This window comes from Anaerosolibacter carboniphilus (genome assembly GCF_014205875.1).
Taxonomy (GTDB): Bacteria; Bacillota; Clostridia; order Peptostreptococcales; family Thermotaleaceae; genus Anaerosolibacter; species Anaerosolibacter carboniphilus.
On the sequence record NZ_JACHEN010000034.1, the window covers coordinates 1 to 55,066 of the forward strand.

At 37.6% G+C, this 55,066-nt stretch carries 75 protein-coding genes; 7 read left to right on the top strand and 68 right to left on the bottom strand.

Features of this window, described 5'->3' with window-relative positions; genetic code table 11:
- The 4 genes from HNQ80_RS20895 to HNQ80_RS20910 all read right to left on the bottom strand — a co-directional run.
- On the bottom strand, positions 1-348 hold a 348-nt coding region (locus HNQ80_RS20895; protein ID WP_184312641.1), incomplete at its 3' end, for a biotin/lipoyl-containing protein.
- 238 nt (positions 349-586) lie between these two features.
- Positions 587-940: an OadG family protein gene (locus HNQ80_RS20900; protein ID WP_184312642.1), complete on the bottom strand. Its 354-nt coding sequence runs from the start codon at positions 938-940 to the stop codon at positions 587-589.
- Positions 941-987: 47 nt separating this feature from the next.
- Entirely contained in the window at positions 988-2,535 is a 1,548-nt protein-coding gene (mmdA, locus tag HNQ80_RS20905) for a methylmalonyl-CoA decarboxylase subunit alpha (protein WP_184312643.1), read from the bottom strand.
- A 148-nt stretch (positions 2,536-2,683) separates the two neighbouring features.
- Positions 2,684-3,871, bottom strand: a complete 1,188-nt coding sequence (locus HNQ80_RS20910; protein WP_184312644.1) for a CaiB/BaiF CoA transferase family protein — start codon at positions 3,869-3,871, stop codon at positions 2,684-2,686.
- Between the two features lie 655 nt (positions 3,872-4,526).
- Between HNQ80_RS20910 and HNQ80_RS20915 the strand changes: the two genes are divergently transcribed.
- Complete coding sequence (locus HNQ80_RS20915) at positions 4,527-5,000, top strand: YbaK/EbsC family protein (protein ID WP_184312645.1); 474 nt, start codon at positions 4,527-4,529, stop codon at positions 4,998-5,000.
- A 68-nt stretch (positions 5,001-5,068) separates the two neighbouring features.
- Here HNQ80_RS20915 and HNQ80_RS20920 read toward each other — a convergent pair whose 3' ends face one another.
- Positions 5,069-5,953, bottom strand: coding sequence for a GNAT family N-acetyltransferase (locus tag HNQ80_RS20920; RefSeq protein ID WP_184312646.1), 885 nt, complete (start codon positions 5,951-5,953; stop codon positions 5,069-5,071).
- Between the two features lie 53 nt (positions 5,954-6,006).
- The gene (locus HNQ80_RS20925) at positions 6,007-6,165 is read right to left on the bottom strand and encodes a hypothetical protein (protein WP_184312647.1); all 159 of its coding nucleotides are present in this window, start codon (positions 6,163-6,165) and stop codon (positions 6,007-6,009) included.
- Between the two features lie 447 nt (positions 6,166-6,612).
- Between HNQ80_RS20925 and HNQ80_RS20930 the strand changes: the two genes are divergently transcribed.
- Positions 6,613-7,074, top strand: a complete 462-nt coding sequence (locus HNQ80_RS20930; RefSeq protein WP_184312648.1) for a pyridoxamine 5'-phosphate oxidase family protein — start codon at positions 6,613-6,615, stop codon at positions 7,072-7,074.
- 215 nt (positions 7,075-7,289) lie between these two features.
- Positions 7,290-8,144 (top strand): integrase core domain-containing protein, encoded by an 855-nt coding sequence (locus HNQ80_RS20935; protein ID WP_184312649.1) that lies wholly within the window; start codon positions 7,290-7,292, stop codon positions 8,142-8,144.
- A gap of 337 nt (positions 8,145-8,481) precedes the next feature.
- On the opposite strand, the gene HNQ80_RS20940 is transcribed toward HNQ80_RS20935, so the two are convergent.
- From HNQ80_RS20940 to HNQ80_RS20955, 4 genes are all read right to left on the bottom strand, one after another.
- Entirely contained in the window at positions 8,482-9,402 is a 921-nt protein-coding gene (locus HNQ80_RS20940; RefSeq protein WP_184312650.1) for a DUF2935 domain-containing protein, read from the bottom strand.
- A 617-nt stretch (positions 9,403-10,019) separates the two neighbouring features.
- A complete protein-coding gene (locus tag HNQ80_RS20945) occupies positions 10,020-10,205 on the bottom strand; it encodes a hypothetical protein (RefSeq protein WP_184312651.1) in 186 nt (61 codons plus the stop codon).
- An 83-nt stretch (positions 10,206-10,288) separates the two neighbouring features.
- A complete protein-coding gene (locus HNQ80_RS20950; RefSeq protein WP_184312652.1) occupies positions 10,289-10,909 on the bottom strand; it encodes a DUF2812 domain-containing protein in 621 nt (206 codons plus the stop codon).
- A gap of 15 nt (positions 10,910-10,924) precedes the next feature.
- Positions 10,925-11,239, bottom strand: a complete 315-nt coding sequence (locus HNQ80_RS20955) for a PadR family transcriptional regulator (protein WP_184312653.1) — start codon at positions 11,237-11,239, stop codon at positions 10,925-10,927.
- Positions 11,240-11,606: 367 nt separating this feature from the next.
- Here HNQ80_RS20955 and HNQ80_RS20960 point away from each other — a divergent pair, with 367 nt between their 5' ends.
- Positions 11,607-12,569: a hydroxymethylglutaryl-CoA lyase gene (locus tag HNQ80_RS20960; RefSeq protein ID WP_243183471.1), complete on the top strand. Its 963-nt coding sequence runs from the start codon at positions 11,607-11,609 to the stop codon at positions 12,567-12,569.
- 466 nt (positions 12,570-13,035) lie between these two features.
- Here HNQ80_RS20960 and HNQ80_RS20965 read toward each other — a convergent pair whose 3' ends face one another.
- The 6 genes from HNQ80_RS20965 to HNQ80_RS20990 form a co-directional block, all read right to left on the bottom strand.
- Complete coding sequence (locus tag HNQ80_RS20965) at positions 13,036-14,379, bottom strand: SIR2 family protein (protein WP_184312654.1); 1,344 nt, start codon at positions 14,377-14,379, stop codon at positions 13,036-13,038.
- A 131-nt stretch (positions 14,380-14,510) separates the two neighbouring features.
- The gene (locus tag HNQ80_RS20970; protein WP_184312655.1) at positions 14,511-15,188 is read right to left on the bottom strand and encodes a hypothetical protein; all 678 of its coding nucleotides are present in this window, start codon (positions 15,186-15,188) and stop codon (positions 14,511-14,513) included.
- Positions 15,189-15,381: 193 nt separating this feature from the next.
- The gene (locus HNQ80_RS20975) at positions 15,382-15,732 is read right to left on the bottom strand and encodes a hypothetical protein (RefSeq protein WP_184312656.1); all 351 of its coding nucleotides are present in this window, start codon (positions 15,730-15,732) and stop codon (positions 15,382-15,384) included.
- A gap of 164 nt (positions 15,733-15,896) precedes the next feature.
- Positions 15,897-16,484 (bottom strand): hypothetical protein, encoded by a 588-nt coding sequence (locus tag HNQ80_RS20980; RefSeq protein WP_184312657.1) that lies wholly within the window; start codon positions 16,482-16,484, stop codon positions 15,897-15,899.
- A 462-nt stretch (positions 16,485-16,946) separates the two neighbouring features.
- Positions 16,947-17,132, bottom strand: coding sequence for a DUF4177 domain-containing protein (locus tag HNQ80_RS20985; protein WP_184312658.1), 186 nt, complete (start codon positions 17,130-17,132; stop codon positions 16,947-16,949).
- A 356-nt stretch (positions 17,133-17,488) separates the two neighbouring features.
- Positions 17,489-17,677: a hypothetical protein gene (locus tag HNQ80_RS20990; protein ID WP_207727136.1), complete on the bottom strand. Its 189-nt coding sequence runs from the start codon at positions 17,675-17,677 to the stop codon at positions 17,489-17,491.
- Positions 17,678-18,174: 497 nt separating this feature from the next.
- On the opposite strand from HNQ80_RS20990, the gene HNQ80_RS20995 reads away from it, so the two are divergent.
- The 3 genes from HNQ80_RS20995 to HNQ80_RS21005 all read left to right on the top strand — a co-directional run bounded on the left by HNQ80_RS20995 (position 18,175) and on the right by HNQ80_RS21005 (position 20,672).
- A complete protein-coding gene (locus tag HNQ80_RS20995; RefSeq protein ID WP_184312660.1) occupies positions 18,175-19,206 on the top strand; it encodes a rolling circle replication-associated protein in 1,032 nt (343 codons plus the stop codon).
- Complete coding sequence (locus HNQ80_RS21000; RefSeq protein ID WP_184312661.1) at positions 19,166-20,107, top strand: tyrosine-type recombinase/integrase; 942 nt, start codon at positions 19,166-19,168, stop codon at positions 20,105-20,107. The genes HNQ80_RS20995 and HNQ80_RS21000 overlap by 41 nt, the downstream gene beginning before the upstream one ends.
- A gap of 145 nt (positions 20,108-20,252) precedes the next feature.
- Positions 20,253-20,672, top strand: a complete 420-nt coding sequence (locus HNQ80_RS21005) for an acylphosphatase (protein ID WP_243183473.1) — start codon at positions 20,253-20,255, stop codon at positions 20,670-20,672.
- A gap of 406 nt (positions 20,673-21,078) precedes the next feature.
- Here HNQ80_RS21005 and HNQ80_RS25730 read toward each other — a convergent pair whose 3' ends face one another.
- The 52 genes from HNQ80_RS25730 to HNQ80_RS21260 all read right to left on the bottom strand — a co-directional run bounded on the left by HNQ80_RS25730 (position 21,079) and on the right by HNQ80_RS21260 (position 54,907).
- Positions 21,079-21,693: an SHOCT domain-containing protein gene (locus HNQ80_RS25730; RefSeq protein ID WP_207727137.1), complete on the bottom strand. Its 615-nt coding sequence runs from the start codon at positions 21,691-21,693 to the stop codon at positions 21,079-21,081.
- Positions 21,694-21,795: 102 nt separating this feature from the next.
- Positions 21,796-22,206: a phage holin family protein gene (locus HNQ80_RS21015; protein ID WP_184312663.1), complete on the bottom strand. Its 411-nt coding sequence runs from the start codon at positions 22,204-22,206 to the stop codon at positions 21,796-21,798.
- A gap of 3 nt (positions 22,207-22,209) precedes the next feature.
- Positions 22,210-22,929: an N-acetylmuramoyl-L-alanine amidase family protein gene (locus HNQ80_RS21020; RefSeq protein ID WP_184312664.1), complete on the bottom strand. Its 720-nt coding sequence runs from the start codon at positions 22,927-22,929 to the stop codon at positions 22,210-22,212.
- A gap of 189 nt (positions 22,930-23,118) precedes the next feature.
- Positions 23,119-23,442, bottom strand: a complete 324-nt coding sequence (locus HNQ80_RS21025) for a hypothetical protein (RefSeq protein WP_184312665.1) — start codon at positions 23,440-23,442, stop codon at positions 23,119-23,121.
- 4 nt (positions 23,443-23,446) lie between these two features.
- Complete coding sequence (locus HNQ80_RS21030) at positions 23,447-26,116, bottom strand: hypothetical protein (RefSeq protein WP_184312666.1); 2,670 nt, start codon at positions 26,114-26,116, stop codon at positions 23,447-23,449.
- A 10-nt stretch (positions 26,117-26,126) separates the two neighbouring features.
- Entirely contained in the window at positions 26,127-26,675 is a 549-nt protein-coding gene (locus tag HNQ80_RS21035; protein WP_184312667.1) for a putative phage tail protein, read from the bottom strand.
- Positions 26,668-27,732, bottom strand: a complete 1,065-nt coding sequence (locus tag HNQ80_RS21040; RefSeq protein ID WP_184312668.1) for a baseplate J/gp47 family protein — start codon at positions 27,730-27,732, stop codon at positions 26,668-26,670. The genes HNQ80_RS21035 and HNQ80_RS21040 overlap by 8 nt, the downstream gene beginning before the upstream one ends.
- Positions 27,725-28,174 (bottom strand): DUF2634 domain-containing protein, encoded by a 450-nt coding sequence (locus HNQ80_RS21045; protein ID WP_184312669.1) that lies wholly within the window; start codon positions 28,172-28,174, stop codon positions 27,725-27,727. Before HNQ80_RS21045 ends, HNQ80_RS21040 begins: the two co-directional genes overlap by 8 nt.
- 1 nt (position 28,175) lies before the next feature.
- A complete protein-coding gene (locus tag HNQ80_RS21050) occupies positions 28,176-28,559 on the bottom strand; it encodes a DUF2577 domain-containing protein (RefSeq protein WP_184312670.1) in 384 nt (127 codons plus the stop codon).
- Positions 28,559-29,545 carry an XkdQ/YqbQ family protein gene (locus HNQ80_RS21055; protein ID WP_184312671.1) on the bottom strand — a complete coding sequence of 329 codons (987 nt, stop codon included), beginning with the start codon at positions 29,543-29,545 and terminating at the stop codon, positions 28,559-28,561. The genes HNQ80_RS21050 and HNQ80_RS21055 overlap by 1 nt, the downstream gene beginning before the upstream one ends.
- The gene (locus HNQ80_RS21060) at positions 29,546-29,959 is read right to left on the bottom strand and encodes a phage portal protein (protein WP_184312672.1); all 414 of its coding nucleotides are present in this window, start codon (positions 29,957-29,959) and stop codon (positions 29,546-29,548) included.
- A 12-nt stretch (positions 29,960-29,971) separates the two neighbouring features.
- Positions 29,972-31,756 (bottom strand): hypothetical protein, encoded by a 1,785-nt coding sequence (locus tag HNQ80_RS21065; RefSeq protein WP_184312673.1) that lies wholly within the window; start codon positions 31,754-31,756, stop codon positions 29,972-29,974.
- Positions 31,757-31,800: 44 nt separating this feature from the next.
- Entirely contained in the window at positions 31,801-31,956 is a 156-nt protein-coding gene (locus HNQ80_RS21070; RefSeq protein ID WP_184312674.1) for a hypothetical protein, read from the bottom strand.
- Positions 31,957-31,979: 23 nt separating this feature from the next.
- Positions 31,980-32,378 carry a hypothetical protein gene (locus HNQ80_RS21075; protein ID WP_184312675.1) on the bottom strand — a complete coding sequence of 133 codons (399 nt, stop codon included), beginning with the start codon at positions 32,376-32,378 and terminating at the stop codon, positions 31,980-31,982.
- 19 nt (positions 32,379-32,397) lie between these two features.
- Entirely contained in the window at positions 32,398-32,826 is a 429-nt protein-coding gene (locus HNQ80_RS21080) for a phage tail tube protein (protein ID WP_184312676.1), read from the bottom strand.
- A gap of 15 nt (positions 32,827-32,841) precedes the next feature.
- Positions 32,842-33,921 carry a phage tail sheath C-terminal domain-containing protein gene (locus HNQ80_RS21085; RefSeq protein ID WP_207727138.1) on the bottom strand — a complete coding sequence of 360 codons (1,080 nt, stop codon included), beginning with the start codon at positions 33,919-33,921 and terminating at the stop codon, positions 32,842-32,844.
- 14 nt (positions 33,922-33,935) lie between these two features.
- Entirely contained in the window at positions 33,936-34,370 is a 435-nt protein-coding gene (locus HNQ80_RS21090; protein ID WP_184312677.1) for a phage tail terminator family protein, read from the bottom strand.
- A 12-nt stretch (positions 34,371-34,382) separates the two neighbouring features.
- Positions 34,383-34,802 (bottom strand): HK97 gp10 family phage protein, encoded by a 420-nt coding sequence (locus HNQ80_RS21095; protein WP_184312678.1) that lies wholly within the window; start codon positions 34,800-34,802, stop codon positions 34,383-34,385.
- An 8-nt stretch (positions 34,803-34,810) separates the two neighbouring features.
- The gene (locus HNQ80_RS21100) at positions 34,811-35,140 is read right to left on the bottom strand and encodes a phage head closure protein (protein WP_184312679.1); all 330 of its coding nucleotides are present in this window, start codon (positions 35,138-35,140) and stop codon (positions 34,811-34,813) included.
- Complete coding sequence (locus tag HNQ80_RS21105) at positions 35,137-35,427, bottom strand: head-tail connector protein (RefSeq protein ID WP_184312680.1); 291 nt, start codon at positions 35,425-35,427, stop codon at positions 35,137-35,139. Before HNQ80_RS21105 ends, HNQ80_RS21100 begins: the two co-directional genes overlap by 4 nt.
- 71 nt (positions 35,428-35,498) lie before the next feature.
- Positions 35,499-36,770: a phage major capsid protein gene (locus HNQ80_RS21110; RefSeq protein ID WP_184312681.1), complete on the bottom strand. Its 1,272-nt coding sequence runs from the start codon at positions 36,768-36,770 to the stop codon at positions 35,499-35,501.
- A gap of 11 nt (positions 36,771-36,781) precedes the next feature.
- The gene (locus tag HNQ80_RS21115; RefSeq protein ID WP_184312682.1) at positions 36,782-37,432 is read right to left on the bottom strand and encodes an HK97 family phage prohead protease; all 651 of its coding nucleotides are present in this window, start codon (positions 37,430-37,432) and stop codon (positions 36,782-36,784) included.
- Positions 37,425-38,672, bottom strand: a complete 1,248-nt coding sequence (locus HNQ80_RS21120; protein WP_184312683.1) for a phage portal protein — start codon at positions 38,670-38,672, stop codon at positions 37,425-37,427. Before HNQ80_RS21120 ends, HNQ80_RS21115 begins: the two co-directional genes overlap by 8 nt.
- 3 nt (positions 38,673-38,675) lie before the next feature.
- Positions 38,676-38,849 carry a hypothetical protein gene (locus tag HNQ80_RS21125; protein ID WP_184312684.1) on the bottom strand — a complete coding sequence of 58 codons (174 nt, stop codon included), beginning with the start codon at positions 38,847-38,849 and terminating at the stop codon, positions 38,676-38,678.
- Between the two features lie 5 nt (positions 38,850-38,854).
- A complete protein-coding gene (locus HNQ80_RS21130; protein WP_243183474.1) occupies positions 38,855-40,576 on the bottom strand; it encodes a terminase large subunit in 1,722 nt (573 codons plus the stop codon).
- Positions 40,573-40,899, bottom strand: a complete 327-nt coding sequence (locus HNQ80_RS21135) for a hypothetical protein (RefSeq protein ID WP_184312685.1) — start codon at positions 40,897-40,899, stop codon at positions 40,573-40,575. Before HNQ80_RS21135 ends, HNQ80_RS21130 begins: the two co-directional genes overlap by 4 nt.
- Before the next feature lie 103 nt (positions 40,900-41,002).
- Positions 41,003-41,701 (bottom strand): HNH endonuclease, encoded by a 699-nt coding sequence (locus HNQ80_RS21140; RefSeq protein WP_184312686.1) that lies wholly within the window; start codon positions 41,699-41,701, stop codon positions 41,003-41,005.
- Position 41,702: 1 nt separating this feature from the next.
- Complete coding sequence (terS, locus tag HNQ80_RS21145; RefSeq protein WP_184312687.1) at positions 41,703-42,482, bottom strand: phage terminase small subunit; 780 nt, start codon at positions 42,480-42,482, stop codon at positions 41,703-41,705.
- Between the two features lie 349 nt (positions 42,483-42,831).
- Positions 42,832-43,443 carry a tyrosine-type recombinase/integrase gene (locus HNQ80_RS21150; protein WP_184312688.1) on the bottom strand — a complete coding sequence of 204 codons (612 nt, stop codon included), beginning with the start codon at positions 43,441-43,443 and terminating at the stop codon, positions 42,832-42,834.
- A 9-nt stretch (positions 43,444-43,452) separates the two neighbouring features.
- Positions 43,453-43,665: a hypothetical protein gene (locus HNQ80_RS21155; RefSeq protein ID WP_184312689.1), complete on the bottom strand. Its 213-nt coding sequence runs from the start codon at positions 43,663-43,665 to the stop codon at positions 43,453-43,455.
- A gap of 214 nt (positions 43,666-43,879) precedes the next feature.
- Positions 43,880-44,377, bottom strand: coding sequence for a hypothetical protein (locus HNQ80_RS21160; protein ID WP_207727139.1), 498 nt, complete (start codon positions 44,375-44,377; stop codon positions 43,880-43,882).
- A gap of 26 nt (positions 44,378-44,403) precedes the next feature.
- Positions 44,404-44,547, bottom strand: a complete 144-nt coding sequence (locus HNQ80_RS26735) for a Com family DNA-binding transcriptional regulator (RefSeq protein WP_184312691.1) — start codon at positions 44,545-44,547, stop codon at positions 44,404-44,406.
- Between the two features lie 19 nt (positions 44,548-44,566).
- Entirely contained in the window at positions 44,567-44,758 is a 192-nt protein-coding gene (locus tag HNQ80_RS21170) for a hypothetical protein (RefSeq protein WP_184312692.1), read from the bottom strand.
- A 31-nt stretch (positions 44,759-44,789) separates the two neighbouring features.
- Entirely contained in the window at positions 44,790-45,149 is a 360-nt protein-coding gene (locus HNQ80_RS21175; RefSeq protein ID WP_184312693.1) for a YopX family protein, read from the bottom strand.
- Positions 45,150-45,178: 29 nt separating this feature from the next.
- Positions 45,179-45,604, bottom strand: a complete 426-nt coding sequence (locus HNQ80_RS21180; protein ID WP_184312694.1) for a YopX family protein — start codon at positions 45,602-45,604, stop codon at positions 45,179-45,181.
- Positions 45,605-45,635: 31 nt separating this feature from the next.
- Positions 45,636-45,818, bottom strand: a complete 183-nt coding sequence (locus HNQ80_RS21185) for a hypothetical protein (protein WP_184312695.1) — start codon at positions 45,816-45,818, stop codon at positions 45,636-45,638.
- A 5-nt stretch (positions 45,819-45,823) separates the two neighbouring features.
- Positions 45,824-46,864 carry a DUF3102 domain-containing protein gene (locus HNQ80_RS21190; RefSeq protein ID WP_207727140.1) on the bottom strand — a complete coding sequence of 347 codons (1,041 nt, stop codon included), beginning with the start codon at positions 46,862-46,864 and terminating at the stop codon, positions 45,824-45,826.
- A gap of 17 nt (positions 46,865-46,881) precedes the next feature.
- A complete protein-coding gene (locus tag HNQ80_RS21195) occupies positions 46,882-48,447 on the bottom strand; it encodes a PcfJ domain-containing protein (protein WP_184312696.1) in 1,566 nt (521 codons plus the stop codon).
- Positions 48,448-48,458: 11 nt separating this feature from the next.
- Positions 48,459-48,839 carry a Cas9 inhibitor AcrIIA9 family protein gene (locus HNQ80_RS21200; RefSeq protein ID WP_184312697.1) on the bottom strand — a complete coding sequence of 127 codons (381 nt, stop codon included), beginning with the start codon at positions 48,837-48,839 and terminating at the stop codon, positions 48,459-48,461.
- A 36-nt stretch (positions 48,840-48,875) separates the two neighbouring features.
- Positions 48,876-49,013, bottom strand: coding sequence for a hypothetical protein (locus tag HNQ80_RS21205; protein WP_184312698.1), 138 nt, complete (start codon positions 49,011-49,013; stop codon positions 48,876-48,878).
- Positions 49,014-49,024: 11 nt separating this feature from the next.
- Positions 49,025-49,663, bottom strand: a complete 639-nt coding sequence (locus tag HNQ80_RS21210) for a hypothetical protein (RefSeq protein WP_184312699.1) — start codon at positions 49,661-49,663, stop codon at positions 49,025-49,027.
- A 31-nt stretch (positions 49,664-49,694) separates the two neighbouring features.
- Complete coding sequence (locus HNQ80_RS21215; protein WP_184312700.1) at positions 49,695-50,723, bottom strand: nucleoid-associated protein; 1,029 nt, start codon at positions 50,721-50,723, stop codon at positions 49,695-49,697.
- Between the two features lie 19 nt (positions 50,724-50,742).
- Positions 50,743-50,940, bottom strand: a complete 198-nt coding sequence (locus tag HNQ80_RS21220; protein ID WP_184312701.1) for a hypothetical protein — start codon at positions 50,938-50,940, stop codon at positions 50,743-50,745.
- A complete protein-coding gene (locus HNQ80_RS21225) occupies positions 50,937-51,092 on the bottom strand; it encodes a hypothetical protein (protein ID WP_184312702.1) in 156 nt (51 codons plus the stop codon). Before HNQ80_RS21225 ends, HNQ80_RS21220 begins: the two co-directional genes overlap by 4 nt.
- A gap of 12 nt (positions 51,093-51,104) precedes the next feature.
- Positions 51,105-51,857, bottom strand: coding sequence for an ATP-binding protein (locus HNQ80_RS21230; RefSeq protein ID WP_184312703.1), 753 nt, complete (start codon positions 51,855-51,857; stop codon positions 51,105-51,107).
- Positions 51,835-52,845 carry a hypothetical protein gene (locus HNQ80_RS21235; RefSeq protein WP_184312704.1) on the bottom strand — a complete coding sequence of 337 codons (1,011 nt, stop codon included), beginning with the start codon at positions 52,843-52,845 and terminating at the stop codon, positions 51,835-51,837. Before HNQ80_RS21235 ends, HNQ80_RS21230 begins: the two co-directional genes overlap by 23 nt.
- Before the next feature lie 227 nt (positions 52,846-53,072).
- Positions 53,073-53,207, bottom strand: coding sequence for a hypothetical protein (locus HNQ80_RS26350; protein WP_279289023.1), 135 nt, complete (start codon positions 53,205-53,207; stop codon positions 53,073-53,075).
- Between the two features lie 12 nt (positions 53,208-53,219).
- Complete coding sequence (locus HNQ80_RS21240; RefSeq protein ID WP_184312705.1) at positions 53,220-53,741, bottom strand: helix-turn-helix domain-containing protein; 522 nt, start codon at positions 53,739-53,741, stop codon at positions 53,220-53,222.
- Positions 53,742-53,955: 214 nt separating this feature from the next.
- Positions 53,956-54,123, bottom strand: coding sequence for a hypothetical protein (locus HNQ80_RS21245; protein ID WP_184312706.1), 168 nt, complete (start codon positions 54,121-54,123; stop codon positions 53,956-53,958).
- Positions 54,124-54,170: 47 nt separating this feature from the next.
- The gene (locus HNQ80_RS21250) at positions 54,171-54,395 is read right to left on the bottom strand and encodes a hypothetical protein (RefSeq protein WP_184312707.1); all 225 of its coding nucleotides are present in this window, start codon (positions 54,393-54,395) and stop codon (positions 54,171-54,173) included.
- A 42-nt stretch (positions 54,396-54,437) separates the two neighbouring features.
- Entirely contained in the window at positions 54,438-54,656 is a 219-nt protein-coding gene (locus HNQ80_RS21255; protein WP_184312708.1) for a helix-turn-helix domain-containing protein, read from the bottom strand.
- A gap of 29 nt (positions 54,657-54,685) precedes the next feature.
- On the bottom strand, positions 54,686-54,907 hold the full coding sequence (locus tag HNQ80_RS21260; protein WP_184312709.1) for a helix-turn-helix transcriptional regulator: 222 nt from the start codon (positions 54,905-54,907) through the stop codon (positions 54,686-54,688).
- Positions 54,908-55,066: the final 159 nt, after the last annotated feature.

Below are 55,066 nucleotides of genomic sequence, written 5' to 3' on the forward strand. Positions count from 1 at the left end.
TCCTGCATTTACAGATGCACCTTTGTTTGTACTGATAGATACAACTTTTCCATCTGCTGGTGCCATGATTTCATTTTCCATCTTCATTGCTTCTAAGATTACCAATACTTGTCCTGATTTTACTGTATCGCCTTCTTTTATCTTGATATCAAGGATTGTTCCTGGCATTGGTGCAGTGATGGACTTTCCACCTGCTGGCACTGCCTTTGGTGCTGCTGCTTTAGGAGCCGCTGCTGGAGCTGGAGCTGCCGCTGGTCTTGCTGCTGGTGCAGGAGCAGAAACGCCACCAATTTCTTCTACTTCAACTTCATATGTGTTTCCATTTACAGTTATATTAAACTTTTTCATTTTCGTTATCCTCCTTCAAATTCATTCATTACTACTAAATAATAATTTTATAGATATCCGTTTGTATAGGTTAATCTTTCCTATATCCTGTAGCCAGAAACTTCAGTCCCTGGAAATACATATTCCTGCGCAATAAAGCGTACGCTCTTCTCTGATTTTATCATGGGGAAACTAAAATCCCCCTATGGTGTCAGATCTTTTGAATAATCATCTAATATTTACAAGCACCTATCTATAATTAAAATCTACTGCCCATCTGCTCTACTTTACCCAGTCTGTTCCATGTAGGAGATTGATCTCCAACCCTTACAATGTTTCTTACTATGATATTGTGAGTAGATGTTTGCAGGCTAGCCGCAACAGCCGCAGAAATGACTGCAATCAGTTCTTCCTCATTTCCTTCTTCTACAGTTTCCTCAACAACAGGTGCACTCTCTACAACCTGAACCGGCGCCTTTTGAGGCTCTTTGTAGAACAGCATTCTTAAAAGGTCTAGTAGGAAAGAAAGTGCGATCAACGTTACGAAGGTAACACCCATACCTAATCCCGTAACGATCAAACCTTCTCCAAAACTTATCGTTTCACCGAACAATGATATCACCTCTTTTTCTTGGACTTCAGTGGTGTCTGTCTTCTATCTTATAGCGGAATATTTCCGTGCTTCTTCGCTGGTCTGTTCTCTCTCTTTGATGCAAGCATGTTAAACGCATCTACGAGTCTAGGTCTTGTTGCATTTGGTTCGATTACATCATCAACGAATCCTCTTTCAGCAGCCTTGTATGGTGTGGCAAATTCGTCCGTGTACTCAGCGACTTTCTTAGCTCTTTCTGCTACTGGATCTGCAGCTTTTGCGATTTCATCCTTGAAGATAATGTTTGCTGCACCTTGTGGGCCCATAACTGCGATTTCAGCTTGTGGCCAAGCAAGAACGATATCCGCACCTAAATCTTTAGAACACATTGCTAAGTAAGATCCACCATAAGCTTTTCTTACGATTAATGTTACCTTTGGCACTGTTGCTTCACTGTATGCATAAAGCATCTTCGCACCATGTCGAATGATTCCACCATATTCTTGGTTTGTTCCTGGTAAGAATCCAGGTACGTCAACGATATTTAATAATGGAATGTTATACGCATCACAAGTTCTGATGAATCTAGCTGCCTTATCCGATGCATTGATATCTAAGCAGCCTGCAAGGAACTTTGGTTGGTTTGCAATGATACCAACAGATTGTCCGTTGATTCTTGCAAAACAAGTGATGATATTCTTTGCAAAATATGGTTGATACTCATAGTAATCGCCGTCATCTACAATCTTAGAAATCACATCAAACATATCGTATGGCTTGTTTGCATTGTCTGGTAGGATATCATCAAGTTCTGGAATTAATCTGTTGATGTCATCTTCTGTCTCATAGAATGGTGCAGTCTCCATGTTGTTTGATGGTAAGAAGCTTAATAGTCTTCTAATCTGTGCAATACAATCTTCATCATTTGACGCTACGAAGTGAGCTACCCCACTGGTTGTATTATGGGTCATTGCACCACCAAGATCCTCAGCCGTTACTTCTTCACCTGTTACTGTCTTGATTACCTGTGGTCCAGTGATGAACATCTGGCTTGTCTTCTCAACCATGTAGATAAAGTCTGTGATTGCTGGAGAATATACGGCACCACCAGCACAAGGTCCCATGATGGCAGAGATTTGTGGTACTACCCCAGATGCAATTGTGTTTCTATAGAAGATCTTTCCGTATCCAGATAAAGCATCTACTGCTTCTTGGATTCTTGCACCACCAGAGTCATTTAAGCCAACCACTGGCGCGCCAACCTTTAATGCATTGTCTAACACCTTACAGATTTTCGCTGCATGCATTTCTCCAAGGGAGCCACCAACTACTGTAAAGTCTTGGGCATAGGCATAAACCAATCTTCCGTCAACCATACCGTATCCTGTTACAACACCTTCGCCTGGAGACTCAACTTTCTCCATACCGAAGTTTACACATCGGTGGGTTACAAAAGCATCTAACTCAACGAATGTTCCTGCATCAAATAGTAGGTTCATTCTTTCTCTAGCTGTTAATTTCCCGGATTCATGCTGCTTATCGATTCTCTTTTGACCGCCACCAAGCGCAATTTTCTCTCTACGCTTACGCAAATCTTCTAATCTGTTGATTGCCATGTTTACTAACCTCCTATACAAATATTGGACTTATGAAAAAACAGCACCTTAAGAGACTCTTTTCAATCTCCTTATGAAAATACTAGAGCTCTTTATATTGGCTCTCAATAATCCACTTGACTTGTTGATTAAATGCTTGTTCCTAAATCTAGAAAATATTTTCTTTCTTTAAAGCATCAATTTCTTCTGTACTCATACCCAATAGTTCCTTTAGGATCTCTTCTGTATGCTGCCCCAGCAGTGGTGCATGGGTACGTACGATACCTTGGGTTTCACTCATCTTGATGGGTACTCCTGCCATTTTTAAGTGGCCTGCCACAGGATGATCTACTTCTATGATCATATCTCTGGCCAATACTTGAGGATCTTCCATCACCTTATCAATCGTATTGATTGGTCCGTTTGGTACCCCTGCCTTGTCCAGTAGGTCCTGCCACTCTTTTGTTGTTTTTGTTCTTGTAACCTCAGTAATCAGCGGCACCAATTCTTCTACATGCTTCGTTCTTAATGGATTGGTTTTAAATCGCTCATCCTGGGCCCATTCCTCTGTTCCAAATACTTCACACATCTTCACAAATAATGCATCATTTCCTGCTGCAATCATGATTTCTCCATCGATGGTTTCAAATGGCTCAAATGGCGTAATGGAGCTGTGACGGTTTCCTGCTGGCTTTGGTGCTTCTCCCGTAACCACATATCTGGCAATGGCATTCTCCAGGATTGCCACCTGGCAATCTAACATGGCCACATCCACCTTTTGTCCTACGCCTGTATTGTTACGATAATTTAAGGCTGCCAAGACGCCAATGGCTGTAAATAACCCTGCTGTTACATCTCCGATGGATGGACCTACTCTCGTTGGCTTACCACCCTTTGGTCCTGTGATACTCATGATACCTCCCATTGCCTGTACAACGGCATCATAAGCAGCTCTCTTGCTATAAGGTCCAGAGTGACCGAATCCTGATGAAGCGGCATAGATAATTCTAGGGTTTATTTTCTTTAATTCTTCATAGCCCAAGCCTAATTTCTCCATTGTTCCTGGTCTGTAGTTCTCTACCACCACATCTGCCTTCTTCACCATTTCTATAAATAGTTCCTTCGCTTTAGGTGCTTTTAGATTCAATGTAATACTTCTTTTATTTCGGTTTAAGCTCATAAAATAGGCGCTTTCATTCTGGATATAGGGACCAAATTGTCTTGAATCATCCCCTACCTCAGGGGCTTCAATCTTAATTACATCTGCACCCATATCAGCCATTACCATGGTAGCATAGGGTCCTGCCAGCACTCTTGTCAAATCCAACACTTTAATACCTTCTAAAGCCTGTTTCATACGTCTCTCTCCTTTTCTTTTAAATTTTCTTTAATATTTTAATTTTTAAGTAGCAATACTCAATATAAAATGTTGTTTTAAATAAACAAAAGATATTAAAATAAAGTTGATATTATATATTTGATCAAATATATAATATCAACTACATAGTATTAACTATATAATATTTAACATATAATATCAAATTTATTAAACGATATATTTTGATATTTTTTAAAATTATATCTCTTTTTCCCATCTTTTCTTAATATTCTAAGTAATTTCGACATTTTTCTGCTTCTATCCTGTATCATTTCCTTATGACCTCTAATACACCTAGACAGAACCCTTCTTACTCGCTATCTTTGCTTAATAGCCTCGCTTATTTTTATATCCCTAAACATTTACTCTTACCCTTTGGGGTTACATCCAAGAAAAATGCTCATGAATAATCTCTTGGTTACAGACTCATGTCTGAGTATGAAACCAAGAGATTATTCATAGATAAAAAAAAAGAAATTAGAATTTCAATTTAGGCGCTGTTTAAAATTGCGTTGAAAATTATATTATTTCATCTATATGCAAAGAATACCCATATTCTGTATAATAGAATTAATTCGTAATTGTATGATAATGTGAAACAATGCCTATTCAAATAATGTAAAGGAGAAATAAAATGGCTATTGAAAAAGTTAAGGAATATTTCAAACAATGGAATATGGAGAATAAGATACTTGAGTTTGACGTTTCAAGTGCAACTGTGGAATTAGCAGCTCAAGCATTAAACTGTGAGCCAAAAAGAATTGCAAAGACACTATCGTTTATGATAGATACTAAATGCATTTTAATTGTTGCAGCAGGCGATGCAAAAATTGACAATTCAAAGTATAAATTGCAGTTTGGAACAAAAGGAAAAATGTTAACTGCTGACGAGGTACTCACCCTTACAGGACATGCTATTGGTGGGGTCTGTCCATTCGGAGTAAAAGATGGAGTCGTTACTTATCTTGATATATCTCTCAAAAGATTTACAACAGTCTTCCCAGCATGTGGTAGTAGCAACAGTGCTATTGAACTTACCATTGATGAGCTTGAACAATACTCAAATGCCGACTCTTGGATAGATGTATGTAAGGATTGGCAAGAATAATCTTCAAACTACATTCTTAGTTTTCACACAGTCTGGAGCACAACAGGAAGCATTTTCTTTTGCACAAGCTATTTTCTGCACCAAAAGGTTTCGGTTGAAACAGGATAAAAACCAATATTATAATAAAATTGTTGTGATGAACCTACATATGCTCGTTTTGCTCCGAGTTTTCCACAACGCATAACAGCTTCAAGTACTGCCGCCTTTCCAAGTCCCATCATTCGATATTGAGGATCTGTTGCCACAGGTTCTACAAGGGCATAATCCGTATTACGCTCATACCACATTCCACAATAGGAAACAAATTCTCCATTCGGTGCAACAACTGCTATCTTATGTTCAAGGTTTACATGGGGGCCAGCAAACTGATTTTTTATATCAAGCATGTGTTCCCCTGTTTTCGGAGGTTCGCCATCATGATTGAATCCTCGCCATAAGACTTTACTGTATTCATATAAATCAAATCTTTCTGCAAGGCTTACAACACGAAATCCCTGGGGCAGCTGATAAGAAATATTATCGTCAATATCTATCCTTGCAGTACATTGTTTGCTTTGTGTTGGTCTGTAGCCATGAGCAATGGCAATGCGTTGAAACCCATGATCATTGTCATCAATAAGCACTTTATGCTCACCACTAAAATGATGCTGCACATAGTTTAAAATATCTTCTTTAAGAAAATGATAATCTTTATCCACACAAATATAGGCTTCATCAATATCAGTTTCATATGTTGCTAACGCTACAATTTTTTCATCATCTTTCCACATTCCAATTCTGTTTAAAAAGCTTTTGTTAAGATAAGGCAGTGAAAACATCCATTCCCATCTACCCCATAAGAAGTTCGGCGTTGTTACATTTTCCTGATTTATTCTTTTTAAAAAGTCATAAACTTTTAAAAAGTCATCTGTGAATCCATGTTGATTGATATAATTGCAAAATTTTATGGACATCTAATCACCCCGCAAAATGTAAATAATCTTCGTTAGCTCATTTCATCTTCAATTTATTTATCTCTTCTCATTTTTTTACAAAGGCCTATAACGAACTGTCCAATCCCCAATCGTTCACCCACATAATTTGCTACTTCCATATAAATCTTCACAATGACTATGTATACAAAGAGAACGATTAAGATGTTTAATACATACTGAACGTAATCCATATTTTCCCCCTTAACGGCAGTCAAATAATTAACCAATTTAATTAGTCATTTGCTTCCGATATTCCGAAAAGATTATTTTGAGAGTAGGCGCTAAATCAATGTATCCCTATTCTTTCTTCTCTGTATAAACAGATTATATTTAAAGAAAATACGACAAAACAATAGAAAATTCCTTTATTTTTCTAAGATATGGAAATCTGATTAAGGCCAAAAGGGAAAGATCTCCTCCTTGGGGCTACGTACAAAGAAAATGCTATGAAGTATATGAATAGCTATAGATCAATTCCTAAGTATGATACCAAGAAGTTGTTCAAAACAAGAAAAAGAAGCCATTAACGGATATACAAAGAAAACCCATATTCTGTATAATATAATTAATTCGTGATTGTTATATGCTGTGTAGTAAAGAAAATTCATATAATCTGTTTAATAAAGGGAGTGAGAACTATGAAGAAAACAGCTAATGAACTTCAAAAGGAAAGAATTAAAGAAATCGAAGAAAAGGCTTCTCAATTATTAGAAAAGTGTGCAGTTGTAACGCTTGCTTCTGTTAATGAAAAGGGGTATCCACGTATATGTACCATAACAAAAGTCAGAAATAATGACTTTTTCGAAATCTATTTTATGACATCAAAAAGATCTCATTTAAATGGAAAAGCAACTCATTTTGAAAATAATACTAAAGCGAGTGTTTGCTATTATCTTGGTGGTGACAGTGTCACACTGATTGGTGATGTTGCAATAGTAACAGACATGGATGAGAAAAGAAAATTTGATAATGATTGTGATAGAAATTTCTTCAAGAAAGGGATTGAAGATCCTAAATGTTATTTACTAAGATTTCGAACGAATGAGGCAACATTTTGGATTGAGGGAAAATTTAGGACTTGTAAATATAAAGCTCACTAATGCAGGTTATGAATGCTAGCTTTAATTAGGCTGCAACAAAAATAAGACGCAATAATACTCTTATATTATATAGTAATACAATTAATACGCAGTTGTAGAAAAATGCGATATAACAATAAATCGCAAAAGTAATTGAAGAAAAGATTCTTGAAAAACGTACACAATATCCCGAATGGGGCCCAAGTACCCTAAAGCGACTCCTTGAAAATCAAGGTATGAAAGATCTTCCCTCAAGAACAACATTTGCAAATGTGTTAAAGCGCAATAATTATGTGGAAATAGAAAAATCTAAACCACAAAAGCCCCTCATTCGCTTCGAACGAGACTATCCAAATGACTTATGGCAAGTTGATTTTAAAGGTCATTTTGGTATGACCGACGGTAATAGATGTTATCCCCTTACAGTGCTGGATGATTGTACCCGCTATTCACTCTGCTTGGATGCCAAGAGCAACGAGCAAGGACCTGGAGTCTTTGAGAGTTTTACACGTCTATTCACAGAGTTTGGGCTACCAAAAGATATCTTGTGTGACAATGGCAATCCTTGGGGAGATTCAAAAAACGGTTATACGCTGTTCGAAATTTGGCTGATGCAGCTTGGGATATTACCTATCCACATACGCCCCTATAGACCTCAAACCCAGGGCAAAGAAGAGCGATTTCATCGTACTCTTTCTAAAGAACTCCTAGCCCGTCAGCAAATCGAAGATATTCTAGATGCTCAGGAGAAATTCGATAAGTGGCGATATGTGTATAACTACATACGACCACATCATGCTCTAAACCTAGACGTACCTGCAGATCACTACAAACCTAGCATTAGAAAGATGCCTAGAGTGCCAAAAGAGCCTGAATACAGTGGGGCCAATATTATCAAGGTTGATTATAAGGGTTATATTAGAATAAATGGCTTTAAATATTATTTTAGCGAATCCTTTGCTAATAGGTATGTTCAGCTAGAAACAATAGACAACCACATTATATCTATCAACTACGGAGAATTCAGTATAGCACGGGTTAACACCGACGAAGGATTAATAATTTCTAAACGTATTCGAAGAAAAGTGTAAACCATGTACCTTTCAAAAGTGTAAACCATGTTGGACTTGACAGAGGGCGCCGATCCCTACAAAGTATTGATCACAGCAGTAGGGGAGGGATTTCCTGCCCGATTGTGACGCATTCTTTATTTATTATGTAGTAACACGTGAAGAATTTTATTGATTTCATGTGTCAAAGGACATCTACTTCTGTTGTCTCACGACACAATTATGTTTTGAGGATATATTTTACAAAATCAAGACACAAAATTACTGCTATTCTTACGAACTTTGAAACTCGTATATTACTTAAAAAAGCCTAAAATTAGCCTGTCAGCATAAAATAATCCGACAGGCTAATTCTATATTATTTCTTAAATATTTTTAAAAGTCTTAAATAATGATTTGCTTCACGTAATGTATGATCTCCCAATAGCGGAATTATAATTGACTTGATCTTACATTCAATTAGCCCTTGCGTTCCTTGCGCCTTAAAGTCTCGAATTGCTTTTGTGGCTTTGAAACTATCATCTGTGATCTTTTCCATTGGTATAGTCCTATCCATAGCTGCTTTTGTTTCCTCTATCAATTTGTCAAACTCATTACTAAAATCGTTGGCTGTATTAATTAGCTCATTTTCTGTAGGATCAAGTAATCCTCGAATAAACTTTGCATGTTCTGCCATAATTCTATTCCAGAATAATTCCTGCTCCATAGCTTCTCTTTCAATGTCTATAATTTCTCTATTTTGTAGTCTTTGAAGCATTCCCAAATAAAACTTAGCTTCTCTCATTATATGATCTATTAATAATGGATAATTGATTGTAAACATTTTACAGGATAAAACATTAGATAAAATTGTAGCTTTAAACTGTATTAATGCGGTGGTTAAACTTATAGCCCTTTGATTAATTAAAAATACTCTTTGCTCATACATCGGGTTGACTGCCATTAATCCGCCTCCCATTAATCCTGCTTCTGCTTGTGTCAATTCAATTGGTATCCTCACTCCTGTAAAATATGATGACGCCATTTCTGCTCTAAGTGTATATGGTGTTATTACTTCGCCTGATTGAAGTACAGCAGTACTGACAATGCCATTCGAAAGAGAAATGACATCTCCTAATAGCATATCAAACTCTCTTCGAAAATCATCTGCTTTCTGAGTAAAATTCGTGTCTCTAGGTGTAAATCCCAATTCTAGAAAAAATGAGTGTTCCTTCATTATTCTTGCAAAAAAAAGATGTAACTCCAATGACTGACGAACGAAATCCGAACCTGGAAGCATTGTATATTCCTCCTAAAAATATTCATACTTTGATATATATTATGCTTACGTCATATAAACTGTCACACTTTTTTATTAAGTTAAAAATATTCCGCCTTGCTATAAATCACATATCTTACTTTTTATTAGTAAAAATACTTTTTATCGTCAAGACATTATTATCTACACACAAAAAAAGAAAGCATAATCATACACTTCCTTTTTCAGCTGCTGCCTATGAATACAATCACATTCATCTTTAGTCTTCACTTTAAGATTTTTATATTCGCATGAAAATATAAAGCAATGGATATCGTCTTTTTTAATATCCTTTTACTAAAGGTAACACTAGGAACTAAAAGTTACTATTTTCGATCGAATATATATCTTAGGTAACTGCGAATCAGAAGGTCGGGAGCTCGAATCTCTCTGGGCGCACCCAAAATAAGAACCTTGGATTTCCAAGGTTTTTTATTATGCATAAAATAGTTCTGATTTGCATATTTGTAGTCTAAAAGTAACGTTCTTTAGATAGTAAAGTTGATATTTGACATAATTAAAGGGAACTCTGAGAGGTTCCCTTAGTTCGTAAAATATAAAAATTGTGTTTTAACTATAAACAGATTTTATTCACAATTTTACTGCCATTTTCTATTTTTCTTCTCCACATTCCCATTAATTGCTGCTCCAATAGCAACTCCTAAAGCAATACCAATAGCTATATTGTCGAATAATACTCCCAGTGCAGCACCTAAAGCGATACCAACACCAATGTAAGCACCCTTCTTATTTTCTCTGTTATTATCCTTGTTAAAGTCAGACATATTGAACACCTTCCTACATAATATAAGTAATCCTTATTATGCATCTTTTAAATTTTCTTCATTATCAAAATCTTATTCTTACACTACTTAATTGTATTTTTTTGTTTATGATATAAACTGTTGGCTTTAATTGAAAAACAAAAATATAAAACTAATGCTATAGGAATACCTAGCCATACCAAAGCTCTAATAATTGCAAATGGTGTTTCAAATAAAAAAGCTCTCCAAAATAATGAACCATTCATTTCCCATAATCCTTGAGTATAGTAGAGAAGTTTAGGATTATATATTGCATTAATATCAATAGTTTTCGTAGATTTAAGAGCTATAAAAATTGGAAAGTATGATATTCCGAGCATTAGCCACATATCAGATAATCTTTTGTATCTTGCTGCTTTAGACATGTTATCAGAAAAAATGTCCTCTTCACTATTTTTTCCAATTTTTTTGAAGTATTGTGTTCCTGAATGTTTAGTACCAGCTATATGGTTCCAACCGCTATCTTCAAACAGAGAGCAGTAGTCAATAAAATCCTCTTTATTTTTAAAAGATCTATAATCAATTCTTATTGTAGCATTTTCTGCTTTTGTAGAACGAAATTTATATCCAAAACGTACATCTTCTAATTCATATCCACTTCTAGCCATATCATTTAACCATTTTTCTTCTTTGTCATAATCTATAAAAAATTTAAATTTTCTCATCATAATCCTCCTGAATTATAGTTTTAACAGGCTTTTTGTTATTCTAGTCAAATGATTCATTCTTTCAAAGTCTAATAACAAAACTTCTTTTCCTTTTTCAGTAATAACATAAACTTTTCGACGAGTATCGTCGCTTTTAACCGATTGTATTAATTTTTGTTTAAGCAAATTCTCAATAGCCCCATAGAGTGTCCCTGCTGCTATCTTAACTTGGTTATTGCTTAATTCTTCAATCTTTTGCATGATAATATATCCATGAGCAGGTTCTAATAATGCTAAAAGTATATAGTAAGTTGTTTCTGTTAATGGCAAATTTTTATCTCTATTCATAGTCGCCTCCCATTGATCAGTGAAACTATTCAGTCAAACTGTATAGTTATATTGTATACAGTCTGACTGTATATGTCAATACTAAAAAAGCCTTATAACTTTTTTGTTATAAAGCTAATATAAATAATCATTAATTCGCAATTTTCTACAATTACAAATCAGGGAACCTATTACTGATTCTCTTTAAAAGTAACCCAAAATCAACAGTATTATTTAACAGAGCCTAAATTGACATTACAAAATAATCACTATAAAATGAAACTAATCGGAAATGAAAAGTATTAAATTGTACATAATGGAACTACCATATGAAATTTTATTAAAAGCAGCTATAGTTTATAATCAATAAAAAGGAGGATTATATAGAATGACTAATGCACATATGATATGGCCTGATAAGGTAACAATTTGCGAAGTAGGTTTACGAGATGGTTTACAAAATGAGAAAAAAATACTTAATATAGAGGAAAAACTACAACTTCTTGATTCGGTAGTAGAATCAGGCATCAAAATTATTGAGATAGGCTCTTTTGTACATCCTAAAGCAATTCTTCAAATGGCAGATACAGAGGAAGTTGCTAGAAGAATGAAAAGAGTAAATGGAGTTGAATATCGTGCCTTGGTACCTAATCTTAAAGGGTTGGAGCATGCCCATGCATCTGGAATAACAAAAGCAAAATTAACTGTTTCCGTTAGCAAGTCTCATTGTATTAATAACTTCAATCTGCCCCCTCTAGAAATGATGAAAGGGTTTATTCCTTGTGCTGAATATGCTGATAAAAATAATATGAAATTGTCTGGTGCAATGTCTTCGGCATGGGGTTGTGCCTTTGAAGGTAAAATTCCTATCCAACAGATAGAAGAAATTGTACAAAAATATTTGGAACTTGGTATTACTGAATTATCTTTATCAGATGCTACTGGAATGGCAAACCCTCGTCAGGTTTTTGAAGTTGGAAAGTATTTTATAAAGACATTTCCACAGGTAAATTGGATTTTACATTTACATGATACACGTGGTATGGCAATCGGGAATATTGTTGCAGGTCTTCAAGCTGGATTTAATGCTTTTGATGGAGCTTTTGCAGGGTTAGGTGGCTGTCCATATATTCCAGGTGCTTCTGGAAATATTTCTACTGAAGATGTGGTACACTTGTTGCATGAAATGGGAATAGATACAGGTGTCGACCTCGAAAAAGCAATGAATACAGCACGCATTGCAGAAAAGATGATTGGTCATCAAGGGCATAGTTCCGTTTTAAGAGGTGGTCGTTGCGAAGATCTAACTAAGGAAAAGGCACAATACCAAAATAATAAGCAGTTAAGATAATATATTTATTATATAAATAGAATAAATAGGCTCTGTTGAAAAATATTGTTGAAATGAATGCTATTAATATTGCTAATTATTAAATTTGTTATGGCGTAATATTCTTATTTTACGAACTAAGGGAATTTCATGAGAGATTCTCTTTTATAATGCTATAAAATCAACCTTACGGTCTAAAAAACGTTAGTTTTAGACTACAAATATGCAAGTCAGAACTATTTTATGCATAATAAAAAACCTTGGAAATCCAAGGTTCTTATTTTTGGTGCGCCCAGAGAGATTCGAACTCCCGACCTTCTGATTCGTAGTTACTCAGAACATATGTTCGATAAGAGATAGTATCCTTTGTCTTCTTGTGTTACCTATAGACATATATTTTATTCCTGACCGTACTGCAAACCCCTACGGAATCATATACTAAGTTTATTTGCACAGAACTTACAAAATATCAACTCCATTTTTTATTCTATAGGAAAGGCGTGTGATGAAATACAATATCGCCAGATTCATTCGTAATGTGCGAAACATATTTGGATGCATATTCATAGGAAGTTTTATGTAGTTCTTTTGCATTTTGTATTATACTTTTATACTCATCTAGTGTGCTTATGCTATGATCGTAACCGAATACGAAGTATAATGGTAAACCACTACGCTCTTCCTCATCCATTAATAGAAAAACTAACCCATTCATGTAACCCTCAATATATGCGACATCATGATATACTTTTTTCTTTAGCTTTTCCTTTCTCTTTTTTTCATATGCCCGCAAAGTATTTCCTATGGCACATGCATGTGAGTAATTGCCTGTACGTTTTAAAGCTAGTATTCGTTCAAATGCATGAATAAGACCGTCCTGATAACACAACGAATATAATATTTGCGGGTAGCTTTTGATATTAAAAGCTTCTGATAACAGGCTATGTTCTTCTTCAACCTCAAATAGCATTCTAGCGACTGAGGAGAACTCATCATCTGGTATTAGAAGATTCCTAGCAATGAGGTGCTCCTTAAGTACGGTGATAAAATAAGTTGCATCTGTTATGATTGGAGTTATATTCATGTCCTTAAATTTTTCTACAGCTGATTCATCAAGTGTTACAATATAGGCATGTGGAATTAAGCCATTCATCTCCTTTATTAGTGAATTATAAATACTATTAAAATCTTCATCACCGAAGGAATATCCAATAAAAATTATGTATTTTGTTGCCAACATTAACTTTAAACTACTTCCAATAAGTCCTGAATTAAGTCTTTCTTGACATTTAGCATAATCATCCTCGGTAGCAACAATAGAGCCATAATTGTTAATTGAGCCGTGAATTTTTAGTACCTTTCTTCCAGGCATATTCCAAAAAACAAAATCTTCTGGAAATACTATAGGAGTTGCACCACAATATCTCTCAAACAGATCATCCCAATTTGTTGTAATTATGTTTTGAATTGGATATATTGTTGATAATTCTCTATGAAATTCTGAGGCTGTCCTTTCTAGCTCAGGAAATGCTGTTACATAGTCAAATCTATTTTTTATTTTTTGAAGTAGTTTGGCTCTGCCATTTGTCTTTTCACAAAATTTACTCATTAATTTTGAAAAACTTAGGTTGTCTTCTATTTCAAGTTCATTTTTTATTTCTCGATATAGAGTATATGGATAAACTTTTTTGGACTCCGTACTAACACCTGCTCCTGCAAATATTATTAACTCATCATCTATTAATGCATCTATAATATCAGAGGGTAGTTCAAAATCCTTTTTATTCTTACAAAACTCGCATTCACAATTTTTATTTATTTTACTATTCATAGATGCTATACCCCCATATCTATTTTATCTTTTTTATCCAGAAACTTCACAAAAGCCATTAACTTTTTCTCTTGGTTCTTTACTGAACTGTTCCCTAAAGGCATATTTTAAAGCTATTTTAGACTCTTCCATTAGTCAGTATATTTTTTTGTTAAAAGCGGTGGAGATAGACTAAAGACAATCATAGAGTTTGGATAGAATCCTAGTTTCTTTTCACTATTATTTCTAAAAATAACTGTTTGTTCATACTGATCGCCTAACAGATTTTTAAATAAAAGAGAAATCTTATATTCACCATCAACAATTTTTTTCGAAGGTAGTTTGATATAAAAATGTTTCTCTTCATTCAAACCTAGATTAAAGCAAAGTTTTTTTTGTAAATCTCCTGTATGTGAATCCTCAAATGTTATGTCAATCGCTGAACCAAAACCTATATTTTTTAATGTCACATAACATCCTTCATTTTCAGTCATTGACGATAGCGCCTCAATATAAATAGCTTCATATGTAATTTCGTTTTTTGCATTTGCACGGCTATTGTACTCAATTATACTTATATAGGGCAAAGTTAATCTGCGCTTGTCGTCGATATCTTTTTCTTTGGAATATTTTAAAGTTAAATATATACCAAATATAGTAGCAATACCTCCAATAACTCCCCCCAGATAGCTTCCATAAAAACTGATCCATGCATCTATATTGCCTTTAGCTAATGGTGTAGAAAATAGCATAAGTATATTAACTATTAATGGCATTATCAAGATCAATAAAATCATAAGCATTGGTAGCATGAATTTCTCTCTTTTCATAAAATCCTCCTAACTACAATCAATGGTCTATACGACGTTTAAAACAAATACTACCATCATAAATCTGATGATATCCTATCATATTAAACTATTCCTTAAAGATATATTTGTGGACTAGTTGGAAATATGATAATTATTAAGGGATGTCATTTTTAACTTCCCTTAATTCATATATTTCAAGAATAAAATATTGTTACAATCCCTTAATAGGGAAATCTAATTCATTTTCTGGCAAACCAAGCGAACGACCATATTTTAAGACCTCGCTCCAAGTTTTTTTATCCTCATAATTGAATTCAAATGTCTTACCACTAAAAATAGCAATAATATCTGTTCCTTTCCAAAAATGCATATACCAATCGCCAACAATATGTTTAGATAATTCCTGTATTTCTTCCTTCGATACATTGGCCTCATACATATGCCATCTATCAGCAGGATTTGCATGACCTGTTATATAGATCTTTCTAAAATCTAACCTGTTAAGCATTCTATTATCGTCAAGGCTTTCTTCTACAATGATCCCAATATAATCCTTAGGCATAATCTTCACTCCTCACATAATTTAGCTTTACGAACTGTAATATTAACGATTCCTTAAAGGCATATTGGCGGATTAGTTGAAAGTAACAAAATTACCCTTGTGTTACTTTCGTATTAATCCTGTTGCTACATAATATAAGAATATTACGAACTAAAGCATATCAATTATTCATAGCCTTTGAATGGCTTTTGCTCTGCATAGTAAGGTGATATATTTCCATTTATTTTCGTTAATTCCTTGCCATCTGCTGAAATTCCAATAATATTAAAGTCTGAACCTTGAAATTTTTTCATATAAACAAGCCATATTCTTATGCCATTAGTATTAATAATTTTTGCTTCATCTTCAATATTTCTTTTCTTCTCCACAATCTTTACTTCACTAATATCTGGATTTCCAATAACTCCGAAATATATTGGCAGTGAGGTTTTTTCTATATTTGGATAATAGCTGTGGGTTAGTCCAAATTTTTTTGCTGCTAATTTTATATCCCCGTGAGCACCACTATAAACAGTTTTAAATCCGAATATGCTCTTTCTTACGACGGCAACATATAAACCATCCTTGCCTACAATATTACAGAATACTATACTTCCTTTGTCAGTTTCTTCTTCATGGATAATGCTTATTGGCATTGAGCCTGGTGAGGTTATTGCTTCTTCAATTGTTTTTGAATCTTCATTAAATTTAAGCACTAAGAATGACAAAACAATTATTATTGATAAAACAATTAAACCTACTTTCTTTTTCATATGCTACCCCCTCAATAAGTAGTTCGTATTATTCGACTACTACAACCTAAAGCTTGCTGTTTATTACTTCTCTATTGTCCGTGAATTTCCTTTAAAGCAATAAACGCTCTTATGTCTTTATGAAAGATACATTTAATCCCTTAAGACAGAAATGGACTCTGTCCTTTCCTATCACGTTAAATCACCTTTTAACGAATATTTTCCTTTATCGCACCAGAGCGCACGTTCTATGGAAAGACATAAAAAATAAGGTAGGATCTCTCCTACCATATCGGTAAATGTGTATTTCATAATATAAGCAAAATGATATAAGATGTTAAATACAGGGGTCTATTTTTCTTTAAGTAAAACGCCCTCTGAACAAAATACTAGTACAGTATCATCTATCTTTCATATTAATCCTGTGGCTACGTAATATAAGAATGATGCGACTTAATGGTACTTCAGAATTTTGTTTATACTCTATTCTTGCTTCTTCTCTCTTTTAAATACAAATACCATCATAGTACCAAATCCGCCCACACATTGAAAGTTAACAAGTTCCCAACCTTCTTTCCCGTGCTGTTCAAGTACTTTATCACTTTTCCTCTTTAAACTTTTTTCCGTATCAAAAAGACTATTAAAAGTTACTGTTGTATATTCCCACATAATTAACTCCTTTCAAGGATTATGTATAATACTTGGTTCACAATTATCTATAACTATGTATATCTATAATAATATAAGATACGCTATAGCAATTGGAAAATCCTGCTATGCAAATAAAAGTCTTGAAGGATTTACCAAATAAGGGTTGTTATAATTTTCAGGAAATAGTATAATAAAACCAATAGAACATACGTTCGATACCGTTCGCCACTGGTTATCGAAGGGGGAAAGCCTATGTATACTTTGCTTTATGAGATTATAAAAGAAATTGCCGAGGATACTAATATTGAAAAGGCTACATATGCATTAGAAAGAATAGTAAAAAGCAACCTTTCTCTTAACAAGTAGGTTGCTTTTTATAGTTTAGATAATTCAATTGCTTTTCTAACCATTTTGAGAAGTCGCTCTCTCTTTTCGTCTGTCAATTCTTCCCCAGGCTCTAACTCTCCTGTATCGACCAAAACTTGTATTAGTTCATTAGCCATTTGTTCTTTTGTTTTTGGCTTCGCTGTTTCACTTATACCTATCAAATAGTCTGTTGTCACTTCAAAATAAGCAGCAATTTTTTTTAAAAATTCATAATCTGGTTTAGAAAGCCCCCTTGGAATTATCGGTAGGCTTGGTTAGACTTTTTCTCTCAGCATAAACACCTTGGATACAATATCATTATCGTATCTCAATTTGACCGTCTGATTGACCCTCAGATTCGCTGCTTGTTTGAATATAACGTGATCCATCGGTAGGTGGAGAACTTCAATAACTTCTTCGGGGTAGTGGTGAAGATATCTCAGCTACTATTCCATTAAAATGATTAACATTTAGGCTGCGCTCCACCCCACCTTTCCCTATAACTATAAACCATTTTACCAGTGGCGCACCTATTCTCTATAAATAGCCCACCATTGGGCGGATTGGGAATTGTGAGGAGAAATCCTGCCCCATCGGGGCAGGAAATACTTTACTCGAGTAATAGCACACTTAATGCGAAGTGTGGTTCTTAAAAGTCAAAGGTTTTAAAAGCTTTTTAAAAGGGGGAAAAACTATGATTCATTCAATGTCCTATAACTTTGAGATTAAAATTGCAGGGAAACACGTCGCCCTAAAGCGGTACTCTAAGGAATTCCAGTACAATTATGCGGTGGATAAGGCCCCTGCCCCTACTAAGAAGGGTGGCAGTAAAAACCTTCGAGAGAACTTCACACGCTCCATTATGCGTGCCAGAAAGCGTGTTTTTGATATCATTGCATGCAATGTGGATGTGATACCCGACTATCATGGACAGATGCAAAGACCTAAGTTTCTCACCCTGACTTTTAAAGAAAACATGCAAGATTTGAGCCTTGCCAATGAACAGTTTACACTGTTCAATAAACGACTTTCTTACTATCTCTATGGTATCAAGAGAAATGTCCTAAAGTACATCTGCATTCCTGAATTCCAAAAGCGTGGGGCAGTACACTTCCATATTCTCTACTTTAACCTGCCCTATGTGGACTTTAACAAGCTAGGGGAAATCTGGGGCAATGGCTACATCTTTATTGAAGGTGTACAGCAAAAGGATGAGATTGAGGACTTCGCAAAATATGTATGCAAATACATCAACAAAGAAAATTCCAAAGGTGAAGATAACTTTGATCTCTATGTGGAGAAAGATTTATTGAATCAGAAAAGATACTTTATCTCCAGAGGACTTCGTAAACCCTCTGTGTATAAGTTGAATATAGATAAGGAGTTATACACAGCCTTTCTGGCTATGTTAAAGGACTTTCATGCTTCTAACCATGAGTATTCCAATGAATACGTGGGGAATGTTGAACTAAACACCTATGAGGTTGAGGAAAAAAAAACTGTTGAAAACTTAAACAATGCGATTAATTCCATGGTGCAAATGATGCTTGACCTGTATCATACCCATGTAAAGATAAAGTGGAAACATGTAAAACAACGATTTATGAACGCTGAACACTACTTTAAAAGTAAGGAACTATCGGAAAAGATATTTTATAAATTCATGGAAAGGATGGGATTTATTCGTGCTGACGATTGGGAATGCGATAGCGCAATTTTTAGTTGATCAAGAGTTGAAGGGGAACACTCCTAAGACCATATATAATTATGAACGCTTTCTAGACTACTTTGCTGAGTTCTTTGGTAAAGACAGAATGGTAGATGAGTTAACTCTTATGGATTTGAAACGGTATCAACTCTCCATAGCGGACAAAGATAAGCACTATAACTTTGTGACTACTAGGAAGAAGAAAATATCAAAGACCACAGTACAAACTTATATACGTTCTCTCAGAGTCTTTATCAACTGGCTCTATAACGAAGGGTATATCACTGAAAACCTAGGGGCAAAATTCAAGCTACCGAAAGCACCTAAGAAGGTAGTGGAGGTTTTATCTGATGAAGAAATAGAAACCCTGTTAGGGGCAATCAACCCTAGGACAGAGTTTGGTGTCAGAAATCATTGTATTATTGCCCTCATGCTGGATAGTGGTCTGAGAAGAAATGAAGTCTTAGAATTGGACTTCGATAATGTCCACTTCACCCAGAACGTAATCAAGGTATCGGGTAAAGGTCAAAAGGAAAGAATCGTTCCATTGGGTCTACATACGAAGAAAATGCTCATGAAGTATATGAATGGCTATAGACCTATGCCTGAGTATGAAACCAAAAGATTATTCATAGACCAAGAAAAGAAACCTTTAACCGATGATGCAATAAAGATGTTCTTTCAACGTCTAGCCAAGAAAACAGGCATAGAACGCTTACACCCCCACATGCTGCGCCATACCTTTGCGACGAAGTATCTAATCAATGGTGGAGATATATTCAGTCTACAACAAATTCTAGGGCATACGAGCCTAGAAATGGTACGTAGATACTCCCATCTTGCTTCATCCTATGTAATTCACAATTTCCGCAGAATGTCACCCCTAGATAACATTCAGAAAAGGAATTTGGGATTCTAGTTTCATCTTCTATTGAAAACTACATCATTTTATCTATATACAAAGAATATCCATATTCTGTATAATAGGATTAATTCGTAATTGTAAAATAATATGTAACAATGAAAATTACATAAAAAGGAGTGGAGAAAAAGATTTTTTTATATTGAGCAAAACAATCAAATTATTAGGACTTGTATATAATAAAGGAGGTTTCGGTTTGGGACTCATTTACTATTTTAAAAAATTGAGAGATGGCTATGTAATTAACCAAGTGAAGCACATTAGGTTACCTTATTTTGAACCATCACCTACTGTTAGAAAAAGGTTAATATTTTCAGGAAGAGTGCAGAAGGTAGGGTTTAGATTAGCAATATATGAATTAGCAAAGCGGTTGAATTTAACTGGTTGGGTTAGAAATAGAAATGACAAAAATGTTGAGGCTGAAATACAGGGAGAAAATGAGAAAATTATTTTCTTGATTAAATATATGAAATCATTAAAAAGAGCATCTGTTCATGATGTGGCAATAAACAAAATGCTGATTGTAGATGATGAGACAGATTTTGCCGTGATAAAGGAATGATTTTAATTCGCAATTTTCCTATTTTCTCAACTAAGGGAATCTCTAATGAGATTCCCTTTAATCATGTCATAATATCAACCTTACGATCTAAAGACCATTACTTTTAGACTACAAATATGCAAGTCAGAACTTTTTTATGCATAATAAAAAACCTTGGAAATCCAAGGTTCTTATTTTTGGTGCGCCCAGAGAGATTCGAACTCCCGACCTTCTGATTCGTAGTCTTAGAAAAAGCAAAAAACTATATAAATAGTTATAAATTATATAAGTAATTCCAATATTTCACCTAAAGATTAATTAATAATAAACAATTATATAAACTATAAAAAAATATATAAGGGGTAAAGTAGGGGTAATATGGGGTAAGAAATCACAGGGAATATATCTCCTGTGATTTCATTATTAACTATACAATTTTAGACAAAAGGACTTCTTTTTTCTGTTGGAATTCTTCCTCTGTAAGTATCCCAGTATCTTTTAAATCTGATAGTTTCTTTATTTGGTCTGCAATATCTACTGTCTGATCTATTGTAGCTGCAATCTGTGGATTCTCACGAGCATACTCTTGTTTTATTTTCATTATTGAACTTGCCAATGATCCGGCATTTTTGACTTCAAAAACAACAGTGTTTTCGATTCCTTCATCATAAAACTTTACCACTAAATAATTAGTGACTTCCTTTGTTTTCTTCTTGAAAGCAAAAGCAAATACGCCAAGGGCTAAAAGCCTAGTAAATGTTACATCTTTTGAAATTTGCTCCTCTGTCTTAAACTCACCACTAATTATCTGATTGCTTTCAATATGAAAGAAGTTATTTGTTAATGTTTGATCAAAAAATATACCGTTCTTATTTATGGTGAAAATCCCGTCAATATTGTTCTTGCTCAAATTAGGATGTCCACCTAAGTATTTTACCGTTTCAATTGCAGCAGCAGATCCACCAGCCCTTTTTGCCTCCTTAAAAATATCTTTTGGCTTTAAAACTCCCTTTTCATCATCTTTTTTCCCAAATAGGCCCATAAGCTACCTCCTTTGTGCTTTTATACCATTATATTACATTTCTTGTTTTGTCTACAATAGAGAGAATCTTTCTAATGACAAAAAAGAAAAAAAGCCGGAGCACTAAGCCCCGGCACCAGTGTTACTATCTTTCATTTTTTTTAACATATTCACAATTCCACCTGGTAATGGCACCCCAAGTAAAGCAATGTTCTCTGTGATAGATATCCCCTCATTGGCTATATAGAAATAGCATGCCATGGTTCTAAAAATTGGATTCTCTTGTGGGATGGTAAGGTCTAACTGATGGGCCAAGATCACAACGAATAATATAGCTGCCTTTTTCATGAGCCCTCTAAATCCTACATCACTTGCCAAGTCTTTGTTTGAAATTGCTTTCATGATTCCAGTGACGTAATCTATAACCATCAAGACAGCTAATATTTTGATCACGCTATCCCACCCCCCGATAAGATATGATAATGTCGTCCCTATAGCTGCTATACCTGTGTTTAATGCGTGTTTGTATTGCATTCTCTACACTCCTCTCAATTTGTTTGCAGCCTTCTCGATCATGATTGCTGCATACTCTCCTTTAACCATTCCCCCTGGTACTGCATTTTGTAGCCAATAGTCAGGCGTTGTAATGATTCCTTGTTGTACGAATACATCGAGTGCTTTTTCAAGCGCCGTTTTCTCCTTTTGAGGCGTCATATAGGGATGGCCCATATGCTGACAGAGAGCTTTGACGACTGCCTCTGCATAGTCTTGCCAATGATCCAATAGCCTCTTTGTATCTGCAGCGTTATCGGCAAAACCATATTCTACAATGACGGTTTGAGCAGTTCCAGTCTCTCTGATCATGAAATAATAATCTTTCTTCGGATTATTTGGAAGCGTCCTTGTGAAAACTCTTCTCTTTTTCTGTCCAGCTGCAGCTATGGCATCAATGATCGAATTAGCCAGTTTTCCATCGGAATAAATGGAGTGGATTGTCTCTGCTCCCTCGCCCCCTCCAGCATTGATGTGATTAGAAATACAGTACTTAGCTCCAGACGCTTTTACAAGATTGGTTCTCTGACCGGATGCTAGGGTGATATCTGTTGTTCTTGTGAGGCTGACGGATATGCCTAGTTCTTTGAATCTTCGCTCCTGGTACTGTGATATCTGTAATGCTAAATCTTTTTCTTTCCAATGTTGGTTCGTGCCTCCTCCTGGATCAGCTCCGCCATGACCAGGGTCTATGATAAGTAACATGGTTCCTCTCTCCTTTCGGACATAAAAATAACACCATCTCAGGTGTCTATGTCACTACTATTCTGTAAATAATTTTGCTACTGCATCTCTAATTTTCTTCAACATTTCCAGTAGGGCTGCCATTCTCAATCATCTCCTTTGTTTTATTTTTGATCTCTGTAAGCTTTTGAAGCATCTCTTCTTTTGTCATTATTCAATACCTCCTTGAAGCATAATTTCAATTATATTGGTAAGGTCATATATACTTTGTGCAAGAATTTGATTGTTAATTTTAAGCTGCTCAATTTCTGACAAAGGCTGTGGGGGAACATAGTTATGTTCGTCAATTTCCTCCTGTGTGGCACTCTCTACCCATACACTACCATTCCACTTAGGCTTTAACATACCTTGGAAACTTAAGTCTTCAACAAGAAATTCCCCATCTTTTAACGTGTAATACTGTACTTTTTCGTCAATTACGTTTACTACTTCTACTAGATTTTCTCCGTCTACAATCGCCTGTCTATAGTCCATCTTCTTACCCCCTCGCTGTGTAAGCTATTGTATTATCAAATAGTATTCTTCCATTTGTGAAAACCCCACTTGGGATACCTCTAAAACTTAAAACGCCAGAATTTCCAATCACTATTTCCCCGTAAGCATCTTTTATTAAACCACCGCCAGTTGTTCGTACAACGGCAGAACATGCGTGTGCAACGTTTGGTCTATACCCAATGGGTAATGTAGCAATCGTATGTACAGCACCTGCCACAAAGTCAGAGTCTTTTGTTACTTGTAGCCGTAAGGTTACAAGTCCTAACTCATTTTTATCGTAGTTTATTGACCCAGAAAACCCCGAAGCAAACGTAGACAAGGTTAATAGTTCTGGGACTACCTTGTCCGCCTTGTTTGCATGTGCTGTAGTATCTGATAAATGGTTTGCAAACCTCTGCGGTGTATCCCCTATCTGTCTTACAGCCTGTTTCTGTAAGTTCTTGACCGTTTCCTGCGCCCCTTCTAGTGCTGTGCGAAGGTTATCGGCATGCGTACCACTACCGTCAGATACTTGACAGTTATATTCCTCTGGTAGGACTTCGTAAAGCACCCAGTATTCATTCCCTACTCTAGCAGTGTCTTCGAAGGCTGCTTGTTCAATATAGCATCTTACTATTCCCCCATATGCAGACGATACATATAGAAATATCCAATTTTGGGTATCATCGGTCATTACTCCATCTTTTACTCGAATAACCTTTAATATATTTTTAGGTTTATTTTTAAGTTGGGCTGGAATTAAACCTGCATAATTAATATGGTAATATCCAGAATTTAAAACAGGGTTAGCCCTCTCATAAACCAACCCACTTGATATGGCTATCGTGTTTACACCTTCGGACAACATAGGCAATTCACATATAGAAGGGATATTGATGATTTCTTCTACTGGTTGGGCTAGTGCGTAGTATAGAGTGTATGGGGTATAGCTATCATGTGGCTGTGTAGGCATTGTAGTTGTACCGCTTCCGCTTACTATTGTAATATTTCTAGCAGATACAAACGAAGGTGTACCAACGCCAGTATACAACTTTGCCCATGCCTTTGTTCCTGTGCCATTATATACATTTTGCGCCCCAACGCTTCCGTCATACATTGTCCACCCCATGAAAAACGCCTTGATCTCGTCTGCTGTAGGGGTATAAGATTCTCCCCATCCTGTGTCTGTGTCTGCTACGGAAATATATAAATAACCGCCAGAACTTGATTGAAAGATATCTGCTTTTGTGGTATGTTCTGCTGACTCAACCAAGATTTTCCCATCATATTTTGCCATAATATTCCCTGCGATACCAGTAATAATATTATTTGGGTTAGTTAATCTAATCCGTTTGAATCCAGTATAATCATTACTAAATTCCCACCCTAAACCCCCATCTAATATTAACTTCTCTGTCCTCTTAATCTTCTTAAACACCCCATCTTTGTATACTAACTTATCTACATACGTACCGATTTTTCCTAGCATACATGGCGCGATTGTTTTGGTCCCTCGGAATGGTTCGTAGGCTGTGGCTACTGTGCCTTCTTCGAGTTGCAAACTATTTCTTATGTTTTCCACGTTATTTGCTTGGGTAGCGTAGAATCTCATATACCTACAATTCGTTGGCGTAATAGCACTAGTTGACGTTATAGAGGACAAGAAATTTTTATCTTTATCATAAAAGTAAAATATATTTCTATCCCCATATCCGTTCGCACAATATGATGTATTTGGCTTAACAGGCATAAACCCTGTGGCTAATCTGTTGTTTGCGTAGCTTATAACGCCAGACACAGAGTCTATAGAAGCAAGGATATAATCATTTTTATCAAACAAGTTCTTTCCTTGCACGATATCAACTACAGGGTTCAGCGTTGGTTGAGCAGAATTGATATATGGGTATTTTGCAAGAAGTTGGTCGACTGTCATATTGTTGTATTCGTCTGCGGTTATTTCGTTTACCATTATGCCGTCACAGGCGACTCTAGTCCCTACCCCTGCCGAAGTTCCCCATATGGTAGGTCTAATACTTGTTTCACCAACTAAGTCTGTCGGGGACAACTTCACGCCTTGCCTTGCAAAAGCTGTATTAGTGGCAGAGGTTGCACTTGCCATGCTAGTGGTTGCGCTACCCCTTAAAGCCATCAGTTTCCAGTCAGTGGCATCAATAACTCGTCCGTACATAGATACGAGATAATATTTTGTAGGGTCTATCTTTGCGAAGCCTGTCTTTAATCTTGCACTAAAACTAGTACCAGAAACGCCTGTGGCAGTGGCGACAACTGAATTACTACCGAATACCTTAATGGTAGCATCTAGGGCTATTGTACTAATACCAGTCTCAAAATTTGTTAGGCTTTCACAATTGCCCTCATTTCCTGTTACGTTCACAACCATATTTCCATTCAATTCAAAATTCAGCCCACTTGCTACCTTCGCCATGATAGACTGTACCTGTTTGTCCCAGGTAGTCAATATGATTGTAGCTGGACCTGGTCTTTCTACTACCTCAGAATCGAAATCTTCTCGAAGCGCACTGATAGAGTCTGCATTTTCTTTGATCTTAGCTTCTGTTTTTCGGTTATCCTCATTATAATCCTCTCTCATTGGATACTCGTTACCCTGCCACTGGTTTAACCCTACATATTGAGTCTTATTTTGACTTGGCATTTAACCACCTCTATTCCTGATAAGTTTCTCTTTGATCCCATGTCAAATTCAATGCATCCCACTCATCCCAGGTCTTGTTGTATGCATCGAATTGATCCCATGTTAGATAAATAAAATAGAATAGTAAAGCTAAATGGGCAGGCTTGATATCTTCTAGCGTTGCCTTTACCACTTCTATTTCGTCAGGGATCCCTAACACATCGTTAAATGTCACCTTGATCTTGCCACTGGAGAGCTCCACATCTACATTCCCATTGGTCCATGCATCGACTACACTTTTTATTTTTTCGGCATCGATCTTGCCCTCTCCCCGGAGCTTTGCCTTGATCAAGCTTCTCCTATTGGCTAAGGATCTGCTGTAATCAATCTTAATGCCTAGTTGTTTTTCCCATATATCAAGGCCCCAGGTTGCGGTATCAATAAAATACTGCTTGTATAAATCTTGCAATGTATCCTTGATAGAATCAAAGTCACCCCCAGCAGCCTTCATGATCTCATTTACCACAGGATCCTGACGCACAATTTTGTGCAAATGTTTAATTAGTTCATCCTTAGTCAATGTTAACACCACCTAAGATGGCAACTTCCTTGACTCCTATTGGAATGTTATCCGACTGTCCATTCACAACCAAATCACTATAGTCCTCTACACCTTCACTATCCAAAATCACGCTTCCAAGCTTTGCATAGGATATGAAATCCCTCTTGAATGCAATCTCTTTAAGGTACCTATCTACTGCATTTTCAATATTCGCCTGTACCTCTTCCAATCCATAGCCAGAAAGCAGCGTAACCGACAGGCTAATATCTATAGGCTTTGCTATGGCGGAACTCACATAGCAATAGGCACCTATGGGCGCAGTCCCTTCCCCTTTGCCTAATGAAGATGGATCTATATAATTCTGTACGCTTGTCACTAGATCCGCGCTGGCAGGGTGCTTATTGCTGTCAATGATGACGATCTCCACGGTATTATCTCCTCGGTCTAATGGAAACACCTTGGCATCTCCAACCCCTGGAATTTCTTTGGCCCACTGTAAATAGTGCCACTTGTTGCCGGATGTAGCCGGAGTTTTAAGGGCCTGATAATACCTCTCCCTAAGGCTGGTATCTGTCTCAGCCTCATAACCGTCATGGGTAGCCCCTCCATTGTTTACAGAGGTAATCCCCGATAAGGTTACAGGCATTTGGGTGATTTGATTTGCTGGTACATTCCCAACATCTCCGGCCACTAGGGCCTCAATATTTACGATTCCAGTATTTGAAATCACCTTGGTTTCTATGGCTCTGAACTGAATACCGCTTGGGGTTTCGAATAAATCCCCGATGTTAACCGTCCCATTGCCGCTAACTGTTAATTGGCCCTTCGCCTTGGTAGCTTGCTTCCTGGTGATTCCTTTTCGTTGGGAGACAAATCTCTCCAGCTCACTACCGGTTAATTTATCCACGTCAACTTTCTCTGCCAATAGATTCATGCTTTGATATATCTTTTCTCCCTCGATTGCAAAAGATCTTAATATATCCCATATGGGATAACCTTGGGTTTTATCGTATGAACTATCGATATTTGCCAGGAGCTCATCATGGATGCTATCCCGTGTTTTATCTTCAAACATTCATTGTCACCTCCATTGGCAAGGAATTTTCATTGATCAATAATACGTCAAAGCTTATGATGATCTGATTATTCTTTCTTTCAGTGGCAAAATTTTCAATGCCCTCAATGTGGGGATGCATGATAATTTTTTCCGATATCTGCCTCTTAACCTCTGAATTAATCACCCCCACAGGAATATCCCTGCGTCCTATAAACTTAATGATCTCAAGGCCAAAATCTGTATCTTTATATATCTCAAATTTTTCAAACTCTGTTCTAATCAATTGCTCTACCCACATTTTAATTTTCTGTTCATAAGTAGCCTCAACCATCTTCCCATCGTTTAGAACGAATTTCTTTTCATTAAAGTCAAATAAAAATACTCTGCCTAACTCTTTTACATTGCTATTACTTGGCAGAGTATTGCTTGTATCTATATTGAACTGTGGAAATATAGCCATTCTATCCCACCTTATCTATTAAAAAGTAGGTTTGATCCGTGGATGCAGGAATCAAAATTACCTGGTCCCCGATCTTTAACGTATCCTTCAACGTTATCTCGCCATCATGATCTAGCGACTCCAGGACTGTATAGGTATCGTACGTTTCCGGCGGCGGCGTTTTCGTCACAATATCACCGCTGCTCGTGCTTGAAAATTCCCGTTTGTATCCGCTCAATACATGGGCTGCAATAATCAGATGATCCATGGTTAAGATGATCTCATCTCCAAGTCTCACCCGTGTATTGGGTGGCGGTGAAAGTACGACTCCAACCTGAGGGCCAGTATAAACCTTGTTATTTCTTTCTTTGAACATTCCAGCAAATTCTACATCCCAACTCTCCATTACTCCACCCCTAACGTCACACTAACCTTATGAATACCGTTGCTTACTGTGTGATTGTCTGATTTGATCACATATCTCCCAACGATTCCAGTTGTCGTTTCATTAAATTCTAAAATTCTTCCTGCCCGGATCTCATCATGCCCAAGCAACTCTAAGCTTACGTCTTCTTGTACTCGATTCAACTCTGAAAGATTGTTTTTCGCAATATTTCTGGCTTGGGCCTCGTTCTTTTTGTCAACGATGATGACTTCCTGCATGCTCCCATACTTCCCAATATTGACATCATCCTGTATGGATGCAAGGATTTTCGTTGATTTTTCGTCATCGGATACCACGATAACCTTGTTTTTCATCTCTTCTATGCTCGTTTTTCTGCTTGGCCTACTAATGGCAGCTGTTACAGGAAAAGGGGCCGTATTGCTGCTCAATCGTGCCATAGGATTAATAAGTAAATCAAACTGCTTCTCAATATGCAAGGTATCAATTCTCATTTCCATTCGGTACTTAAGCCCAGTCTCATTGGTTACCTGCTCTAGAATATCCTTTAGAATATCGCTGACTGGCTGATCCTTATATATCTTCGTGATTGAAGTAGATATTGGGGCAATGCTATGCTTGATTTCAAATCGATCCAGCAGCTTTTTTATGGCATCACTGGCACTAATTTTATTGAACTGAATCACTGTTTCATTTTTGTTCAAGTACCATGCATAATCAAAACATGTAAATTTCTTTCCAAACCTTTCATTTGGCTCTTGACTGACAATAACGAATCGATGGAGCTCTTTCCCATCGTTAATTAGAATGATATGATCTCCTAGGACAAGTATATCTGCATTTTGGAAATACTGACTATCGTTATAGGCATAATCAAAGCTTAGTTCCACTCCAAGGCTATCAATGTTACTTGACCAGGATAGATTCCCGACTAGCTCAGTGATATTCTTCGGTTGATTGTTCTTATATACGAATAATTGATGAGCCATTTACCTCACCTCAACAAATCGAAATTCTTTAATCTCCAGGGTGTATTGAATGTCTCCTATTCGATCCAACCCATATGTGAAATTCTCCACTGTGCATGGCATATTCAACACTTCTTTTCCTGCTTTATCCGTGATAATAATTCGAATCGGCACCCTTTTATCTGACCACTTATTGAAGAAATTCACGTAGTCCCATCCGTTTCTCTTGTCTTTTATGAATGGATAGTTCCTCATAGGGAAAAAGGATTGAATAGACAACGTCCTCAACCCTTTTAGCCCTAATAAATTTAAGGTCCCCATCTGTATGGTTTCAAACTCTTCATTCTTCCTCGGTTGGCTTATCTCTAAGCTTGGTGGAACGACAGGGAGTTTAATAGATTCTTCAAAGTTATTAGCAGAAAACACAATGTCCATTTATTTCATCACCTACCTATTACCTAATGCCGCTTTTATTTTTCTAATAATGAAATTCGCCAAGTAATTTGCATATTCTTCATTTCCAATTACATTGCCTTGGATGATGATCTGCAGGCTTATACCATCCGAAGCGTCTAGGATCTTCTCGCTTTTATCAGCCGGGATAATCGTCGTTCCGCTTGGGTATCTCTTGATCTCTCCACCTCGTTCATCGGTCTGAGCCAATCCGCCTTTAAAATAGGATGTACCCATGGCAAACTTCGGTATCTTTGGTATTTTAATCCCTATGGTTTTACCTCCAAGCCAGCCGGGAGCCTTAAAGGATGCTAGGCCGTTGAATCCTTCAATAAGACCGTTCAATTTATCGATCATATCATTAATAACACCCTTAATGCTGCTGCCTACGGAAGTGAAAGCCCCTACGATTGTTTCCTTGATCCGGGTAAATGTATCAGTTACATTCGTATACAGTTCCAATGCCTTGGCTTTGATGTTATCCCAATTCCTCCATACCAATACCCCTATGGCGATGATAGCCATAAGAGCCAATGACCAGGGATTCATCATGCCTACGATCTTCTTTATAAAGTTAAATACTTGTAGGGCCTTTCCTATGGCGTATATCCCAGCGCTCACGGCTAAAGCCTTGGCTTTGAAAGCAATAAACAAGCCGATGGCTGCGGCAATGATAGGCTCATAAATCCCCCAATTCTGCTTTACATGGGCTCCTATACCATCGATTATCTTAACCAAAGACTTGAGCATCTGTATTGCAGCACCAAAACCAGTCAAGAAAATAGCCTTAAAGTCAATAAAGCCATACTGGCTATGGATAAAGTCAATGACAGCCTGTATTCTGCTTTTTATACCAACAAATCCAGTAATGATCCGATTGATTCCTTTCGTTAACTTGACGCTGATCTTATCAAAAACGCCGCTTTCCTGCCATTTAACAAGGGTATCAGCCACAGTCTTGATTCTGCCCTTTAGCATATCCATGGCACTGCCTTGCTTTATAACCCCTTCGTCTGTGATACCTACGATTCCAGCCAAAGCGGATTTGGTTATGCCTGTGACGGTGGACCATAGTCCCTTTGTGGTTCCTGCAAGCTTATCCATACCGCCCTTAAACTTTTCATTCATCAATTCCATTAATGCTTCATTGAATTTTTCTTGGTGGGTAATTTGGCCCTTATTATTCACGACTTGAATCTTGCCCATCTTTTCATAGGCATACTGTACGATATCAGCTTTCTTGATACCGAATTCCTTTAATCTTTCTAATTCGCCAGTTTGACTATCAATGATTGCTTCTACCGCCTGTATCAAGTCTTTATTGGTTGCCCCTGCCATATCTCCGATCATTGGAAGATATTTTTGTGCTGACAAGCCCATGGCCTCTAGCCTTGCGCTGGCCTCCACCATTTGACCAGTCTCAAAGGGGGTCTTATTGGCAAGCTTGATACTCCAGGACATGATTTGTCCTGCTTTTTTAGCATCCTTTGTCGCTGTTTCAAGTTGGCCTTTAAATCCTTCCATGTTGGTAGCCTCTGAAAAAGCAGCTCCTATTGTATCTCCTATCCCCTTTAGCCCTGCAAATCCAACCGCAAACCCACCTATAGACTTTGCCACGGCGCCAAAACTACCAACCGCATTGTTTTTAAAACTTTTTATCTGATTGTCAACATGCTTAACCTGCCTTTGCATTTGCTTGATATTCTTGGTTGATTTATCGATTTTGTTACTAAACTGATCCTTTAGATTTAGAATCGTTTGTATGACCTTCTTTGCCATTTTCTCACCTCACTTTCTTTATAAAAATAAAAAAAGGGCAACCTTTAATTTCCGTCACCCTTTCCAAATATGGCTCCATATTTTTCAGCCTCGTCCTTGTAAAACTTCTCCATGGACTTCTTATACATGATCTTGTCTATATAGGACAGATTAATGAGTTTATCCAGGTCGTGCCCCCTTGGAAGATAGAAAGCATACATCTCGAACTCCCAATCTGTCTCAATTAGTTTTTTATGGTTTCACCAATGTCCTTTACCCCTGCCATCTCCATGATAGCAGCTCCTACTTCTAACACCTCTCCAATATCAAACAGTTTCATGACTATTTCATCGGGTTCAGTGCATCCATATGCCTCTTGTAGTGATGGTTCTTTTAGAACAGGAATACTGGTATAGATTAGATGTTTAAATGCAGCTACGATTTCCTTCGCGCTGTCATTGTTACCCATTAAATCGATAGTCTCTAGGATCACCTCATCACTAGGCCGCTGCGCTACAATAGCTCCTCCAAGGCTGTTCACATAAATATCCTTAAAGGCCAATTTTGCCTTATCCTTTTGCTCCTTCTTTGCGATCAGGTCCGTTAGTGTCAATTTCTTAAGCTTATCCGTTTTCTTACTCATCTTTCAATCCCTCTCTTCCTTAGATAGCATCGATTAAATCATAGTCGGCAAATTGGAAAGGCAATTCCTCTTCGCCCAAGGCTTTGTTCTCGAACTTTAGGAGCGTAAACTCATCGAAGGTAACCTCTGTAACCTCCACTCGGGTATGCCCAAAGGCGGCAGGGTCAGCAAGCTTCCCAACAATCTTTACGTCCGGCATTTCTCCAGATTTAAAAGCCTCTGCCAACAATTTGGCCCCTCTGTCGTAAACCTTTTGAAGTGTCATGGTTCCAGTGCCTTCAAAACCCATGTACTTTCGATGCTTTCCAAGTTCCTCACAGAAGTTTACATCCTCATACTGCCCTTGTACTTTCAATTCAAAGGATTTAACCTCTGCCCATTTTTCACTATTGACCCAAATACTTCCGAAGGTCCCATTAATCACTCTGTTTGCTTTTAATTTAGCCATCTATTTCACCTCTTTCTATAACATGGTAATGTTAAACTTCAAGTCTTCCATGGCATCTAAAATCTTAATGTTTCCACCAAGATATACATTACTCCTAAAGGTGTTATTCTTTACCGCTAACTCATCCCATGTCTCTGCTTCAACTTTGCCGATACTTAGCCATGCATTACGCTGGGTTTCCACATCTACAAAAGCCTTATTGCTGTAGTTGATATCCAAAATATCTTCTCCGGCAAGGGTTTTAAAGTATGAATTAATGGCACTGATAAAAAGTACCTGATTATCATAGTTGTTTTTATACTTACCTACATAAAAATCCTTAAAGGTACTTCGAATATCTTCCAGAATCATGTCCATGGACTCTACGATGATGATCTTCTTCATATCCTCCGTCTGATCCGTCGTAAGGGTTACAAGACTGTTCACAGCCCTCGCAATCTTGACCTCTTCATCATCATTGATCAGCACAAGTTCTCCATCATTAATAGCTGCTTCCACATCCTCCGGCTCTGTGACGCTCTCCAGGTCTTGCAGCACATAATATGTGGCACTCATGGTCATGGGCAGCCCTGCAAATATTCCGGCAAGCCTTGCAAGATATTTGTCCCCAGTAATTTCATCAGCATCCTTTGGCTTCACGTTTGTATTCGTAAAGTTTACGATGTGCATGTCATCGGCAACCGTTGCATTAAATACCAGGGCTTTATAGGTCTTTCCATTGTTGGTATTCTGTCCTTTTACCCATGTAGCAAGGGCTTGTTGGTCAGTCGACGATCCACCAGGGACACAAATCCAGTTAAATTTCTTGTTAGCCAGCTTTTCAACAGCATCGGCAATTAAATCTGTAGTTGTGGTGGCCACGCTTACCGCAATAACCTTCGCTGGAGTCCCAAGAAAAGCATCATTGATGTACTTTAGATTATCCGCTGTCCAATCTGCGGCTTCGATTTTATCAATTGACTTATATTCTTTTAAGTCAAAGCTGCCCGTACTGTCTTTCAAAATCAGTACTACGACGCCCTTTGTGCTTCTTTGAACTGCCGTCACGGCCTTTTGCTTGAAGATAATTTCAATTTTAGGCAATCCTATAGGCATTCATTATCACCCTTTCATCTTATACTTACTTCTATTCCATCCATCAGCTCAGACGGGTCCTCGATTTCTAATTCTTCGATATAGTTGATATCAAAGCTAAATTCTATGATTCCACCCTCTAGCTTTTCAACGTTTGTTTCGTTGATATGTACGATAAACTGATCTTTAATTTCAAGGGTCTGAAAAAACATATCCTCCAGCTTTTCCTGTACATCCAACAGCTCCAAACGATGCTTATTTCTATTGCTGGCGAAATAGTGAATCCTTACTGTCATAGATCTTTCCACTGCGCTATCCATAAAGGACCCTTTACGAGCATAATCAATGTCCGTAAAAAAAGAAGGTCTGTCAAAACCTTCTGTAATATCCCTCGTCTCAATTTTAATTTCAGGAAAGTTCTCCTCTATTTTGGTATTCACCGCCGCTGTAATATCTTTTAAAGTGACCATCCTATCACCTTCCTATAGTCCCTTATCTAGCATTTCATCCACAAGTTTATCCACATCTTGGTAAAACTCACCTTCGAACTCTTTTGCCGATTCTTCCAGGACTTTTTTACCCTTAGCAAACCCAATTTCTTTTCCATCTCTGACAACCGCATGACCATGCTCGATCAAGTGAGCATGGGGAGCTCCATTGTATACCCGAAGGGCCCATTCGTCACCTTTGTATTTATACGGTTTCCCTTTTTTAAAGCCTTTCATGTAGTTCCCTGTTTTTTTCTTAACCTTGGATTGGGCCTTTTTTTTAACCTTTCGGTTTAATTTTGCCCCTTCTTTTGTCAGGAACTTCTTAACCTCTTTCGGCATCTTCTTCTCTGCTAGATTTAAAATATCATTGGCAAATTGATCTAACTCTTTAATATCGAAAGACTCTGCCATGCCATCACCTACTCGATGAGTTCTTCGCAGAATATTTCAAGCTTTTCATTAGCTTCATAAGGGTTTAGGATGAATTTAATATCGAATCTTCTCCCTTTAAACATCAAATACATATCCTGCTCGATATCTTTTCCGGCATTATATCTTACAATGACCTTATGGGTTGTATTGCTCAGTTTTGTTTCTGTCTGCTGCTTCTGTAGGCTCCCTGTCTGTGGAACAATCTTGCACCAAATAGTCTTTAGCTTTTTAGGTCTATAATCTGTCTCTTTGAGCTCATTCTTAAACACTTCTTTGCCCCATACTTCGATTCTTTTGTTTAATTCCCCTGGATTCATACAGTACCTCCTTGGAGTTTATAGGCTCCTAACTGAGTACATAAACTGATCAAAACAGGACTCATCTTGTTAGATCCGGCCCTATTCTCGTACAAATCCGTTACGATAAGCCTTTGAACAAGCTTATACAACTCCAAGGCTTCTGAATTTCCTTCAACATCTTCTCTTTTTGCACCTGTAAATTGCTTAATCAGCAGCTTACTGGAAAGCTGGAGAGATTGTATCATGTTGTCATCTTCTTCCCCATCGATCCGAAGCCATTCTTTTAATTCCTCTAACTCGTCCAAGCTTTTCACCACCTATAAGGGTATTGTAAAAGGGGCTAAATTAGCCCCTACTCCCTAATAATATTCTTATTCTAAGCGGATGCTTTCTTCTTAAGCAGCACCACACCGTTTCGATCTGCCAGCTTACCATCACAAATCATAGTAGATTTACTAATCCACTCGTCCTTATCCTCATCAAAATATCGTTTGAAGGTCATCTGCATATTTGAGTTAACCATGTAATCGCTCAAATTACAAACAATCCCGAAGATATCGCCCTCCAATGCGTCTGAAATCGATGGGAGATAATCCTCAACAGGCAGCACCTCTTTTCCAAGGAATCTTTCTTGTTGTGTTCCATCTAATCCATAGGTTACTCTGGCTATTGGCTGCCCATTGACATCTGTCATGCCCACAATATATTGATTCCAGTCGGCATCATTTAAGATGAGTATCGCTCTACTTCTATATTTTCTAGGTAACTTCCCGAAAATTCCTGTCCAAGTATCATACTTTCCCATGTCTTCAACGGCAATTTCTAGTATTTGAGCAGCTGGAATATTCGTATCTACCGTGATACCTAATGGCTGACCTTCTCCAGTCCCAGAGATAATGGCTTCTTCAAGAGCCGTAATCATGGCCTCATAGATATTATCTGATACGGTTTGCTCAAAAACAGGCATTGCCACAGTTCCGGCAACCAATTCAACAGCAACTCGTACTTGCAACTTGTGGTAGGAGAATGAAATCTTTCCTGATACTGCTTTCTTTTTCTTATCCGCCATTGTGCCAGCTGCAACCCATGTTGCGGTAGGTTTCGCATTTGAAACAGGAATTTCTACGCCTCCCTGGATGCCTGTTTTAGTAACTCTAGCCCAAATATGACCGTAGTCTTTCATCTTCTCCACAATTCTATTAAGAATCGTTGTTGGAATGACTACTCCAATATCTCCAGTACCGGTTACGGCATCAGCTCTAAACTCTAAATTGTCAGATTTTTTTCCTGTTGTTACATACTCTTGGAAAGCGGATCTGTATTCCACTGTGTCAAATCGGTCTAGGCTCCGCTGTTCATTTCCTTTTCCGCCAATTCCATATGTCCCTAGAATATTTACGGACCCGTTAGGAGTTCCCCTAAGTTCAGTACCATGTAGCTCATTGCCTCTTTGCTCAGGCTGCTCATCTGGTTCATCTGGTAGGGCATCTATCATGCTCCTTAGTTCAGCAATTTCAGCATTCAAAGTATCTAGTTCGGAATTAATTCCTCTTAATTCTCCTATATCATTTGTTGCTGCCGATCTTGTGCCAAGATCCGTTTTTCTTGCCTCTTTTGTTTGAAGTAATTTTAATAGTCTCTTTTTCATGAATTTTCACCTTAACCTTTCATCAAAATTTGTGTTTTTAATCTTAAGACTTCTAATTGCTCATCTGTATGGTTATCCAACCCTTTTGATCTGGCATTCTCCAATACCGCTGCCGCATTATCCAATGCAGCTTGATCTCGAGCATTTATATTAGTACCTGGATAATAAGGCATACTTACCGCGCTTACTTCCAGTACTCTTTTAAATTTAATGATGTGTCTTGTGGGCATTTCAGTATCTAAATCAGTCCATCTTTCTTCTCCAACCCTAAAAATAAAAGACATCCCATCGATGTCTCCTCTTTTGATTGAGCTATATAGACTTTTGGATTCCATATTATTTTCTAAATCTGGCTTTGCCCGAATAAATAAACCTTTGTCATCTGGTGTTAGCTGCATAGTAGAATTCCCGTTGTTCCGCCTACTCCTGGCAATTGGGATTTTCTTAAGGTCATGATTCACACTGAATAAAACATCGTCTAAATCTGCTCCGTCGAAAGCTCCTCTTTCAATCACCTCATAGAAGTAGTTGGATATATTCGTCCTTTGCCCATAAACAGCAGCATACCCTTCAATTACATTCTCTTCATCAATGGCTCGGAATTCAGATACCCCAAAACTACGTTTTTCAATTTCATCCTTCTGGATGGGCTTATTATTCATCTGGATCAACCTCCCTTTTCCGCCTTCTAGCCCGTTGCATCTGGTATTCATTGGCTAGAGAAACATCGATATAATTCAAACTCATATTTCTTATATCTCCGCCAACATAAGGGGAGTAGCCAAAGAGCTCAAGGAGTTCATTGTTTGTTAATGCCCCTCGATTACCCAATATATCGGCAACAGCTATTTTATTCTTGGTATTGGTAAACAACAATTTCTGTGGATAGAAAAAAATCTCATTGCCAAAGTCAATTTCACGCTGCGTAAACAGTGTTTTTGAAAATGCTTGGCCTAATGAGATGATAATGGGCTCCAGAGTCTTTTCATAAAAGGCTTGATATTGTTCATCGTTAAAATCACCACTTAAGATAGGCACCGAGACCCCATAATAATTGAGAACCTTACCTTGTAAGAACTCCAAAGTGCTTTTATCTATTAATTTTGGGTCAACTTGGATAGGCACATATTCCCCTTTTACATCCATTGGGAGTATTCCAGTCCTTCCAGTTTCGATTGCTTCTTCAAATCGTGCTCTCTCTGCCTTCTGTTCCTCACCATCAAACATACTTTGAATTTTGAGAATCCCACGAATGGACAAACTGGTTTTTATGGCTTTTTCCAAGCCCTGCAATACGCTATCGTTGATTTTAAGGACTTTCAATAATGCCTGGTTATCCGGCTGACCGTTCATACCTCCACCCATGATATCATTCACAGAAAACTTTTTTCTCAGGTGAATAACATCCGCATAAGGCAATGTGAATTTATCCCCGTTTGAAAATGCCATTTCTACAAATAACATTCCTGATGCATCCTGTAAAAAGGTTACTTGGGTCGGATTCAGAGGGTAGAAAGATGTATATTCTCTATACTGCCCCCCTCTTCCATCTGGTTTTATTTCGTACATGGGATAGATAAAAGCATTATAATTCATGTACAATAGCCAAATTATCTTCTCTATAAAGTCTCTTGTGGTCATCAGTGGATTTGGAGAAAATTTAAACAGCCTGTTAAGGCTGCTTTTTACATTTACTCGCATTCCAGTGTTATCAATTCGAATATGTTTCGGCTGTAGCTTACTGCATTCCGTGGCAATTACATCGATGCACATCTGTACCACATCGGAGGCATAGATGTTTTGACCAAACTGGCTAAATATGGGGCTATACCCGTCAAGAAATTTAGCATATTGCATCTGCCGACTAGCCTCTTTATCTTTAAAGAAATTTTGTAAGAGCATCGATTACCACCTTCTTTTCGCAATAAAATAAGCAAGTGCCATAAAGCAAATGCCCAAAACGATGAAGCCTGCCGGAACATATATCTTGAACACCCCAACGGATACGGACGTAAACCCTAAAATCAGTGACATATCATCCACGTAATTCATAAAAAAGGCCTTTATCTTTTTAAACAAATCCATCACCTCCCTACTAGATCAAGAAATTCAGTCCTGTTGTCTATGTAAATCTTATAGCCAATGATCATGGTAACAGCGCCGTCAATCTTCTTATTCTCTTTGCCTTGGACCTTAACTGGCATGATCTCCGCCTTTGAATTGATATTTAGAGCCGTATTTTCAAGACAATATTTATCTATTGGATTATCATTATAGTTAATCATATTCGACTTCAAATCTGCCTCTACAAGCTTCATCGGCTCCGACATGCTGCCGAAGTCTTGATTTACTCTTACACAGTCAAAGCCGATCTCCTCCATTTCTTTTACCCAATAAGTAGCAGACCACTTGTCATAGCCAATTTTATAGAATCTAATACCATATTCTTTGTACAGCTTTACAAACCAAGCCGTTACGAGCCTAAAATCATTTTCATTCCCAGGTGATACTTCAATAAGCCCCTGTTTGATCCAATCCTCATACATAGCCCTTTCATCTTTTGAAAGAGTAAGCAACTTTGAGGCCGGAATGAAGTATTTCTGCAAAGTATATTTTTTCTGGCTTCCTTTTTTCATCAGTGTTGCCCTTGCGCAAGCTAAGTCACCCGATTTAGACAAGTCAACAGATCCAATCGCAAAGCAATTTCTAAACTCTTCAATCTCAAAAATTTCTGGATTTATAATATCCTCAGGCATCAACCATGCTTGAGCATTGTTTTGCTTGATATTGAAGTCCTTTGATAATACGAAGGCCCTTGTGGCCTTGCTTGTCTTGGCTTCTTCGATCATCTGTCGTAAAAAGCTCCATTTTTTTATAGCTCCTAAACCTGGGTTGCTTTTAGGCCATGTTTTTTCATCTTGCCATATTTCTGCCTCGCTGTCTTGGGTATAGAGCCATATTAACCACCTAGGACGATCAAGTTCTCCATTTAAAACCTTTCTTGCATCTTTTAATCTTTCATCGAGATAGCCATCATTGACCATTCCCTCGGTTGTGAGTTCACCATAGATTGGTTCATCCTGAGTAGATAGAGCCTGCCGAATTGGCATGATGGATGAATTGTCTTTCAGCTCGTGAACCTCGTCGACTGATCCGACGCCAATGTTTCTTCCCTCTTTTGCTCCAGTCTTTGCCGATATTTTTCGGATGCTACCCTTATTTTTATAGGAGAATTTCCCTTTTGCTTTTCGCTTTTTGGGATTGCCAAAGAATATACCCTTGATATTCTTTCTAGTTACTTTATCAAGCGCCGGACTTTCTTCCCTCATGGCATTGATGGCTTGAAACATCAAATCAGCCTGCTCATAGTCATTGCTGGCACACAGTATTTTTATGCCTAAAGGACCGCAAAAAAATTCAGCCAAATCCATGGCTGATATTAACGGCGTTTTCCCATTTTTTCTTCCGACTAAATATAAAAAGTCTTGATAAAGCCTTATCCATCGTCCAACCTCTTCATCATAAATCTTGAAGCTATAAAACGCCTCGATGAACGCCTTTTGAAACAGCTCCAAAATAAACGGCTTCCCGGCAAAAGGAGCTTCATAATGTTTGCACTTTGTTTCGATAAATTTGATCCGCTTGTGGGCATCTTCAAAATCAATTTGGATATCTGGATTATCAAAATGAGTCAACAGCACATCCAACATTTGCACTAATTCTCGGCCGACGATGATCTCACCGCTTTTGCATTTACCAATATACTCTAAAAGAAAGGAGTGGACCCCGTTATATTCTGTCATCATTCAAACTCACCTAATTCGTCATCTTCTTCGATTGCGTTTTTCTGTAGTATGCCGTTTAGTGTTTTTATAACGATGGCATAACTATTTAGATTCTTAAGGTACTGCTTTCCAGCTTCGATGGGTTTTTGCAAATCTGGATGTTGGGGATGAATCTTAACCATGCCAGTATTTTCTAGAGACTGTTTTAGCACAAAATTTTCGGCTTTCAAGAATGCAGCATCTTCTATGAGTCCCTCAACCAATCTTCTTTTAGAAGACTCCACCTCTTGAAAGATTTCGGCTAATTTCTCACATTCTGCCTTATATACATCCTGTTTTAGCATTTTTCTGAAAACCTCCAACGAATTTCAATTTTTTTGGTGTGTGTCCTTCCCGTGTACCCTTATACGGTCTGGCGATAGTCCCTATTTTTTTCATCATGGGGGGCTATGCAACATACTCATCAAACCATTTATTGATGTACTTCAACCACTCATCTTTCCTATACATTCTCTCTTGATCTAGTTCAAGCCGTCTGATGCATTCATCTCGACTCACATCACAGAAAATAATCTCAGCCCCCAGATCATCCGCCAACTTCTCACGCTTATATTTATCTGTATAACCACCAATCACCCAGGCGTTATTCCACTTTCCATATCGTGTCTTGATATTATCTATCAATGCATTATGAATGTTGATAACGTTGTTGAATAGGTTGTCAGGTTTATCATAGTAAGGTAGAAACGATACAGCACTATAGAGATTATCCATATCAACAACTATATCTCCACGGCTCATATTCTCCTTAACATATGTCTTCTTCCCAGCCATTGGCGCACCAAAGACGATATAAACATTTCGTGCTGGCTTATGCCCAAAACGATTGTGTATCTTATTGTGGCATTCATGATGTACAAGCATCACATTCTTAGGATTAAGAGAAATCATAACGTCATGAACATTCTCTGGTGTTAATTCTTCGATATGGTGTATTGTTATGTCCTTAGGTCTTTCAATCTCTTTAGAACAATGCTCACATATAATTTTTTTATCTCGCTTCATCCTTTCGTTGATCATAAACAATCGAAAGTTAATCCATTTCTCAGAAGCATAAAAACTTTTCAGTACCGCATACTTCGCCATATCACCACACCTTTGACTCATCCATTTTCTTTGTATGTTCAAAACGCTCTCGATCCAGTTGCAGCTTCTTGGCATCGTGTTCTTTTCTATGCTGCAACTCTGGATTTTGTATCTGTGCCTTTAATCGCTCAACCCTTAACTTTTGTTCTTCTGTCGCAATATCCCAATTTGCATGAAGCATCTCATTGTAATCCTTTATAAGCTTTGATAGAGTAGCCATTGCTCTAGATTGAGAGTTTAATAGGTTTGCCTGTCTGTCCCAAGCTTGCTGAATCTCGTATTCTTCTTCCCTATATGTTTCTACAAGTACCTTGTTATCTTTTGACCCTTTCAGATCTTGCTGGCTTTTAAATTTCTTAAGTTCTTTTGATTTATCATTTTCATCTTTGACATACATGATTTTCTGTGACCTAAGAATATTAATCCATTTAGTCATAATCATTGCCCATTGGATGTCCAGCGGTGATCCACCAGCTTCCTCTGCCTCTTTAATGAGATTTCTTACCTCTGTTGGAAGATATTTTGAATACCACCCGTAAGTCCTGGCATTTTGATTCTCCAACGGTGTCACCCCTTTGTGTCCAACAGCATTAGTATTTCCTTTTGGAGCTCCCCCTTGAGGTTTATACCTTCCTTTCCAGTCATCTACATTTCTCCAATACTCAATGTTTTTCTCTTTTTCACCAAGCATATTAGCTATTTCTTTGCTCGTTATTTTTCCTTGGTGTTCTCTATATATTTCAAAGGCTTTTTCTCTGTTCGGGCTTCTGGCTCTACTCATAATACCTCCTGATGCAATAACTAGGGCTTTTTTCTAGGGTCTAAATCTTTATAGATTTTTAATTTTAAATAATTTCAAAGATTTAGTTGAACCGTTTTTTTCGAAAACATCATCCCTAAAACCCCAGTAATAACTTTTTTACTTTTAGCCTTTTTAAGCAGTACACCTTTCTAGGCTTTATGTTTCAATAGATTGACCCCTTTTTTTGGGCTAAAAATGAACGCAGGGTTTGTATATGGAATCCTACATTCAAATAAAATTTTTCTTACTTTATATAGCATCGATTTTTTGCCACCCAATGCAGACATAGTAAAAAATCCGACATTCGACTCCAAAAATAATAAAGTACTCATGACACCCTTATCAAACTATTAAGAGAATCACTGTACTTATCATAGGTTTCTTTATCAAGTCCAATATACCGTCTTGTTTCCTCAATGCTTCTATGTCCTAACATATCTTTGACCAGCGTAATGTTATATCCGCTCTGCTCATAGATAGAATATGCATAGGTCTTTCTCATGGAGTGAGCCGTAATATTTTTAAGTCCAAACTCATCCCCAGCATCCTTCAATATCCTGGTTACTTGGTCAACTGTAATGTGCTTGTTTTTACCTTTTCTCGAAGTAAATAGGTACTCATAATCTTTTTTGTTCTTGATATACTTTCTGAGCAGTACTTCTAGATTATGAATCACTTTTACAATCCTTGGCTTTATGTTTTCTTTCCTGATGTTTTTACTATTCGCTTTCTTGCCTTCCAGGATCTCAAAGTATCCGTTTTCTAATGCTCCTTTTATATCTCTTACCTTCAACTTCACCAGATCCCCAGCTCTGTAACCTGTAGCTATCCCGATAACAAAGAGCATATAATTTCTTTCACACTTTAACTTTAAATAATCCTGAATATCTAGGACCGCTTCCTTCTCCTTTATGGGATTTGCAGGTTTCTTTTTAGCCATCTCACCATATCACCTGCTTCCCCATCCGGTTTGCTTTACCTTGCCCTTATCTCTCTTAAACCTATCATGAGACATACAAGACTCTACCCCTTGGTATTTGCCATCAATAAAAATATCCATTTCTTCACATTTATTTTTATCCAGGCAGTCTGTACATTGAACAGATGAAGCACACACAATCTGACTACCTTTAATCTTTACTCTGCAAGCATATCTTTCCATGACACAACCACCTTTCTAATAATGTGAATAGCAAAAGCCCTATCTTTCCTGCTAGCATCCTAGCTTTCGGATCGAAAGGGCTTTCCTTTTCAATAGCATAGACCATATGCACGTGAGTATATACTCCCTGCTATTGACTGAATTATCTATGGTAACATAATACCACGATATTTTTGGCATAAAAAGGAACAAAAAGGGAAGTAAAAGGGAACTCCTATATTGCATCCAGAAAATCATGGTTTTCTATAGCGCCCTTCCCATATAGAGCTATAGCCAAATTTGATATAGCAGCTGATCTGATACTCTTGCACCATCTCTCTGAGTAAGCTGCCTCATATGCAATTACATACCATTGCTTACCCTCGATATATCTGGCCCTAATTATTTTCTTTTCCTCACTTTGAAGTTTTTCAATAGCATTGTTTATTCTCGAAAGTTTACTTTCATATATCTTGATTTGTTTCTCTACCAATTCTCTTTTCCCAATGCATTGGATCGCTATACTCTCTGTGGGTTGACTTATCTTATATGTTTCACTGGTACTTTCTTTGTCATATGTAATTGCTGCCATCCCATCCTCTAAATAAATAATCTCCAATTCTTCTTTCAGGCCTTCAATGTGAGACTGTATAAGCGTAATGCTCTCTACGCAGCTCACGGCCATTTTATAAAACTTTGATTTAACCTTTATTCCTCTCACCATTTCACTCACCTCACCTAAAAAATAAAAACCCAGGTTTAATTTACCTGGGCTTCTTGAGCCTCGAATTTATATGTATGTGTAGTCTTACACTTGGGACATTTTATTTCTATTTCTACCTGTGTCCCTTCTGGGATCTTCCCCAATACTTTTTTACAGTCAATGCACCTAATTTCCGTCATCCTTCCCACCGTCCTCACTCTAGACTGCTTCTCTCCCTAAAATATATTCTTTTCTGTCATTGCTAGTTGTGTAGTCCATTTTAAGCCCCTTTGGCGTGACTTCCACCTTCACCGAAAGAGAGCCCAACCGACCTTTTTTATGAGCTTCATCAATTGCAAGTTTCAATAATCTCATCATTTGTTTCTCTATCTCATCTTTGGAGAGATCCACTTCACCGCATCCCCCTTCATTCAATGTGAATTTAGCGATTAATTACCCCTTCGTAGATATTGCCAATAACTTCTGCTCTTTTTGATACGCCGACAGGGCAATAACAATTTCCATGAATTTCTTTTGTTTTAGCAATCCAAAGCAGGTCGTATCCCCATACAATCTCATATTCCATTCCTTTATCGTCCCTAAGGATATCTCCCTCATAAACTTCTTTTCCGTTTTTGTCTTTTGTCCCTATATATTGCATAAGGTGAATATTATCTGATTTAATGATCTCTCCAGTTTGGTCTACAGCAATTTCTTTTCTAGTAAAATCCAACATTTTTACCTCAGCCATCCAAGGTTCTGGACTTTCAACAAATACCCTAAACTTAATTTCTCTCTTCATATTCCCACCCTTTCTTGCTAAAACATGATTCAATCTAATTGAATTCGGTCTTGATTCTCGTATATGTTACCTATGATTCTCCATCGTGCAATTTCCTGCCACAATTCAAACCCTACACAAGATTCTTCACTGAATACATGAAATCCGCTTCCTGAGTAAGTGACTACTCCTTTGAAATTTTCAGGAATATCTGAACCTATTTCATCACTATATAGTTCTACAATATCTCCTTCGTATATTTCAACCCCTTGTGAGTCTTTGAGCCCAGTATATTGCATTAATTCAAACCTACCAGGCCATAACGATTCATGCTCTGTTCCACACATTGTATGAGCAAACAAATCACCTTCAAATCCAACTAATAATTCAAATAAGTTGCCTTTATATGCTTCGTGTATAGGTTTATACCAACATTCTCTTTCCTTGTCCCATGCTCGAAACTTGAACTCTCTCATTCCACAACCTCCAATCTCACTAAATCTCAATTCACTTAAGTTGAAACTTCCAGATTATATGATCCACCACCGATACTTCTCCATCCTCAGGCCGTATAGACTCTCCTGTAAGCATTTTATGACTTTCTAAAACGTCTCTGGCAAATTCGTCTCGGTCCATTTCTGTCATGAGACCGATGCAAAGATCCATTTCATTATTCCATAGTACATTCATACTCCCTACAACCTTTCTGCCATCTTATTTACCAGCCCTAGAACCGCATTTTTATATTTCTCTTTGGACTCAGGCTCTTGGATCTCCTCCAATGCTCCCAGTAAATCCTTAAACTTGCTGACCAGCTCAGAGAAGTATATTGAAAACTTCACTACTGGCTCACTATTTCCGGCCTTCTGGTTCACCTTTTCGCGCAGCTCCTGGAGTTCCTTTTCTATTTCCTCAGGAATCTTCTCAACAATTGTTTCAGCATTTACCTCGATCGGCTTCTCTTTAATCTGGCGCTCGAGTTCTAGGATCTTTTCATTCGACCTATCTAACTCTTTTTCTAGTTCTTTCAAGGATGCTTGAAGTCTTGTAACTTCTTCATCATCCCCTGAGTCCTGAGCCTCTTCTAACTTTCGTTGCTGCTCTGCCATGGATGATTGCAGTTTCTCTATTTCAAGTTTTGACTTCTCCCTCTCATTTTTCAAGGCTTCCTGCAATGCTTTAACATCATTTTGGGTTTCTCTGAGAACTCTTTCCGTCGTTCTGTGTTCTGCTTCAATCTTTTCCTTTTCATCGAGAAGTTTTCTGGCCTCTTCTGCCTTCTCATTTGCAATTTTCAATGCTTCTTCTCTTTCCTTGATGACCTTTTGAAGCTCTCTGGTTGATAACCTATCAAGATCATGCTCTACAACAAACTGCTCTCTCTCCTCTTCAGGTACTCCTAGCAGGGCAACCGCTTGGGTGTAGCTCAAATTTCCAAGCGCTTGGAATTTTGAATTACTCTCTAACAGTGTGATTTGATCGGCGCCATACTCCTCAAATATCCGCATTAAGTTATTAGCAGTACTCTTTGAATAATCAACTGACTTTTCCAACCACTCTCCCCATTCACCATGGGCAACCATGGCTTTCGCTTCGGTGAGTCTTCTGCCAATTTCAATACTGTTATAGAGGACCATTTTCTTGGTTTGATTTTTTATGCTGTTGATCTCCGCTGCTATAAGCTCTGGGGTCCTATCTATCGATAAATTCACTCTCTGCTCAACCACTGAATTCATAAGCTTTCCTCCTTCGTTTATGCAGGTATTTTGGCCTTAGCTTTATCCTTGTTTTTCTTTGTCTGCAGCTTCTCTGATTTAAATGCCTCAATAAAGTCTGCTACATCTTTTGTAGGACTGCAGTTGTGTCGACCTCTTACCTGGATGATCTTGCCTTTGCATATTTCTGCAGTAAAGTATGGCTTGTCCGGCTCAGAGATACTGCGTATTACACAAAGGTCTGTTTCCCCTTTGGCATATTTGTCTGCGTATCTTCCAACGCAATGATTGAGAGCCTTCCCTTCATCGATAAGCTCGATGGAGCTTGCTGCTGGCCGGATCATCAACCCATTATATTCAAAGCAATATTTATTCAAGTTTTTCATTCTCTTGGCTATCTTGACATTGAGTTTTTCATCTGCTTTTATCTTGATTTGCCGGATGGTATTCTGATGAGCGTTATACAAATCCTTTGGGTATATAACAGACTCACTTTTAATATCCATTTCAAGCTTGATACAATCTGCAATATAATCTCTCCAATGGACCAAAGCATCTCCTACAGAATAGTACTGCTTGCATTTTTTCTTTTGCTTACTTACATAGCTAATGATCTTTCCTACTGTGCCATAATCTAAAAGCTTTTCAAGTTCCTTTAGGTAGTAGCCATGTAGCAAGTCGATATCACAAATCTGAGATATAGAAAAGCTTGAACCCTCTTGTTTTTTTGCCATTTGAATCAATTTCAGATTTTCAAAAGTTAGTTCCATTTCGTTAGCCTTAATTTCATTTACTTCTTGCTTCGTGAGCTTTAGTACCTTAAATAAGTTTTTTCCTCTCCAGTTTACTGCCCCATAGGTGAGACCATCTTCAAGTTTAGCCTCAATCAACTTTGTAAATCCTAGCTTTGTTATATATTCAATTGCTGGATATCTTGTATATAAGTCAAAGAATTTGACCATATCATTATGATTATATGCTTGCCATCCGCTCCAGCTGAATGGTGTGTCTTTCACAGCTGCTTTAATGCTCTTCCTAGAATATCCAAGGTAACCAATATCAGATTGATTGTGTTTGCTAAAGTAGCAATATACCGACTTTAGACGCTCATATCCCCGTTTGCCATGAACCCAGCTACCCCACCAGGTACATTCTCTAAACATAACCGAACCGTTTTTCATGTCAAATACATACCATACATCCTCAGTAAACTGTGTCTCTACGTACTCATAGCTGCTGCGATAATCTCTGACTGCGTATATTCCCCTAGCCACTATCACCTTTGGATCAATTACCGACTTTTCATAGAAAACAAAGTATCCCTTGTCAATCATCTTTCCCCGTCCGCGTCCACTGGCTTTCACTATGCAGTCGCTATTGCACATTGGACATGTTACCTTCTCATTATGTTTAAATCCTGTAGTCTTAAACTCTCTATTGCAGTGAGTGCAATACCCATACTGTTGTTTCTTTATTCTTTTGGTAAATATGTACCGGCTTTTCTTAAACACTTCGTTGGTTGCATAATCTACTAGCTCCTGACTTACCTTCCTAGGAAAGTGAGCTAAGTATTTTTCAGCTTCCTGTTTTGATAGCTCTGGCATACTGGCACCCCCTACACTAAGAAGTCTTCAAGCTTGACATCAAAATCTGTAGTGGCCTTTTTCGCTGTCGGTTCAGCCATATTTGCCTCAACCGCTTTAATTTCTATAGGCCTATTAACCACCTGTCCCTCGATTCCAAAATATTTTAGAACAATACCAAATCCTTCTTGATCCGTCAACACTGCACAGTTTCCAACCTTCTTCTTTTTAGCTTCCTTCTCCATTTCGCTCAAGCTCTTTGCAATGGTCTTTTCGCTATTCATAATCTTCTCAGCTGTATCCGGATTTGATTCCAGGTGACTTAATAAGAATTGTCCAACTACCTGTATATAAGGGTTTGCGTTGTTTTGACCCATCTCAGTTCTTAACTTGGAAATTGCTTTTTCTAACATGATTTGCTTCCTCCTTCGTTAATGTAGCTTACTTACCTAGTTGCTGCCATTATAGAAATGGCATCCTTCCTTACTGCATGCTTTCTTAGTGAAGCTGCAGTAATACGCTTCACCTTTTTTCTGAAGCTTACTGCACTTTTGCATATGCCTTATGAACTCCCAATCTTTCTTCATCCTCCTGCCTCCTAACACACCATGCTAGCCAGAAAGTCATCAAAGGATATCTGCTTTCCAATAATCGGCTCAGCTTTAGGATCAATCCGAACTTCGGCTTTCTTTCTAGTTTCTGGTATCTTCTGATCTGCCTTCACTTGTGGTGCTTCCGACTTGACCACTGTCTTGGAGGCCTTCGACCCCACATACTCTACGGCAGCTCCTATGTCATGATTTCTAAAAAAATCTCTGATCATAAATGCTGTTTTCTCCGTCAATGCTCTGCCATTATAGTTGTGAATGTTGTATTTCTCTTTCTCAGTGGAGAGAAACACACGACATACAGCCCGATCTGTATCACTTACCTTCTCGTCTATGCATTTCTCAATCAGCATTCTCTCCTGCCATATAATACTGCCCTCTTTGAATTGTTGTTTGAATGTTTCTCTCTCCTGCTGATTCAATGATCGGGTGTCCCTGTGATAATCACCCCTCTTGCCAACATGAAACATTCTGCCATCAATTTCAAAATACAGTTCTTTGCCTTTAAAGAAATTTAAACCCTTTGCTAGTTTCTTTTGATAATCACATTCTTCTCGATGTTCATGCTTGCTGACGCACATACCTTCCCTGCTGCATTGTTTGTATGATGAGCAACATGCAAAACTCATGATTGACCTCCTTTATAAATTTAAAATCATACTACTTTTCCATGAGACTCCTAACATTCTTGATGACCAGATCCACGGTGCCGTCCCCATTTCTTTTGATCTCAAACTTCATCCTGTCTTCAAAATCTTCATAGTCTCCTTTGATTTCAATACCTGTGTCTGTTTTCATGGTCTTTCTTTTCATCTTCTTTTCAACGTATCTCTTGTCAATCTCAAATCTATCAGCATTGAGCCCTTCTTTGAAAAAGTGCTGTATGAAGTTTTGAGCCATATCTATATCAGTTCCGAATACATTCTGGGTAAACTTTTCTATATCTATTTCAGCTGAATGTTTTAACGCTGTGGCCATTTCTTCCCGGACTTCCTGAGCTTTCTCGAAATCTTCTTTCAGGTTTTTTCTTGTCCACTTTTCAGTTATGTTTCTAAATGCCCTTGTTTTCTCTCTATCATCCACCAATACCTCACAGTTTAGGAATGTATGGGTAAAGTAAAGGGCTGCATCCTCATCTGCATAAGCCATGTTGTCCAGTACGATTAAATCAAAATCTGCATCTTCATCAACGGCTTTTATAAAAGCACACTGCTGAAGCTTCTGACCTGTTCCTGGTAGTCCAATGTGCTGGGGCAGGATTTCGTTTTTCAGTTTGTCATCCTGGAAGGTCACATTATGGATGTACGATGTTCTATAATCTAGCTTAAGGATTGCAATATACTCCTTCTCATGTGCAGTGTAGAAGCAAATAACCAAATCCCCTGACGATACAAGGTTGCTGGTTTTCATTGACTTAAACAACCGTTCCGCAATTCTTTGAGATGCCTCAATAAAGTTTCCTTTCTCCATGATTTCTGAGACTGCTTCCCTCACGGCGGTATCCCCACCCTTAAACTTGGCTGTTCTGTTATCCTCGCAATTTAGAGATTTTACAATGTGCCTTTCAAGAAACTCATGGATATCCTCATCGATCTCCTGCTCATAATCAGTCAATATTGGCCCATCTGCATTTCGATCCAAAACGTGCAATATTGCTTTTTTTATAACCACAGAATCTATATCTCTCATATGTACCTCTCCCCTTCTTTTAAGCTATAGCTTGATATATTCTCTCTTTCACGGATATTGGTATTACATCACCGATTGCATAGTATAGTTTCTGTCCAGCCTTTTCAGCCTCATAATGTTTCTGAGCCATGCTAGAAAGCCTTTCAAATTCATCAAAATCACCGTTCATATGTCTCACGATGCTTCGCAAGCAGTATTCAAGAATTTCAGGTTTCACTTTGTATTCACCCCTAGCTCTTTAAGTTTTTTAGCCACGGAATCCCTTGAAATTTTGAGCTTGTAACCTATTTCAGTAAAACTATAACCCTGCTTTCTCAGTCGAATCATTTCCGGCGTAATTTTCTTCCAGTCGATGTGTCTTCCACCCATAACCTTCACCGCCTATTTAAATAAAATCTCTTGTAAATCCTCATTTTCCTGTTTTGCTATGCTGCTCCTGATGCTCTCATCTGGCAGATAAATTGGTACCGCCATCTTTTCAATTCGGTTCTTAATCCTTTCATCATGGGCCAATTCCTCAATTGGAACATTGGATGTAAAAATCGTGATCTTCTTTCCTACCATCCTGCCATTGATGATGTTGTAAAAGATCTCTGTAACCCATGTTTTTGGTGTTTCAACTCCTATGTCATCCAGGATGAGTACATCCACTGTTTTGATAGCATAAAGTAATTCAGTTTCAGTAATTTCACTTTCTTTGTTATATGTATTTTGAATGGCCTTGAGCAGATCCACTGTAGTGATGAACTTCACCCTTGCCATCTTTACTTTAACTAAGGCATTCCCCAAGCTTGCTGCAAGTCTTGTCTTCCCGGAACCCTTAACATAACTGTAGAAATAAATCCCCTTGCCTAACTCAGCCATGGTTTCATAATTGTTTACAAAGTTCGCCGCTGCTCTCTTTGCTAAAGTCGCCTTTGATTTATTCTCTTCCGTCGAGTACACCTCCGTGTCAAAGGACTTGATGGTTAGCTCATAAAATTCTTTGGGTATGTTTGCAAACTCTAATTTCTTATCAACGATCTTTGCATCCCTGCACTTGCAAAAGGCTACGCTGTTCTTTTCCTGGTCAATGATCATCCCTGATCCATCACACACAGAGAAGGGACAACTAGAAGTCGCATTCTGGCTCATTGACTCTTCCATCTTCTCCGATAAGCCCCTTTTCTTTCGCAATTCGTTCAAGTCGTATAGATTCTTCTGAGGGCCCTGTCCTTCCAACACGCTTGCTATCGCTTCCATCTGATCCACCACCTTTTGGTTTATAACCTCTCATTTGGTTCTCCAACTGAATTACTTTCTCCCTGAGTTTACTGGTAGAAAGGATATTGTTTTTCCAGAATCCATCACTTTGGCACCATAAGATGATCCTTTTGATTTCATCAAAGCTATAGCCTTGACCAGCCTCACCACCTACAGGCCCGATCCTGTTGAGCTTATCGATTTCATCTACCCATTTTTCATACAGTGCAGAATTTCTTTCTGGTACCCGAGCCCGCTTATTATTGCTTTTAATTTTCGTGATGAGCAAATCCGTTAAGGCGGCTGCCATTAGGCTATAACTTTTTGATGCTTCAACGTCTGGCTCCTCAGGAGGCTGACTAGGTATATTTTCTTCTGTAGAATTCTCTGTAGTAATCTCTGTAGTAGTCTCTGGTATCGTCGTTTCTTTTTGCGTTGAACGTGTTTCATCCTGACTTGAGCGTGTGTCATTTTGATTTGACCCTGTTTCATTTTGACTTGAGCGTGTTTCAACCCCATAGATTTGTATAGAATCAAGCTCTGCCAACCTTTCAAAGTTTAGAGTAAACCACCGAGTCTTATCATACTTCGCATCATTGTGGTTGCCTTCAATTATGTAGCCTTCATCCAGCAGCGCTTTTATAGCCCTGTTGATCGTTGAGATGCTCCAGAAGGGAAACGCCTTTTCCTGAATATCCCGTATGCTCTGATATGTCCATCTTTTACCGTCAATAAAGTTGTTGGATATGGAGATCCAAAACTCTATTTGTAGCAGCGTCAGACTTTCATTAAGACCTATCTCTGTGGCTAAGGCAGGATTTAATCGCGGTGCATTCGGTTCATTTAGTACAAAGAGTCTGTTCTCATTTCTTCTACTCAAAATATCACCTCACTTTCAGCAGATATTTATTGAAATCCAATGCATAAATAAAATGAGTATTGGTAATCCTAGAAATAAGAAAAATATTATTTTCCTTGCCTTGTATCGTTTTCTAAACTTGAGCGGAGTATGACCCCGCTCTATGTAAGGAATAATTGGTTTTCCCATAGAATCCTCCATTGAAATTGGGTAATAGCCATGATATAATGGCCGTAGGTTAATATTTTTTAACACGCCGACCTCTTAACAGTTGCAGCTGTCGAGTGGTCTTTTTCTTTGTCAAAATCCTTGAATCTGCCATTCTCCACAATTGATACTAAATTAAAGTTTTCATATAACCATATAGCCAATTGAATGCTCATCCTATACACCTCCTATCGTTTATAGCTTTTGCTTCTCAGTTTACGGTTCATTCGTTTCTCCAAAGACTTAATATCTAACTCAAATTGTTCAGCCATGGTAATGAAGTGAAGCTTTATTGCCGGCAATACATCGGCGATCTGTTCCTCTGCACTCATGACTTCTTCCCACTGTTGACTAGAGAATTGATCTCTTGACTTTTTATTCTTCAGTAATTTTTTCAAGGTCTGGGTGTGCTTTATAAGCTCCGCTGACTCTTCTATCAAACTATCAAGGACCACCAAAACATTATCATCCACATTATTTAGTACTGGCACGTTGAAAAACTCACTCCCTTTTTCATATAGATGCTCTGCTATGATCCTTGGGCTATTTAATACTGCAGCTGCTCTTTCAACCACATCATCCGGCATAGGTAACTCTTTGTTTTCATATTTCGACCATGTTGCTTGTGTCACACCTACTTGTCCTGCAATGGCTATTTGTTGGATTCCAACCATAAGCCTAGTCTCTTTGACTAATTCGGCTACGCACATCCTATGTCACCTTCTTTCAGTAATTATAAATTTAGCTTTATATATTCCTAGATGGAATACCAGTTTGTGGGATTATTCTTAGGAAGTTGTTATACTAAGAATATAAGCTTCGTATTAACAACTCATCTGACAATCCTATCTTACAAACCAATTCTTTCCGATGCTTCTGACTCACCCAGGAGCATCCTCACCTTTTTCTTACAAGCAGATCCTTTCATAAATAAGTGTTGATGATATTCTCAATCTCATCAATAACCATACTTACTCCAAGTTCTTGTCCTAACGCAAGAGTCGGATCATCACTCTCCTTTACGACTTCTTGAATCATGTTTTTACATCTAGCCAATGCTTCGTACAGTCTCTCAACAACGTATTTATCCATCCGTTCACCTCGCTTTCGTTGATTAACTGGTTATTATGCGATCATAATTAAGCAGTTTTTATAGGGCTTCTAATTTCTATTATTGATTGAATACAAGGGTTTAGACATTTGTTATGGATTATTACACCACCTGAATATATTGGGAACTGATTAAGAGTTATACTTGTTGGTATTCTGACTTTCCCCCCATCCTTTTTTATCACGACATCTTTTCCACAATGAACACACTTAGGTAATTCTTTCGGTTTAGTGACCTTAGATTTTGTCTTCATAAAACATACTCCTCCCATAAATACTTATTTAGTTCCCTTTACTTAAGAAACCATGTTTTCCTCTGCCCACTTGATAAACGCTTGCTTCGGAATAATAATTCTTTTACCAGACAATTGCCTATCTAGTTTTGGGAATCCATCACTGTGAACTAACTCTGATGCTTTTGGTATAGAAATTTGAAGAACATCTGCAAGATCAGATACTTTTAGAAATAAAGGTAAGTCGTCTACGCTCTTGTATACTTTCTTTGTAGCTGCCAAAGTTTACACCTCCTTTTGATTTAATTTTGTTATGAAGTTCTTATTGTTCCTTTACGACACATCGTATCTAAAAAAATATCGTCTCCTTCATAACCTAAAATATTCTTAATCCGAGTTGCTACAATAAATGATGGGTTTTTGCGTCCTAACTCGATATTAGTATAAGTAGCTCTGTTTATATTTGCCATATTTGCAATTTCTTCATGTGTAAGACCTTTCTCTAATCTAATTTGTTTTAACTTTTCTCTCATAGTTTCACCTCCGATCGTGTCGCTAAGGAACATTCTTAATATTATATTAGTTCCTTTTAGACACATTGTCAAGCTGTTTTTTAAAATAATTCTGTTTTTTGTTCATTATAGACACTAATGTTTATTTTAGACACATTTAAAAGTAAAATATAATCAAGG

Bases quoted from the DNA above. Each gene is read 5' to 3' on its own strand.
- mmdA (WP_184312643.1), bottom strand. From the start codon at position 2,535: ATGGCAATCAACAGATTAGAAGATTTGCGTAAGCGTAGAGAGAAAATT.
- HNQ80_RS20910 (WP_184312644.1), bottom strand. From the start codon at position 3,871: ATGAAACAGGCTTTAGAAGGTATTAAAGTGTTGGATTTGACAAGAGTG.
- HNQ80_RS20915 (WP_184312645.1), top strand. From the start codon at position 4,527: ATGGCTATTGAAAAAGTTAAGGAATATTTCAAACAATGGAATATGGAG.
- HNQ80_RS20920 (WP_184312646.1), bottom strand. From the start codon at position 5,953: ATGTCCATAAAATTTTGCAATTATATCAATCAACATGGATTCACAGAT.
- HNQ80_RS20925 (WP_184312647.1), bottom strand. From the start codon at position 6,165: ATGGATTACGTTCAGTATGTATTAAACATCTTAATCGTTCTCTTTGTA.
- HNQ80_RS20930 (WP_184312648.1), top strand. From the start codon at position 6,613: ATGAAGAAAACAGCTAATGAACTTCAAAAGGAAAGAATTAAAGAAATC.
- HNQ80_RS20935 (WP_184312649.1), top strand. From the start codon at position 7,290: ATGAAAGATCTTCCCTCAAGAACAACATTTGCAAATGTGTTAAAGCGC.
- HNQ80_RS20940 (WP_184312650.1), bottom strand. From the start codon at position 9,402: ATGCTTCCAGGTTCGGATTTCGTTCGTCAGTCATTGGAGTTACATCTT.
- HNQ80_RS20945 (WP_184312651.1), bottom strand. From the start codon at position 10,205: ATGTCTGACTTTAACAAGGATAATAACAGAGAAAATAAGAAGGGTGCT.
- HNQ80_RS20950 (WP_184312652.1), bottom strand. From the start codon at position 10,909: ATGAGAAAATTTAAATTTTTTATAGATTATGACAAAGAAGAAAAATGG.
- HNQ80_RS20955 (WP_184312653.1), bottom strand. From the start codon at position 11,239: ATGAATAGAGATAAAAATTTGCCATTAACAGAAACAACTTACTATATA.
- HNQ80_RS20960 (WP_243183471.1), top strand. From the start codon at position 11,607: ATGACTAATGCACATATGATATGGCCTGATAAGGTAACAATTTGCGAA.
- HNQ80_RS20965 (WP_184312654.1), bottom strand. From the start codon at position 14,379: ATGAATAGTAAAATAAATAAAAATTGTGAATGCGAGTTTTGTAAGAAT.
- HNQ80_RS20970 (WP_184312655.1), bottom strand. From the start codon at position 15,188: ATGAAAAGAGAGAAATTCATGCTACCAATGCTTATGATTTTATTGATC.
- HNQ80_RS20975 (WP_184312656.1), bottom strand. From the start codon at position 15,732: ATGCCTAAGGATTATATTGGGATCATTGTAGAAGAAAGCCTTGACGAT.
- HNQ80_RS20980 (WP_184312657.1), bottom strand. From the start codon at position 16,484: ATGAAAAAGAAAGTAGGTTTAATTGTTTTATCAATAATAATTGTTTTG.
- HNQ80_RS20985 (WP_184312658.1), bottom strand. From the start codon at position 17,132: ATGTGGGAATATACAACAGTAACTTTTAATAGTCTTTTTGATACGGAA.
- HNQ80_RS20995 (WP_184312660.1), top strand. From the start codon at position 18,175: ATGATTCATTCAATGTCCTATAACTTTGAGATTAAAATTGCAGGGAAA.
- HNQ80_RS25730 (WP_207727137.1), bottom strand. From the start codon at position 21,693: ATGGGCCTATTTGGGAAAAAAGATGATGAAAAGGGAGTTTTAAAGCCA.
- HNQ80_RS21015 (WP_184312663.1), bottom strand. From the start codon at position 22,206: ATGCAATACAAACACGCATTAAACACAGGTATAGCAGCTATAGGGACG.
- HNQ80_RS21020 (WP_184312664.1), bottom strand. From the start codon at position 22,929: ATGTTACTTATCATAGACCCTGGTCATGGCGGAGCTGATCCAGGAGGA.
- HNQ80_RS21025 (WP_184312665.1), bottom strand. From the start codon at position 23,442: ATGGACTATAGACAGGCGATTGTAGACGGAGAAAATCTAGTAGAAGTA.
- HNQ80_RS21030 (WP_184312666.1), bottom strand. From the start codon at position 26,116: ATGCCAAGTCAAAATAAGACTCAATATGTAGGGTTAAACCAGTGGCAG.
- HNQ80_RS21040 (WP_184312668.1), bottom strand. From the start codon at position 27,732: ATGTTTGAAGATAAAACACGGGATAGCATCCATGATGAGCTCCTGGCA.
- HNQ80_RS21045 (WP_184312669.1), bottom strand. From the start codon at position 28,174: ATGGCTATATTTCCACAGTTCAATATAGATACAAGCAATACTCTGCCA.
- HNQ80_RS21050 (WP_184312670.1), bottom strand. From the start codon at position 28,559: ATGGAGAGTTGGGATGTAGAATTTGCTGGAATGTTCAAAGAAAGAAAT.
- HNQ80_RS21055 (WP_184312671.1), bottom strand. From the start codon at position 29,545: ATGGCTCATCAATTATTCGTATATAAGAACAATCAACCGAAGAATATC.
- HNQ80_RS21060 (WP_184312672.1), bottom strand. From the start codon at position 29,959: ATGGACATTGTGTTTTCTGCTAATAACTTTGAAGAATCTATTAAACTC.
- HNQ80_RS21065 (WP_184312673.1), bottom strand. From the start codon at position 31,756: ATGGCAAAGAAGGTCATACAAACGATTCTAAATCTAAAGGATCAGTTT.
- HNQ80_RS21070 (WP_184312674.1), bottom strand. From the start codon at position 31,956: ATGTATGCTTTCTATCTTCCAAGGGGGCACGACCTGGATAAACTCATT.
- HNQ80_RS21075 (WP_184312675.1), bottom strand. From the start codon at position 32,378: ATGAGTAAGAAAACGGATAAGCTTAAGAAATTGACACTAACGGACCTG.
- HNQ80_RS21080 (WP_184312676.1), bottom strand. From the start codon at position 32,826: ATGGCTAAATTAAAAGCAAACAGAGTGATTAATGGGACCTTCGGAAGT.
- HNQ80_RS21085 (WP_207727138.1), bottom strand. From the start codon at position 33,921: ATGCCTATAGGATTGCCTAAAATTGAAATTATCTTCAAGCAAAAGGCC.
- HNQ80_RS21090 (WP_184312677.1), bottom strand. From the start codon at position 34,370: ATGGTCACTTTAAAAGATATTACAGCGGCGGTGAATACCAAAATAGAG.
- HNQ80_RS21095 (WP_184312678.1), bottom strand. From the start codon at position 34,802: ATGGCAGAGTCTTTCGATATTAAAGAGTTAGATCAATTTGCCAATGAT.
- HNQ80_RS21100 (WP_184312679.1), bottom strand. From the start codon at position 35,140: ATGAATCCAGGGGAATTAAACAAAAGAATCGAAGTATGGGGCAAAGAA.
- HNQ80_RS21110 (WP_184312681.1), bottom strand. From the start codon at position 36,770: ATGAAAAAGAGACTATTAAAATTACTTCAAACAAAAGAGGCAAGAAAA.
- HNQ80_RS21115 (WP_184312682.1), bottom strand. From the start codon at position 37,432: ATGAATAATAAGCCCATCCAGAAGGATGAAATTGAAAAACGTAGTTTT.
- HNQ80_RS21120 (WP_184312683.1), bottom strand. From the start codon at position 38,672: ATGCTCTTACAAAATTTCTTTAAAGATAAAGAGGCTAGTCGGCAGATG.
- HNQ80_RS21130 (WP_243183474.1), bottom strand. From the start codon at position 40,576: ATGATGACAGAATATAACGGGGTCCACTCCTTTCTTTTAGAGTATATT.
- HNQ80_RS21135 (WP_184312685.1), bottom strand. From the start codon at position 40,899: ATGCTAAAACAGGATGTATATAAGGCAGAATGTGAGAAATTAGCCGAA.
- HNQ80_RS21140 (WP_184312686.1), bottom strand. From the start codon at position 41,701: ATGGCGAAGTATGCGGTACTGAAAAGTTTTTATGCTTCTGAGAAATGG.
- terS (WP_184312687.1), bottom strand. From the start codon at position 42,482: ATGAGTAGAGCCAGAAGCCCGAACAGAGAAAAAGCCTTTGAAATATAT.
- HNQ80_RS21150 (WP_184312688.1), bottom strand. From the start codon at position 43,443: ATGGCTAAAAAGAAACCTGCAAATCCCATAAAGGAGAAGGAAGCGGTC.
- HNQ80_RS21155 (WP_184312689.1), bottom strand. From the start codon at position 43,665: ATGGAAAGATATGCTTGCAGAGTAAAGATTAAAGGTAGTCAGATTGTG.
- HNQ80_RS26735 (WP_184312691.1), bottom strand. From the start codon at position 44,547: ATGACGGAAATTAGGTGCATTGACTGTAAAAAAGTATTGGGGAAGATC.
- HNQ80_RS21175 (WP_184312693.1), bottom strand. From the start codon at position 45,149: ATGAAGAGAGAAATTAAGTTTAGGGTATTTGTTGAAAGTCCAGAACCT.
- HNQ80_RS21180 (WP_184312694.1), bottom strand. From the start codon at position 45,604: ATGAGAGAGTTCAAGTTTCGAGCATGGGACAAGGAAAGAGAATGTTGG.
- HNQ80_RS21185 (WP_184312695.1), bottom strand. From the start codon at position 45,818: ATGAATGTACTATGGAATAATGAAATGGATCTTTGCATCGGTCTCATG.
- HNQ80_RS21190 (WP_207727140.1), bottom strand. From the start codon at position 46,864: ATGAATTCAGTGGTTGAGCAGAGAGTGAATTTATCGATAGATAGGACC.
- HNQ80_RS21195 (WP_184312696.1), bottom strand. From the start codon at position 48,447: ATGCCAGAGCTATCAAAACAGGAAGCTGAAAAATACTTAGCTCACTTT.
- HNQ80_RS21200 (WP_184312697.1), bottom strand. From the start codon at position 48,839: ATGTTAGAAAAAGCAATTTCCAAGTTAAGAACTGAGATGGGTCAAAAC.
- HNQ80_RS21205 (WP_184312698.1), bottom strand. From the start codon at position 49,013: ATGAAGAAAGATTGGGAGTTCATAAGGCATATGCAAAAGTGCAGTAAG.
- HNQ80_RS21210 (WP_184312699.1), bottom strand. From the start codon at position 49,663: ATGAGTTTTGCATGTTGCTCATCATACAAACAATGCAGCAGGGAAGGT.
- HNQ80_RS21215 (WP_184312700.1), bottom strand. From the start codon at position 50,723: ATGAGAGATATAGATTCTGTGGTTATAAAAAAAGCAATATTGCACGTT.
- HNQ80_RS21225 (WP_184312702.1), bottom strand. From the start codon at position 51,092: ATGGGTGGAAGACACATCGACTGGAAGAAAATTACGCCGGAAATGATT.
- HNQ80_RS21230 (WP_184312703.1), bottom strand. From the start codon at position 51,857: ATGAGCCAGAATGCGACTTCTAGTTGTCCCTTCTCTGTGTGTGATGGA.
- HNQ80_RS26350 (WP_279289023.1), bottom strand. From the start codon at position 53,207: ATGAGCATTCAATTGGCTATATGGTTATATGAAAACTTTAATTTAGTA.
- HNQ80_RS21240 (WP_184312705.1), bottom strand. From the start codon at position 53,741: ATGTGCGTAGCCGAATTAGTCAAAGAGACTAGGCTTATGGTTGGAATC.
- HNQ80_RS21245 (WP_184312706.1), bottom strand. From the start codon at position 54,123: ATGGATAAATACGTTGTTGAGAGACTGTACGAAGCATTGGCTAGATGT.
- HNQ80_RS21250 (WP_184312707.1), bottom strand. From the start codon at position 54,395: ATGAAGACAAAATCTAAGGTCACTAAACCGAAAGAATTACCTAAGTGT.
- HNQ80_RS21260 (WP_184312709.1), bottom strand. From the start codon at position 54,907: ATGAGAGAAAAGTTAAAACAAATTAGATTAGAGAAAGGTCTTACACAT.